The organism is Streptomyces sp. NPDC001093 (genome assembly GCF_040298985.1).
GTDB lineage: Bacteria > Actinomycetota > Actinomycetes > Streptomycetales > Streptomycetaceae > Streptomyces.
This window is the reverse complement of record NZ_JBEPBF010000066.1, coordinates 1-53,294: the sequence shown is the minus strand read 5'-3', so window position 1 is coordinate 53,294 and position 53,294 is coordinate 1. Positions and strand designations below refer to the sequence as shown.

Annotated in this window: 47 protein-coding genes and 3 pseudogenes; 19 read left to right on the top strand and 31 right to left on the bottom strand. The window is 71.3% G+C overall.

Features of this window, described 5'->3' with window-relative positions; translation table 11 throughout:
* The 9 genes from ABT288_RS28535 to ABT288_RS28495 form a co-directional block, all read left to right on the top strand.
* On the top strand, positions 1-684 hold a 684-nt coding region (locus ABT288_RS28535), incomplete at its 5' end, for an SbcC/MukB-like Walker B domain-containing protein (RefSeq protein WP_351613453.1).
* A gap of 195 nt (positions 685-879) precedes the next feature.
* Complete coding sequence (locus ABT288_RS28530; RefSeq protein ID WP_351613450.1) at positions 880-1,020, top strand: hypothetical protein; 141 nt, start codon at positions 880-882, stop codon at positions 1,018-1,020.
* A gap of 172 nt (positions 1,021-1,192) precedes the next feature.
* On the top strand, positions 1,193-1,384 hold the full coding sequence (locus tag ABT288_RS28525; RefSeq protein WP_351613447.1) for a hypothetical protein: 192 nt from the start codon (positions 1,193-1,195) through the stop codon (positions 1,382-1,384).
* A gap of 364 nt (positions 1,385-1,748) precedes the next feature.
* Complete coding sequence (locus ABT288_RS28520; protein ID WP_351613445.1) at positions 1,749-2,282, top strand: peptidase inhibitor family I36 protein; 534 nt, start codon at positions 1,749-1,751, stop codon at positions 2,280-2,282.
* Positions 2,282-3,232 carry a hypothetical protein gene (locus ABT288_RS28515; RefSeq protein ID WP_351613442.1) on the top strand — a complete coding sequence of 317 codons (951 nt, stop codon included), beginning with the start codon at positions 2,282-2,284 and terminating at the stop codon, positions 3,230-3,232. Before ABT288_RS28520 ends, ABT288_RS28515 begins: the two co-directional genes overlap by 1 nt.
* A 36-nt stretch (positions 3,233-3,268) precedes the next feature.
* Entirely contained in the window at positions 3,269-3,655 is a 387-nt protein-coding gene (locus ABT288_RS28510; RefSeq protein WP_351613440.1) for a hypothetical protein, read from the top strand.
* 477 nt (positions 3,656-4,132) lie between these two features.
* Positions 4,133-8,344, top strand: a complete 4,212-nt coding sequence (locus ABT288_RS28505) for a golvesin C-terminal-like domain-containing protein (protein WP_351613437.1) — start codon at positions 4,133-4,135, stop codon at positions 8,342-8,344.
* A gap of 199 nt (positions 8,345-8,543) precedes the next feature.
* Positions 8,544-8,789, top strand: a complete 246-nt coding sequence (locus tag ABT288_RS28500; protein ID WP_351613434.1) for a hypothetical protein — start codon at positions 8,544-8,546, stop codon at positions 8,787-8,789.
* Between the two features lie 200 nt (positions 8,790-8,989).
* Positions 8,990-9,160 (top strand): hypothetical protein, encoded by a 171-nt coding sequence (locus ABT288_RS28495; RefSeq protein WP_351613433.1) that lies wholly within the window; start codon positions 8,990-8,992, stop codon positions 9,158-9,160.
* Between the two features lie 93 nt (positions 9,161-9,253).
* Here ABT288_RS28495 and ABT288_RS28490 read toward each other — a convergent pair whose 3' ends face one another.
* Both ABT288_RS28490 and ABT288_RS28485 read right to left on the bottom strand, forming a co-directional pair.
* Entirely contained in the window at positions 9,254-9,742 is a 489-nt protein-coding gene (locus ABT288_RS28490; protein ID WP_351613431.1) for a hypothetical protein, read from the bottom strand.
* A gap of 140 nt (positions 9,743-9,882) precedes the next feature.
* Positions 9,883-10,077: an integrase gene (locus tag ABT288_RS28485; RefSeq protein WP_067311534.1), complete on the bottom strand. Its 195-nt coding sequence runs from the start codon at positions 10,075-10,077 to the stop codon at positions 9,883-9,885.
* 439 nt (positions 10,078-10,516) lie between these two features.
* On the opposite strand from ABT288_RS28485, the pseudogene ABT288_RS28480 reads away from it, so the two are divergent.
* From ABT288_RS28480 to ABT288_RS28470, 3 genes and pseudogenes are all read left to right on the top strand, one after another.
* A pseudogene (locus tag ABT288_RS28480) lies at positions 10,517-10,672 on the top strand (hypothetical protein); the annotation flags it as partial.
* A gap of 42 nt (positions 10,673-10,714) precedes the next feature.
* Entirely contained in the window at positions 10,715-11,944 is a 1,230-nt protein-coding gene (locus tag ABT288_RS28475; protein ID WP_351613429.1) for a site-specific integrase, read from the top strand.
* Between the two features lie 121 nt (positions 11,945-12,065).
* Positions 12,066-12,269 (top strand): annotated as a pseudogene (locus tag ABT288_RS28470) (SbcC/MukB-like Walker B domain-containing protein); the annotation flags it as partial.
* Between the two features lie 12 nt (positions 12,270-12,281).
* Here the strand turns inward: ABT288_RS28470 and ABT288_RS28465 are convergent.
* Entirely contained in the window at positions 12,282-12,728 is a 447-nt protein-coding gene (locus tag ABT288_RS28465) for an Lrp/AsnC family transcriptional regulator (RefSeq protein ID WP_351613426.1), read from the bottom strand.
* Positions 12,729-12,822: 94 nt separating this feature from the next.
* On the opposite strand from ABT288_RS28465, the gene ABT288_RS28460 reads away from it, so the two are divergent.
* Positions 12,823-13,308: a rhodanese-like domain-containing protein gene (locus ABT288_RS28460; RefSeq protein WP_351613424.1), complete on the top strand. Its 486-nt coding sequence runs from the start codon at positions 12,823-12,825 to the stop codon at positions 13,306-13,308.
* 26 nt (positions 13,309-13,334) lie between these two features.
* A complete protein-coding gene (locus ABT288_RS28455; RefSeq protein ID WP_351613421.1) occupies positions 13,335-13,850 on the top strand; it encodes an immunity 21 family protein in 516 nt (171 codons plus the stop codon).
* A gap of 6 nt (positions 13,851-13,856) precedes the next feature.
* Here ABT288_RS28455 and ABT288_RS28450 read toward each other — a convergent pair whose 3' ends face one another.
* From ABT288_RS28450 to ABT288_RS28435, 4 genes are all read right to left on the bottom strand, one after another.
* On the bottom strand, positions 13,857-15,095 hold the full coding sequence (locus ABT288_RS28450; protein ID WP_351613418.1) for a cytochrome P450: 1,239 nt from the start codon (positions 15,093-15,095) through the stop codon (positions 13,857-13,859).
* A gap of 34 nt (positions 15,096-15,129) precedes the next feature.
* A complete protein-coding gene (locus tag ABT288_RS28445; protein WP_351613415.1) occupies positions 15,130-16,521 on the bottom strand; it encodes an NAD(P)/FAD-dependent oxidoreductase in 1,392 nt (463 codons plus the stop codon).
* On the bottom strand, positions 16,511-16,777 hold the full coding sequence (locus ABT288_RS28440; protein ID WP_351613413.1) for a ferredoxin: 267 nt from the start codon (positions 16,775-16,777) through the stop codon (positions 16,511-16,513). The genes ABT288_RS28445 and ABT288_RS28440 overlap by 11 nt, the downstream gene beginning before the upstream one ends.
* 193 nt (positions 16,778-16,970) lie before the next feature.
* Positions 16,971-17,642: a hypothetical protein gene (locus ABT288_RS28435; protein WP_351613411.1), complete on the bottom strand. Its 672-nt coding sequence runs from the start codon at positions 17,640-17,642 to the stop codon at positions 16,971-16,973.
* Between the two features lie 586 nt (positions 17,643-18,228).
* Here ABT288_RS28435 and ABT288_RS28430 point away from each other — a divergent pair.
* On the top strand, positions 18,229-19,071 hold the full coding sequence (locus tag ABT288_RS28430) for an SDR family oxidoreductase (RefSeq protein ID WP_351613410.1): 843 nt from the start codon (positions 18,229-18,231) through the stop codon (positions 19,069-19,071).
* Positions 19,072-19,080: 9 nt separating this feature from the next.
* Here ABT288_RS28430 and ABT288_RS28425 read toward each other — a convergent pair whose 3' ends face one another.
* Positions 19,081-20,772: a DUF885 domain-containing protein gene (locus ABT288_RS28425; RefSeq protein ID WP_351613408.1), complete on the bottom strand. Its 1,692-nt coding sequence runs from the start codon at positions 20,770-20,772 to the stop codon at positions 19,081-19,083.
* 52 nt (positions 20,773-20,824) lie between these two features.
* Positions 20,825-21,310, bottom strand: a complete 486-nt coding sequence (locus tag ABT288_RS28420) for an Lrp/AsnC family transcriptional regulator (RefSeq protein WP_351613406.1) — start codon at positions 21,308-21,310, stop codon at positions 20,825-20,827.
* Between the two features lie 60 nt (positions 21,311-21,370).
* Here ABT288_RS28420 and ABT288_RS28415 point away from each other — a divergent pair, with 60 nt between their 5' ends.
* Entirely contained in the window at positions 21,371-22,570 is a 1,200-nt protein-coding gene (locus ABT288_RS28415) for a trans-sulfuration enzyme family protein (RefSeq protein WP_351613403.1), read from the top strand.
* 880 nt (positions 22,571-23,450) lie between these two features.
* On the opposite strand, the gene ABT288_RS28410 is transcribed toward ABT288_RS28415, so the two are convergent.
* From ABT288_RS28410 to ABT288_RS28395, 4 genes are all read right to left on the bottom strand, one after another.
* On the bottom strand, positions 23,451-24,887 hold the full coding sequence (locus tag ABT288_RS28410) for a GNAT family N-acetyltransferase (protein WP_351613400.1): 1,437 nt from the start codon (positions 24,885-24,887) through the stop codon (positions 23,451-23,453).
* Between the two features lie 316 nt (positions 24,888-25,203).
* Positions 25,204-26,787 (bottom strand): alkaline phosphatase D family protein, encoded by a 1,584-nt coding sequence (locus tag ABT288_RS28405; RefSeq protein WP_351613397.1) that lies wholly within the window; start codon positions 26,785-26,787, stop codon positions 25,204-25,206.
* A gap of 527 nt (positions 26,788-27,314) precedes the next feature.
* The gene (locus ABT288_RS28400) at positions 27,315-28,145 is read right to left on the bottom strand and encodes an alpha/beta fold hydrolase (protein ID WP_351613395.1); all 831 of its coding nucleotides are present in this window, start codon (positions 28,143-28,145) and stop codon (positions 27,315-27,317) included.
* Positions 28,146-28,251: 106 nt separating this feature from the next.
* Complete coding sequence (locus ABT288_RS28395) at positions 28,252-28,905, bottom strand: NADPH-dependent F420 reductase (RefSeq protein ID WP_351613392.1); 654 nt, start codon at positions 28,903-28,905, stop codon at positions 28,252-28,254.
* A gap of 121 nt (positions 28,906-29,026) precedes the next feature.
* On the opposite strand from ABT288_RS28395, the gene ABT288_RS28390 reads away from it, so the two are divergent.
* A complete protein-coding gene (locus ABT288_RS28390) occupies positions 29,027-29,911 on the top strand; it encodes an RNA polymerase sigma-70 factor (protein WP_351613389.1) in 885 nt (294 codons plus the stop codon).
* 254 nt (positions 29,912-30,165) lie between these two features.
* On the top strand, positions 30,166-30,927 hold the full coding sequence (locus ABT288_RS28385; RefSeq protein ID WP_351613386.1) for a GntR family transcriptional regulator: 762 nt from the start codon (positions 30,166-30,168) through the stop codon (positions 30,925-30,927).
* A gap of 91 nt (positions 30,928-31,018) precedes the next feature.
* Here ABT288_RS28385 and ABT288_RS28380 read toward each other — a convergent pair whose 3' ends face one another.
* Entirely contained in the window at positions 31,019-32,173 is a 1,155-nt protein-coding gene (locus tag ABT288_RS28380; protein WP_351613383.1) for an ROK family transcriptional regulator, read from the bottom strand.
* A 92-nt stretch (positions 32,174-32,265) separates the two neighbouring features.
* Positions 32,266-32,709: pseudogene (locus ABT288_RS28375) on the bottom strand (response regulator transcription factor); the annotation flags it as partial.
* Positions 32,710-33,133: 424 nt separating this feature from the next.
* Here ABT288_RS28375 and ABT288_RS28365 point away from each other — a divergent pair.
* Positions 33,134-33,577: a hypothetical protein gene (locus tag ABT288_RS28365; protein WP_351613380.1), complete on the top strand. Its 444-nt coding sequence runs from the start codon at positions 33,134-33,136 to the stop codon at positions 33,575-33,577.
* A gap of 4 nt (positions 33,578-33,581) precedes the next feature.
* Here ABT288_RS28365 and mug read toward each other — a convergent pair whose 3' ends face one another.
* The 16 genes from mug to ABT288_RS28285 all read right to left on the bottom strand — a co-directional run.
* Positions 33,582-34,103: a G/U mismatch-specific DNA glycosylase gene (mug, locus tag ABT288_RS28360; RefSeq protein WP_351613456.1), complete on the bottom strand. Its 522-nt coding sequence runs from the start codon at positions 34,101-34,103 to the stop codon at positions 33,582-33,584.
* Positions 34,104-34,150: 47 nt separating this feature from the next.
* A complete protein-coding gene (gene purB, locus ABT288_RS28355; protein WP_351613378.1) occupies positions 34,151-35,596 on the bottom strand; it encodes an adenylosuccinate lyase in 1,446 nt (481 codons plus the stop codon).
* 73 nt (positions 35,597-35,669) lie between these two features.
* Positions 35,670-36,047 carry a DUF4326 domain-containing protein gene (locus tag ABT288_RS28350; protein ID WP_351613376.1) on the bottom strand — a complete coding sequence of 126 codons (378 nt, stop codon included), beginning with the start codon at positions 36,045-36,047 and terminating at the stop codon, positions 35,670-35,672.
* A 10-nt stretch (positions 36,048-36,057) separates the two neighbouring features.
* Complete coding sequence (locus ABT288_RS28345) at positions 36,058-36,846, bottom strand: SGNH/GDSL hydrolase family protein (RefSeq protein ID WP_351613373.1); 789 nt, start codon at positions 36,844-36,846, stop codon at positions 36,058-36,060.
* A gap of 472 nt (positions 36,847-37,318) precedes the next feature.
* Positions 37,319-38,332 (bottom strand): hemolysin family protein, encoded by a 1,014-nt coding sequence (locus ABT288_RS28340; RefSeq protein WP_351613370.1) that lies wholly within the window; start codon positions 38,330-38,332, stop codon positions 37,319-37,321.
* Complete coding sequence (locus ABT288_RS28335; RefSeq protein ID WP_351613367.1) at positions 38,329-39,672, bottom strand: hemolysin family protein; 1,344 nt, start codon at positions 39,670-39,672, stop codon at positions 38,329-38,331. The genes ABT288_RS28340 and ABT288_RS28335 overlap by 4 nt, the downstream gene beginning before the upstream one ends.
* 151 nt (positions 39,673-39,823) lie before the next feature.
* Complete coding sequence (locus ABT288_RS28330; RefSeq protein WP_351613364.1) at positions 39,824-40,249, bottom strand: GNAT family N-acetyltransferase; 426 nt, start codon at positions 40,247-40,249, stop codon at positions 39,824-39,826.
* Positions 40,250-40,323: 74 nt separating this feature from the next.
* Positions 40,324-40,857 carry a nucleoside-triphosphatase gene (locus ABT288_RS28325; RefSeq protein ID WP_351613361.1) on the bottom strand — a complete coding sequence of 178 codons (534 nt, stop codon included), beginning with the start codon at positions 40,855-40,857 and terminating at the stop codon, positions 40,324-40,326.
* 213 nt (positions 40,858-41,070) lie between these two features.
* Positions 41,071-44,604 (bottom strand): ATP-binding protein, encoded by a 3,534-nt coding sequence (locus ABT288_RS28320; protein WP_351613359.1) that lies wholly within the window; start codon positions 44,602-44,604, stop codon positions 41,071-41,073.
* A gap of 283 nt (positions 44,605-44,887) precedes the next feature.
* Complete coding sequence (locus ABT288_RS28315; RefSeq protein ID WP_351613356.1) at positions 44,888-46,120, bottom strand: hypothetical protein; 1,233 nt, start codon at positions 46,118-46,120, stop codon at positions 44,888-44,890.
* Entirely contained in the window at positions 46,117-47,853 is a 1,737-nt protein-coding gene (locus tag ABT288_RS28310; protein ID WP_351613354.1) for a dynamin family protein, read from the bottom strand. Before ABT288_RS28310 ends, ABT288_RS28315 begins: the two co-directional genes overlap by 4 nt.
* 5 nt (positions 47,854-47,858) lie before the next feature.
* On the bottom strand, positions 47,859-49,904 hold the full coding sequence (locus tag ABT288_RS28305) for a dynamin family protein (RefSeq protein WP_351613351.1): 2,046 nt from the start codon (positions 49,902-49,904) through the stop codon (positions 47,859-47,861).
* A 107-nt stretch (positions 49,905-50,011) separates the two neighbouring features.
* Positions 50,012-51,577 carry a hypothetical protein gene (locus ABT288_RS28300; RefSeq protein ID WP_351613348.1) on the bottom strand — a complete coding sequence of 522 codons (1,566 nt, stop codon included), beginning with the start codon at positions 51,575-51,577 and terminating at the stop codon, positions 50,012-50,014.
* The gene (locus ABT288_RS28295) at positions 51,567-52,142 is read right to left on the bottom strand and encodes a hypothetical protein (protein ID WP_351613345.1); all 576 of its coding nucleotides are present in this window, start codon (positions 52,140-52,142) and stop codon (positions 51,567-51,569) included. Before ABT288_RS28295 ends, ABT288_RS28300 begins: the two co-directional genes overlap by 11 nt.
* On the bottom strand, positions 52,139-52,906 hold the full coding sequence (locus tag ABT288_RS28290) for a hypothetical protein (protein WP_351613342.1): 768 nt from the start codon (positions 52,904-52,906) through the stop codon (positions 52,139-52,141). Before ABT288_RS28290 ends, ABT288_RS28295 begins: the two co-directional genes overlap by 4 nt.
* Positions 52,907-53,040: 134 nt before the next feature.
* On the bottom strand, positions 53,041-53,294 hold a 254-nt coding region (locus ABT288_RS28285), incomplete at its 5' end, for a hypothetical protein (RefSeq protein WP_351613340.1).

Below are 53,294 nucleotides of genomic sequence, written 5' to 3'. Positions count from 1 at the left end.
GCCGCCGCGGCCGAACACCGGCTGCGCGAGGCGGCGTCCGCGTGTGACGCGGCGGCCCGCTGCTGCGCCGAGCTGGACCGTCTCTCCGCGCGCGCCGGCGAGGCCGTACGCCGGCTCGGCCCGCTCCGCGAGGAGCACGACCGGGTCGCCCGCCTCGCCGCCCTCACCGCGGGCACCTCCGCCGACAACGACCGCAAGATGCGGCTGGAGTCGTATGTGCTCGCGGCACGTCTGGAGCAGGTCGCCGCCGCCGCGACCGCCCGGCTGCAGCGCATGTCGTCGGGCCGCTACACCCTCGTCCATTCCGACGACCGCAGCGGGCGCGGCCGCAGCGGGCTCGGGCTGCACGTGGTCGACGCCTGGACCGGACGCGAACGCGACACCGCCACCCTCTCCGGCGGCGAGACCTTCTTCGCCTCCCTCGCCCTCGCCCTCGGCCTCGCGGACGTCGTCACCGACGAGGCCGGCGGCGTCCGCCTCGACACGTTGTTCATCGACGAGGGCTTCGGCAGCCTCGACGACCAGACCCTGGACGAGGTCCTCGACGTCCTGGACTCACTCCGGGAGCGGGACCGCAGTGTGGGCATCGTCAGCCATGTGCCCGACCTGCGCCGCCGGATCCACGCCCAACTGGAGGTGGTGAAGGGCAGATCGGGGTCGGTGCTGCGGCAGCGGGGCGTCTGACGGCGATCAGACACTGCGGGCGCCGGTAGTACATCGTGGGCACTCAAGGGTGATTTGTCCCTCTCTTTCCGCCCCTTTCCTTGATCTTCTTTGCCCTTCTGTCCCGGATCTGTGAACCGCGCAGGGTCTGCGCTGCGGGCTGGCCCAGCTGGCCGCCCTGCCCACACCGGGTTCGAGGACACAGTGCGGGACCTCATGCGCCGTGACGGCCTGCCCGCCACGTTCCATGGTGTCGACCAGGACGCCCTGCAGAACTGCCTGGCGAACGACCCCGACAGCTGCTTGGCCACCGTGCCCGGGCTCGCGCAGTGCGTCGATCGGGAACTCTTGAAGTGATCACGGTGCGCCACTACGTGGGTCAATCGTCGGCCCGGTCAGGGTTCATAGTGCAAGGTCGTGTGGTTGACGACTTCCAGACCGGCAGCCAGCCTCGTCCAACGGGTCTGCTGCAGGTTTGGGTGACAGTCCAGCCGAACACCTCTCCGGTGTACCGGTCGAGCATCCAGGCGTGCTCGACGAGCCGGTGACCTGCCCCGACGAACGGGAACTCGCCGTGCGCCGAGTCTGCGTCGACAATGGCCAGCGGTTCCGCGTCGGGATGTTGGGAATTCCGCACCTCGACCACCTTGCGTCCCGCACGAACACCTGTGCCTGGCAGGCGGGTACCGGGTCGTACTCGGCCTCGATGCTCAGAGCCTGACTCCTGTCTCTCGCTTCGCTCGGATGTTGGGGAGGAAGGGGCTGAATCCGGCCATCCCTGGCAGCACCAACGTCCTCTCGCACCCCCCTCCGTTTCACAGGAGTCACACAGGTACCTCCCGGGTTGCACACTTGAACACCGCATTCCGGATGACTGTCGCTGCCGGAGTTGCTTTCACGCCAGGCCGACATAGCTCCTTTTCTCGCCCCTTGACCGGCATGAACATGCTGCGCGAGAGTGGCCGGGCCGTGGGCGAATGGACCAGACCAAACATCCGCCCACCGGGTGACGTCGCGCGTCGGGGGGCGCGCCCAGGTGCTGATCCGCCTCCCGGACGCGTTCGCTCCAAAGAGGGGGAAGCTCTTTGCGTTTCGCCAGATCCGCCGCCGCTACAGCTGCCACCGTCGCAGCCCTGGCCGCCGGCGTTCTCACCGCAGTACCCGCCTACGCCGTGACCTCATACGTGCACAACGACTGCACGTCCAGTGACAGGGGCCATCCGAACCACTGTTTCCGGATCCACTTCAACTCGCGGTCGGAGACCACGACTCAGTCGGACAGCGCCTGCTTCGCAACCCGCCGTGATCGCTCCAGTGAGTTCGGTTACACGGTTAACGGGGGCGCGGTCGTCGTCCGGTTCGTCTTCGATGACTTTCCCTCTGAGGTGTACGGCGGGATGCCTTACCCGTGCGGTCACTACAAGGGGGACGGCGACGGGCAGGGCGTGGAAAACAATGCCGCATCCGCGTGGAACCAGGACCCCTATGCCGCGTACTCGGTGTATTCCGAGGACGGCTACGGCGGGGAGAACCAGTGGTTTCCCAAGGCCGACGGCTACGCCCGAAACCTGGGCTCCGGTATCAAGAACCACAACGGTTCTCACAAGAGGTATGCCTGATGCGACAGACCCGACCCCTCGTGCTCGCCGCCACCGGCGCGGTCCTCGCCCTCACGGCGGCCTGCGGCGCCAACTCGGTTGCCGACAAGAGTGCTGGAAGCCAGCAGAAGATGAAGACGGTGGCGATGCAGCTGCCGGATGCGAAGGTCCGCGCCAGCTGGCCCAAGCAGGACGTGGCCTCCGGACTGGCCAAAGGCATGCGGCTTCCGCTGGAGAAGTACATGCTCGGCTATCCCGACATGGTGGACATCGAGAACGCCAAGGACGTCGTCAAGTCGGCGTGTATGAAACGACTCGGGTTCTCCTACACGCCCAAACTGATGGGCACGCAGCCGGCGGCCTCCTACAACGAGATGAACATGGAACGCCGCTACGGCATCACCGATCCCGTGAAGGCCGCAGCCCACGGGTTCGCGGTGGCCCAGGACACCGGCGGGCCGAGCCAGGCGGACCAGGATGCCGAACTCGCGCGGGAGGACCAGGAGTCCTCGGCCGAGGGCTGGGACAAGGCGATGAACGAGACGTGCATCCCCGAGGCCAACCAGAAGGTGGGCGTGCTGTTTCCCACCGACACTGCCGGAGACCTCGCCGGGCAGTCCCTCAAGGCCACCCGCTCCCAGCCCGCGGTGCAGCGCGCCCTGGCGTCCTGGTCCTCCTGTATGGCAGGCCACGGACACCAGGTGAAGAGCCTGGACGACGCCGAGGGCCGGTTCGCCCAGCCCGGCAGGACCGGGGTCCAGCCTGAGAAGACAGAAGTGTCGACGGCCACCGATGACGTCGCCTGCAAGAGCACCGCCGGGCTGGTGTCCACCTGGTACGCGGCGGAAACCGCCTACCAGAACAAGCAGATCACTTCGCACAAACAGCAGCTGGAGGCTGCGAAGACCCGCGATGCCCTGCTGCTCAAGAAGGCACGTGCCGTCCTGGCGAGCGTCAGCACGACACGCTGAGCCGTCCTGCCGTCAGACATCAGAGGAGACGTGGTGGTGGCCAGGAGAACTGTCGTTGGCTGGATCGTGGCTGCCGCCGTCGTCTTCGGGGCGGCAGCCTGGCTCGCGCACCGCATGAATGCCGGCACCCAGCCGGACACCGGCTCGCCGCAGACCGTGAAGATCACGGACTCGGGCGTCCGGTACGAGCATGGCAAGCAGGTGTTCAGCGCCGACTACTCCATCCACAACGACGAGGGACACGCGGTCACTTTCACGGTGGTGTTCGACTTCGAGAACGGGACCACCCAGACCGTGATCAGGCGTATCAAGCCTGGCGTGTCCGTGCAGGGAACGGTCAGCACACCGTTCGAGAAGCCACGTCCCTCGGCCGATGGCACACCCTCCGAGGTACGTGTCGCCGACGTCAGCACCTCAGAGTGATCCACAACCCTGGCACCATGCTCGCCCAGACCGGCAGCCAGCAATAGGGGCCCGTTACCGGCCCCCTGAGTGGACCGCCTTGCCCCGCGCTCCTCCCGACCGGGGCAAGGCGGTTTCTGTATCCGGCACGAAAACCTCAAGCCACCGCCCATGTGATTCGCCCTTGCGCGCCCATGGGCGGGTCAAACCGTGCCCGCAGACCAGGGCACGGGCCAACCCATCGCACCAGAAATTCGGGGAACTTCTTTGAGATCCAGAAGACGATCACTCAAACCTGTGGCCGTCCTTGCAGTGTGTACGGCGCTGACGGGCGGCCTGCTGCAAGCCGTCCCGGCCACGGCAGCCCCTACCTCTCCAGGCGGTCACAGCCCTGTCACAAGCCCTGCTCCTTCGTCGTCTCTTGCCAGCCGGGTTGCCGATCCGGACCATAGCCTGGGCGGCGGGTGGAAGACATCCACGGACCGGGTGGTCACTGGCGTGGCTGACGCGACATCGTTCAAGATTCTTGTCGCGGACGAATCCGACGCGTACCAGTGGAAGACCGCCGCGGCCTTGTCCGAGCCGGGTATGCCGGCGGATTCGTGGATCGGCAACACGTGCGTGATGGACCGCGACCATGTGGCTGCTGTGTACGCGCCCCGGTCGTTCACGAACAAACCTGACCTGATGCAGGGCGGTGCCTTCACGGCGATCATCAACACCAGCACCGGTGACGTGACGAAGCTCCCGTTCACCGGGACGCTCGCCTACTTCGACCCGTCCTGCAACACCGTCACGCACACGGCCGCGTTCACGCAGTACCGCGAGATGAACGACGCATCGAAGGTGCGGACGCGTGCGATCACGGTGGACACTGCCGGCAAGACGCTCTACAAGAGCGGCGAGCTACGGGGGCAGGTTTCCTCTCCGGCTCCGGTCAACGACGGCGTGGTGGCCGGTCTGGGCCAGGACCTGGTGCAGGTCGGCAAGAACGGCCGGATCCGCAAGCTTGCCCACGGCGACAGCATTCCGTTCGACATCCGGCCCATGCCCGGCGGAAAGACCGGCTTCATGGACCGGAAGGGCACCACAACCGGCCAGGCAAAGGTGTTCACCGGGCACGGCAAACCGGAAATTGTGGCAGCCGGGCCGTTGGCAGACCTCGACCTGGTCTCCGGTACCGAGGGAAGCGTCTTCCTTACCGGGCGCCCTGGCACGGACCGGACGAAAGGCAGCGGCGTCAGCCGGCTGAACGTTCCGGCAGACACCGACGTCTCCTCCCACGGCCGGCTGGCCGTCGAGCCTGTACTCACGCCGGGAATCCGCGCCGGACTGACCCGCATCCAGGCCGCCGGAAAGGGCTTCACGAAGGTCGACGAGCCGCAGGCCGGTGTACGGAACCGGTCCGGGCAGGCTCCGCAGTCGGCGGTCGAGGACACCACCACGGTCATCAGGTCCACGGCCGCGGACACGGGGAGAAAGCTCACCCAGCACGTCACACTGGTCCAGCCGCGTTACGGGAACGTGCTCTCTCCGGCACTTGCCGGTTCGTCCCAACCGCGCGGTGTGAGCCGGGTGAAGGATGACGTCTCCAACGATCCCACGGATACCGACCGGTGGTGTTCCGTCTCCCGGAACGACATGAGCGTCCAGGCGTTGCAGCCGACGCCGAACCAGGTCGAGTGGGCCGTGGACATGGCGGTACGCAACCAGCTCCGCTCCCAGTGGATCACCCAGGGCGGCTGGCGTTCGCAGGCAGGTCTGGGCACGATCGACCCGCAGGGCCTGTTCCCGCGTCCCCAGCTGAACGGGGGAGGGCAGATCCCGGCGAACGTGATGCTGGGCATCCTGGCGCAGGAGTCCAACCTGTGGCAGGCCGAATCCGGTGCGATCCCCGGCCAGATGGGCAACCCGCTGGCAGCCGTGGACGGCTACTACGGGCATGACGCCAAGGACACCCTGCTGGGCTACTGGCGCATCAACTGGAACAAGTCCGACTGCGGATACGGTGTCGGCCAGGTCACCGACGGCATGCGGCTGAAGGGACACGAGAAGCCCAACGAGACCAGTCTCGACCCGAAGCTGCAGAAGGCGATCGCGATCGACTACGCGACGAACATCGCCGCGTCGATGAAGATCCTCGCCGACAAGTGGAACGAGGTCCACACCGACGGGCAGAAGGTCACCGTCAACAACGACAACGCGGCCAAGGTGGAGAACTGGTTCACCGCCGCCTGGAACTACAACCTCGGCTTCAACCCTAAGTCGGCCGCCTCGAAGAACGGCGGACACTGGGGCCTGGGCTGGTACAACAACCCGGCCAATCCCCTGTACAAGAAGGGTGCCTGGGACCACCCCTTCATGAACGTGGACCTGGACCCCGACAACATCACCGACGCCGCACACCCGCAGTACTGGCCGTACGAGGAGAAGGTGATGGGCTGGTCCGCCTGGTCCATCGACACCGGCTTCTCCTACGGCACCGACGGCCGGCAGGACTGGAAGGGCGAGTCCGGATTCGCCACCGCCGGGTTCCGCCCCGCCTACTGGAACGGCCTGAACCTGCCCGCCACGGTGGAAGGCAGCGCGAAGTACAACCGGGCGCATGTCTCGCCACCGCTCGACGCGTTCTGCAACGCTCAGAACAACTGCAATCCGTCCAGCCCGGTCGACTGTCCGGACGAGGACTGCTACAAGCAGTTCTGGTGGAACCAGCCCAATGCCACCTGGAAGAAGGACTGCGACACCACCTGCGGCAACGAGAACATCAAATACGCGACCCTGCGTGCCGAGCCAGGGCGTGGTTACCGGCTCAAGAACGGCACGCCGGTATGCGGTACGCAGCCGGCGGGGTCCGACGTCGTGACCTCGATTCCGAACGGCACGGAGACCTGGTCGGACTGCGGGAAGGCGTCCTCCACGGGTCAGTTCCAGTTCACGTTCTATCCGGACTGGGACAAGCACTACGAGGCGAGGGCCGATCTGTACTCCATCGGCGGCGGAGACGGCGGGCACTTCTGGTACACCCACACCCGCAACGATGACCATCTGGGAGGCGACAACAACCGGATGACCATCAAGGGCGAGTGGACCGCCGGCAAGTCCTACGACCTGGCAGCTGTGTACGCGTACATCCCGGACACCGGCGCGCAGACCCGCAACGCCCAGTACACCATCAGCGGAGCCCAGGGCGGCCCCTACACTCGGGTCGTCGACCAGAACGCCAACAACGGCAAGTGGGTGCAACTCGGCGCCTACAAGTTCACCTCCACGCCGAAGGTGACCCTGACGAACTACAGCAAGACCGGCACCGGCGACGATGACATCGCGTGGAACTCCGTGGCGTTCAAGCCGATCAAGGGCACGTTTGTCCACCGCACCCTGACTGCCGCGTCGGTCTTCGACCCGAACCAGGAACTCGACCCTGGCTGGGCGGCAGGACAGCTCAACGTCAGTCCGCTGAAGTCGGAGGTGTCCCTGTACGACTGGGCCATGGGGCTTGCCTATCAAGGGCCGCGCTGGGACAACTCCCAGGCCGACACCAGGGGTCTGACGTATGAGGCGCGCTGCACCACGCCGCAGGCAGAGGGCGAGTGTACGGGGCAGAAGACCTGGGACGCGGCGGAGGAGTGGTACAAGGACATCAAGGCCGGCGGGTTCAAGCCCACTGCTGACGGGTCTGCTCCCGCGATGTCGGTTCCGGTGTGGATGGGCATGGCAAACCGGCGGCCCGATACGTCACTTCCGGCATCGCAGGCGTTTCAGGACCCCAACAGCTACAAGATCAAGTCAGAGGTGGGGGTCACGTTCGTCATCGGCGAGGATGGGAAGATAGTCGACGGGAGTGTGGGCTCCAGCTACCAGGCCCGTGTCGGCAACGCGCACCTTCCGTACTTCGTCACCAAGATCATGAAGGCGATCGAGGCGGACTACGGGATCACGGCGCCGGACATCGACTACACCACACAGGACGCTCTCGAATACGGCAACGTCCAGGAAGCCCACCCGTACACGGACGGCGACACCCCCGGCCAGGCCTACTTCCCGCACTTCCGGGCCGCCCGCCTGGACAGCGCGAAGCAGTGCGTGGACTTCCGGGCCGTCGGCGGCGGCGTCCACGGCTACCGGTCGATGATCGCCCACAAGTACATCAACGACAATGTCAAGGCATGGGTGGACGAGATCAACTCCAGCCTCAAGACGAACTACGCGGTGCGTAACTTCGCTGGCGACGTCTACTCGATGTTCTTCAAGAACAGCGGCGACACCAACACGTTCGGCAGCCTGATTGGTAACGCTCCTCCCATCTGGCATGACATCGCCGGCGCGTTCTGCGCCGACGGCAGTATCAAGCCGATGCACCTGCAAGAGGACAAGGACATCGATCCGTCCAACGGGCTCGTCTTCCAGAGCTACATGCCCGACCTGTACGTGTACGTCGACGACAAGATGACCGACAACCTCGGCCGTCCGTCGAACCACCGGGTCCACGCAGGCGACTGGAAGGACTTCTCCAACATCCCAGGCATGGAGTCGGTCGACGGCAACGCGTATATGCGGTGCGACGCCAAGAACCGCGGCAGCGGCGGCAACCCATGGAACGTCAAGCCCCCCGTGCCGCTCATCGGAGACGGTCCCGGGAACCAGCCGTCTCTGGTCTTCCACTGCGACGACCCCATCAACGAGTTCGGCGTCAACCTCACGCAGTAGTGTGTAGAGCTGCTCTCCTCCCTTCGTGAGCTCGGGAAGGAGACCTTCCCCCACCTTGCGGTGGTGGGCGTAGGAGGGGGGAGAAACCTCCCCCCTCCAACTTCCAGAGAAAATGGTGTGCACTGTGGGCGGATATGGTGGAATATATGTCTATGTCTTTTTCTTTCTCCTCTATATCGCGCTAGTGTCCTGCTTGTGCGTGAAAGCTGCGGAGAACACATCCTGGAAAATGTCCATGGCGGTCGCATCGGGAGGCATATTCCTGCCGTTCGCACTGTTCTGCGTGCTCTTTCCAGGCATGCTTTTTGTGCTGGCCTACCTTGTCATGGTCGTCATGCTGGCCACTAAGGCCGGGTCCAGGGGGGCGGTGGCGAGAGGAATGGTGATCACCGCAGTAGGAATCCTCCTGCCGATCAGCCTCCCATTCGCTGGATTCCTGGTCTAGCCTCCGCGCTTTCATGAAGCGGGCTGTCCGGCAAGTGGTCAGGACGAGGTCGAAGCCGAAGAGGCCCTCGCCCTTGGCCAGCTGCTCGTCGAGATGGGCACCGACGCTGACCGGCCGACGCTGACCGGACCGGCCGACGCCGAGGCCGAAGCCCGGCTCGCTGAGCTCGCACATCCGCCGACCCTGGCGAACATCCGGCCATGGCTGACTGCCAGCCCCTGGCCTGCCGCAACACCGCCCTCACCCTCGCCAACCTCCAGGCCCTGGCCGACGGCGACCACCTCGCCCCGTACATCCGCCACCGCCTGCAGGAACAGCACAGTGCCGCGGCCGTGTTCCTCGCCCGCCACGATCCGGAGCCCGCCGAGTGAAACGTGCTCTGCCCGACGCCGACACCGTCAAGGCCGCCATCGACACCATTGTGGCCGCAGGGACGGTGTCCCTTCAGTTGGCAGTCCCCAGGGTCAAGCACGGTCGCGTCGGATCAATGCACCGTAGGCACCGAAGTTCGGAACCGACTCCCAGTTGCTGGTGACGTCAATGCCGTGACGGCTTTCCTCGGATTCCTCGCCATCGACCTCCACTATGCGCCGGATGATGCCATCGATGGTGAACCCGTAGGATTCCACGCGTTCCGCGTCTGCATATCCACCGCGCTCCTGTGAATCGCCGTAATCGTATGAAGTCGCTGTCTCCAGGAACAGGGAGCCGTTGATAAGGGTGAAGGTGTAGTCAAGGGATTCGCGGCCGTGCTCATCCATGAAAATGACTGAGGTGTACCCGGTTTCCAGACGCATTTCCACGCGCAGCGTCGCGGCGGAGTGCTCATCGAGGGAGGCAACAGCGGTGTACAACTGGCCGGCTGTGTGCCTGGCTTGAGCCTGGTCCAGCGTCAGTGGGTTCATCGGCCTCTCGGTGAGGTTGTTCCACTGCTCGCAATACGTCCACATCATGGCTGATTCACCCCGTGCCCTCCGGTAGTTGAACGAAACCCATCTCGGCGTCGCCCGCAAGGCGGCGCGCCACCGCACGAGAGGGCCCGATCAGCCCCCCGAAGGGACGGCTGATCGAGCCGTATGGGTGAGTGCTCATCTCAGCGACGCAGGCCCAACGCCTCCCACAGACTCGCCGTCGACACCTTCCGCGTCGATCCCAGCGAGATCGTCCGCGCCGGGAACTCATCCCTCTTGATCAACTCATACGCCTTGTCCGGCCCGATACCGAACGCCTTGGCGGCCGTCACCACGCTCACCGCAGCGGGCAATGCCAGTACCTCCTCCACCGACATGCCGCCACGCGAGCCAGAACCGTCACGCTCCGTAGCTGCAACCGCAGATGAGGACAAAGGTGGTCACATCCCTCTTCCCCGTGCCACCTGGCGGGAAGCATACGGCGTCCAAGGAAGCGTCTCCTTCGCTACAGCATGATCAGGGCACGTAAGGCATAACCCGGCACATTCAGGGGGATCCCACGTGTTCGACGGCAGCACCTACAAGCGATGCAAGTGCACCGAACCCAAGCTCGACGACGAAGGACAGCCCGTCCTCGACGCGAACGGCAAGCCCAAGGTGCGCGAGCTCGGCTCCACCTGCCGCCTGCTCAAGAAACGCGATCACGGCACCTGGTACTACTAGGTCAAGCTCCCCGACGGCCCCGGCGGCAAGCGCCGACGCCCCCGCAAGGGCGGCTTCCTCACTCAGAACCAAGCCAAGGAAGCAGCACAGAAGCTGTGGGACCAGGCCCAGGGCGGCATCGACGTCGACACCAAGGAAACCGTCGCCGAGTACCTCGACCGTTGGCACGCCAAGCGCGTCGACCTCAAACGCAAAACTCGCTTCGGCTACCGCGACTTCATCGACCGCATCTTCAAACCCGCTCTCGGCCACCTGGCACTCCGCGATCTCCGCGACCGCCACATCCAGGAGATGTTCCAGCAGATATGGGCCTTCAGCGAGATCAAGAAGGCCAACCAGGAAGCGGCCGAGCCGGCCAAAATCGAATGCGAGGCCGCCTACCTTGCCTGGAGACAGGCCCCCACTCCACGGCCGCCAGAACTTCGCCAGGCATGGGACCAGGCCCGCGCCGCCCTCAAGGAAGCCCGGGCCAAGCCCCGCCAGAACACAGGCCCCGCCTCGCAGAAGAGGTACCTCGACTGCCTCTCCGCCGCACTCGGTGGCGCGGTAACCGAAAGACTGATCACCCAGAACTGGGCCAAGCTCGTCGTCCTCCCCAAATATGAACGCCCCCAACCGCTCGTATGGACCGACGAGCGCGTAGCTCGCTGGCGCGAAACCGGCGAGAAGCCCGGACCCGTCATGGTCTGGATCCCCGAACAGACCGGCCAGTTCCTCGACGCAGCCGTCAACCACCCCATGTACATCATGTGGCACCTCATGGTCTACCGGGCACCGCGCCGCGGCGAGGCAACAGGCCTGTCCTGGACCGAACTCGACCTGACCAATGGCGTGGCACACGTCTCGGGGCAACTCGTCACCGACTCGAACTACAACATGTGGCAGGACACCCCCAAGAGCCGCAGCGGCCGTCGTGCCATCGCCCTCGACTACGCCACGCTGGCTCTGCTCACAGCCTGGCGCGACGTACAGAAGGCCCAACGCGTCGAATGGGAGGAGAAACACCGCCAAGACCCCACGAAGTACGGTCCGCACGTCGACTACGGCTACGTCTACACCCGGCCCGACGGCCGCCCCCACAACCCCCAAAACGTCTCACAGGCCCTCTGGAGATTCATCCAGCGCATCGGCCTCCCGCCGGTCCGCCTGCACGACCTGCGTCACTGCGCCGCATCACTCAGCCTGGCCGCCGGCCTGTCGATGAAGGCCATCCAAGCCCTGCTCGGCCACAGCAGCTACCAACTCACTGCCGATACCTACACCAGCCTGCTGCCACAGTTCGAACAGGCCGCCGCCAACGCACCCCTTGACCTGGTACCACGCCGCAACGGCGTCGAGAAACCCACGGATGAGCAAGCCCTGGCAGCCAAGGCACACCCCATGCAACTCCCCGCCCCAGTCCACGACGAAGAAGGAATAGAGCAAGGGGCGACCACCGCCTCGGTCGACGAAGAAACAAGCGACCGGCATCTGCGCGTCGTACGCCCCGCCCCTCGCGACGAGGCGCTGGGCGCCGCCTGATCGCGCCGTCCCCCGTTTGTCCCCCTGCCACCAAGAGAGCCCCTCGGAGATCACTCCGAGGGGCTTTTCGTACCCTGTTTTTCCTGGTCAGAGCTAGTGTGCCCGGAGCATTCGATCTTGCAACACCCTCTTCATCGACGAGGGCTTCGGCAGCTTCGACGACCAGACCCTCGACGAGGTCCTCGACGTCCTGGACTCCCTGCGCGAACGCGACCGCAGCGTCGGGATCGTCAGCCATGTGGCCGACCTGCGGCGGCGGATCCACGCCCAGCTGGAGGTCGTGAAGGGGAGAACGGGGTCCGTGCTGCGGCAGCGGGGTGTCTGACCAGGTACCGGGTCAGCGGCCCAGTGCGCGTCGGGGCAGCGGTGAGGAGTACACGACGCTGGTGGTCACCGAGCCCAGCGCGCCGATCTTCCCGGAGATCTCCTCCAGGTGTGCCATGGAGCGGGCGGCGACCTTGATGACGAAGCAGTCGTCGCCCGTCACATGGTGCGCCTCCAGGATCTCGGGCGTCGCGGCCACCAGGTCGTGGAACGGCTTGTAGTTGCCGTTCGGGTAGCGCAGCCGTACGAACGCCAGGATCGCCAGCCCGAGCCGCTCGGGGTCCACGACCGCCGCGTACCCCTGGATCACGCCCGCCTCCTCCAGCCGGCGGACCCGTTCGGTGACGGCGCTCGGCGACATGGAGACGGCCCGTGCCAGCTCGGCGTAGCTGGCGCGCCCCTCCCGCTGGAGGACCTCGAGAATGCGCCAGTCGGTGGCGTCCGGGGAATACACGGTCATCCCGGATGGATAGCAGGGAAATCCCGGTGGGAACAAGGGGTGTGCCGTGGAATTCCTCTTCAGGGAGCGGGCTCGGGGCCGTAAATTTCCAGTCATGATCACCAAGACCACTCGGATCTCCGCGCATCCCGTCCTGCGCGTCGCGCCCGCCGCCCCCGCCGAGGCGGCCGCCTATTTCCGCGCGAGCCTGGCCTTCCACGCCGACGTCTCCGACGTGGCCGCCGCGCTCGCGGCCGGCGGCGACCCCGGCTTCGTCGTCGTGGACTCCCGCTCGACCGAGTCCTGGGACCAGGGCCACATCCCCGGCGCCGTCCACCTGCCCATCGCCCTCATCCCCGAACAGGCCGGGCAGCTTTTGGATATTGCCGTGCCGGTGGTGACGTACTGCTGGGGTCCGGGCTGCAACGGCGCCACCCGCGCCGCCCTCGCCCTCGCCGAACTCGGCTACCAGGTCAAGGAGATGCTCGGCGGCTTCGAGTACTGGGCGCGCGAGGGCTTCGCCTACGAGACCTGGCAGGGGCGTGAACAGCGCGACACCGACCGGCTGACCGCACCCGTCGAAGGCGAGTGCGGCTGCTGACCGGCGCCCGTGTAGGTTCTCTGCCCATGGCTCGATACGCGGATCCAGGCGCGCTGGAGTGGGTGGAATCGGGCGGCGGCCCGCTGATAGCCGTCCCGGAGACGGTGCTGCCGTTCTGGGCCGGCGCCGACAGCGAGGAACTCGACACCGACTACGACCGGGCGTGCGAGGTCGACGGGCCCATCGGTCTGCTGCCGGTCGGCGACAGCGCGGCCCTGGTGTTCGGCGACGAACCCGCCTCCACCTCGTACCTGCCGGACCACGACACCTTCGTACGGTGGTCCGCCGCCGACTCCGAGGCGGAACTCCTCGCCGGGGTGCCCGCCGCCCTGGACGCGGCGGTGTGGGGGAGCGAGGTGCGCTGGCGGGTGCCCGGTCCGGTGCTGCTGTTCGACTCGGCCTGGCCGGGCGACAGGGCCGGCCGTAGCGAACACCTCCGGGTGCCGCTGGAGGCGGGCACGTACGCCGTGCGTTCCGCGTACGTGCAGCCGGGACCGGAGACCTGGGTCGGGCTGGTCCAGCTCAGACGTGTCGCGCACTGACGGAGGTCAACGCAGGCCGTCGAAGGCGATGTTCAGATGCCGGGGGCCGCGCAGCACCGCGTTCTGCCGGTACGGCGGCGGGTCCTCGACCAGCCGGGGATTCTCCAGGCGCCGGGCCAGTTCGGCCAGGGCGATCTGGGTCTCGAGCCGGGCCAGCGGAGCGCCGAAGCAGCTGTGGATGCCGCTGCCGAAACCGAGATGCTGGATGTCCCCGCGGTCCGGGTCGAACCGATCGGGGTCCTTGAACCGCTCGGGGTCGCGGTTGCCGGCGGCCAGCACCAGCCAGATCCGCGAGCCCTTGGGGACGGTGACCCCGCGCACCTCGATGTCGGTGATGTTGGTGCGCTGCGGCACGATCTGTACCGGTGGCTCGTAGCGCAGCAGCTCCTCCACGATCCGCACCGACAGCGCCGGGTCCTGGCGCAGGCGCTGGAGGACGTCCGGGTGGCGCAGCAGGGTGAGCATGCCGTTCGTGATCAGGTTGACGGTCGTCTCGTGACCGGCGATCAGCAGCAGCACCGCGGTGCTGAGCACCTCCATCATCGTCATGGCACCGTCCGGACCCTGGCCGCTGACCAGGTCGGACAGCAGGTCGTCCTGGGGTTCCCTGGTGCGCTGCTCGACCAGCCCGGCCAGGTACATCCCGAGCTGCATCCGCGCTTCCTGCGCCCGCTTCACGAACTCGGGGTCGGGGTTCTCGCGGGCCTCCGGGTCCAGGCTGGCGACCAGCGGGTCCACCCAGGCGCGGAACCGGGGCTCGTCCTCCCGGGGCACCCCGAGCAGCCGGCAGATCACCGTCACCGGGAAGGGATAGGCGAACTGGTCGACCAGGTCGATCTGCCGCGCGTCTCCGAAGCCGTCGATGAGCCCGGCGACGACGGCCGCCATGTCGCCCCGCATGTTCTCGACCCGGCGCGGCCGGTGCGGCGGCCCGAAGGCACTATTGGCGATGCGCCGCAGCCGGTCGTGCTCCGGCGGGTCGAGCCGCAGGAAGGACGGCGGCAGTCCCCCCGTCTCCTCCGACTGGGCCAGCGGGTCCTCCCCGGCGGCTGCGAGGTTGGCGGAGTCGGAGCTGACCCGGGGATCGTGCAGCAGGGCCTCGATGTCGTAGTACGAGCTGAAGACGTACGGGCCGCCCTCCTCCTCGTGCAGGACCGGGGTCTTGCGCAGCTCCTCGTACAGCGGGTACGGGTTGGCGCGGTTGGCGAAGTCGGTGATCTGGCGGAACAGCGAGGCCTGCGTCATGACAAGTCCTTGGAACGTCGGCGTCGGGCGGCGGTCAGTGCCGGGCGGGGTGGAAGACCAGCTGCTGGTCGGCCGGTGAGTAGCCGCTGAGGGTCACGGTGGGGCCGTGGGTGGGCAGCGACGGGTCGGGGAAGTCGGCCGCCACCGGCTGCCTGCCCTCGGGACGGCGGTCCATCGTCGGGTAGTCCACCGGGAACGGCGCGCCCCGCTCGATCTGCCGTGCGTAGAACTCCAGCCACCGGGTGTTGTCGAAGGTCACGGCGGCGATGACGCGGCCCTGGTAGCCGTACACGCCGACGAACCGGCGCTCGGCGGGCGAACCCTGCGTGATCATGAGCTGCTCGCCCATGGGCGGCACGCCCACCGACTTGATGTTCACGCCGAACATCGACGACCAGAAGGCGGGCATCCACAGGTGCGGCCGCCGGTCGGCGCCGGGGCAGATCATGTTGTGCGCGGCCGTCTCCGCCTGCGCGACGGCATTGCCCCAGTGCTCCAGCGAGAGGAACTGGTAGCCGAACAGCGCGTGCGGGGAGCGCGCGACGTCACCCGCCACGAAGACGTCGTCGGTGACGATGCCCCGGAAGTCGAAGGCGCGGCAGCCCGCGTCACAGGCGATGCCGCGGGGCCCGGCGCCCAGCCCCGACCCGGCCAGCCAGTCGGTGTTGCGCAGCGAGCCCAGCGAGACCACGACCACGTCCGCCTCGACGACGCTCTCGTCGGACAGGTGGACCGCCCGCACCCTGCCCACCGAGTCGCCCTCCAGCGAGGTCACCGTGACACGCGTGCGCAGGTCCACGCCGTTCTCGGTCTGCAGGTCGGCGGCGACGGCGCCGATGACGCCGCCGAGCGCGCCCACCAGCGGCGCGCCCGCCCGTTCCGCCACGGTGACGGGGATGCCCATCTCCCGGCAGGCAGAGGCGATCTCCGAACCGGCGAATCCGGCGCCGATCACGAACACCCGGCGCGGCCCGGCCTTCAGCCGCCGGTACAGATCGGCCGCGTCGTCCCGGGTCCGCAGCAGGCAGACGCCGTCCAGCCGGGCTTCCTCCTCCTTCGGCCAGGGCCGGGCCCGCACGCCGGTCGCGATGAGCAGCCGGTCGTACTCCACCTCGTCCCCGTCGGCCAGCCGGACCCGCTTGGCCGTCATGTCCAGACCGGTCGCCGGGACACCGAGCCGCCACTTGGCGTCGATCTCCCGGCGGTGCGGCAGCTCGGTGTGGTGCGGGGACGCCATCCCCAGCAGGACCGACTTGGACAGCGGGGGCCGGTCGTACGGCTCGTACGGCTCGTCACCGACCAGGGTCAGCTCGCCGGCGAAGCCCTCGGCGCGCAGGGTCTCGGCGGCCCGCAGGCCGGCCAGCGAGGCGCCGACGATCACGATCCGGCCTTCGCGCCTGAGCCGGCCGACGTAGTCAGTGACCATCCGACGCCTCCTTAACGCCTCCCGTGTCTCTCTTGTCTCCGGTGCCTCCCGTGTCTCCCTTGTCCTCCAGCCCGTCCGCGGTGATGGCCTGCACCGGGCAGGCGGCGACGGCGCGCGCCAGCCGTTCCCGCTGTTCCTCGGGGGCGTGCGGGTTGTAGATCAGCGCCTCGTCGCCGTGCATGGCGAAGACGTCGGGCGCGAGGAACGCGCACTGGGCGTAGCCCTGACATTTGTTGAGATCGACGACGAGCCGCATCGGCGCTCCGCCTTCCCGATGGCCAGGTCCGGTGGCGCCGGCCGAGTCGCGCGGCATCCCCGGACGGCGGTCATGTCCCGTTTGTCAGCATGAGGGCGGTACGGCCGCCTCGCCCGTCGGGCATGCCCATTCGAGCTCATGGACCCTTCCCCATGGACCCCTCCGCGTCACGGGTGCCGGCGCACTCCGTCCGTCACGCGTCCACCGCGGTACGGGGGCGGGCGCGCCCGCTCGCCACGAGGATGTACCCGCTGATCAGCAGCGACCAGGCGGGGAAGACGAGTTCCGCCCAGGGCACGTTGGACGCGACGAAGAGCAGGACGAGGGCGGTCAGGAGGCCCAGGATCGTCAGCGGGCGCGGCAGGACGCCCAGGCGGTGGCCGATCACCGACAGGGAGGAGACGAAGACGGCCGCCATCCGCATGGCGTACTCCGTCATCAGCGTGTACGCGACATGACGGCCGAAGTCCCAGGAGGCCGGCGCCGGCGCCGGCCCGGTGGGGTGGGCGACCGCGAGGACGGCGCTCGCGGCGGCCGCGGCGCCGAACAGTGTGGCGGTGAAGACGAGTCCGCTGCCGAGGAGGACCGTGGCGAGGAACTTGTCCTCGCCCGCACCGAGGTGCGCCCGTACGGCGCCCATGAACCACAGGAAGAAGATCCCGGCGAACGGCACGAGCGCGAGGGCCGAACGGACCGCGTCACGGCGCGCGGGGTCCGTGAATCCCCGCGCGGTGACCGCGTTGGCCCCTTCGGGAATGCCCAGCCGGATCAGGACGATCGCCGCGCTGATCAGCAGCGCGAACGCGACACCCGCCAGCCCGGCGGCCCGCGGCGCCTCCAGCGCCCGCTGCCCCTTCTGCCGCATCCCGTCCCACCTCCTCCGCGCCGCCTCCGGCACCAGCTTCGGCCCCCGCACCACTCACGCCACCGGGGACGGCCGGACGGCCGAGCGACCGACGGTCCGACGGGACGGGCCGTGACGACTACGACCCCGGGCCGCTACGGCACTGCCTGCGGCCCCGGACCGCCGGCCCGGGCGGGGTGCGCGTGCGGTCGTGGGCCGAGTCGGCTCGGCGGCGCCGCAATCGCTCGCGTCAGGATCGGCTGTCACCGAGAGCGCGGACGCGCCTGGACCCGGCCCCCCGCGCCGTCGGCCCCGGAACAGCCTCGGATCCGGTCGCCCAGCCCCTGCTCATCAATGCCTTCGCCCCGCGCGCCCCCGCTCGCAATGCCCCCCTCTCAACGCCCGTGCCCTCCCCTCGCAACGCCCTCGCCCCGCTCGCAACGCGCCCGGCACGTGCCGGCCCGCACCCGGCGCCCTCGCTCCGCGCCCCGCTCCGGACCGGCTTGCCCCGTCCCCCCATCGCGACGCGCCCGGACCCGCTCGTGACGCGATCGACCCGCACGAATTCGCTCGCGCCGAGCTCCCTCGCCCCCTAAGGTGATCCGCCATGCCCGCGAACGAGCTCCCCGCCCCGGAAGTCCTGCGGCGCGACCCATTGCCCCTGTGCGGTCGTACCGCCCTTGTCACGGGGGCGAGTCGGCGGGCCGGGATCGGGCATGCGGTGGCGCGGCGGTTGGCGGCGTACGGGGCGAGTGTGTATCTGCATCACCATGTGCCGCACGACGCCGCCATGCCGTGGGGTGCCGACAGCCCCGAGGCCGTCGTCGGCTCCGTGCGTGCCGTGCTGGGAGATGCAGGGGCCCGCGTCGTCTCCGGACCCGGCGACCTCGCCGACCCGGCGCAGCCGGCGCGGCTGATCGACTCGGTCGTCGGTGAGTTCGGCCGGCTGGACATCCTCGTCGCCAACCACGCCCTCAGCGGCTCGGACGGCACCCTGGACGAGATCGACACGGCGATGCTCGACGCGCACTGGGCCGTCGACACCCGCTCGGTCCTGCTGCTCGTCCAGGCCTACGCCCGCTCGCGCGCCCTGCTGCCCGAGGGCACTCCCGGCGGGCGGGTGGTGTTGATGACCTCCGGACAGGACCTCGGCGGCGGCATGCCGGGCGAGATCGCCTACGCCCTCCAGAAGGGCGCCCTCGCCTCGATCACCCGCTCCCTGGCCGGCCCGCTGGCCGAGCACGGCATCACGGTGAACGCCGTCAACCCCGGCCCGGTGGACACCGGTTACGCCACCGGCGAGGCCCATGCCGCCGTCGCCGCCCGCTTTCCCGGCGGACGCTGGGGCCTCCCCGACGACCCGGCCCGCCTCATCGCGTGGCTGGCCACCGACGAGGCCGACTGGATCACCGGGGAGGTCATCAACTCGGAAGGCGGATTCCGGCGCTGACGCCGGCGGTCAGAGCCGGGCCAGCTCGTCCACCAGGTCGTCCAGGCCCAGCGAACCCTGCGACAGCGCCGCCATGTGCCAGGCCTTCAGGTCGAACGCCTCGCCGTGCCGCTCGCGCGCCTTCTCCCGGCCCAGCAGCCAGGCCCGCTCACCGAGCTTGTAGCCGATCGCCTGACCCGGAATCGTCAGATACCGGGTCAGCTCGCTCTCCACGAAGTCCGCCGGCCGGCTGCTGTGCGAACCGAAGAACTCCTGCGCCAGCTCCGGCGTCCACCGCTCACCGGGGTGGAACGGCGAGTCGGCGGGAATCTCCAGCTCCAGGTGCATGCCGATGTCCACGATCACCCGCGCCGCCCGCATCATCTGCGCGTCCAGATAGCCGAGCCGCTCCTCGGGGTTCGTGAGGTAGCCCAGTTCGTCCATCAGCCGCTCCGCGTACAGCGCCCAGCCCTCGGCGTTGGCGCTGACCCCGCCGATCGTCGCCTGGTAGCGGGAGAGGTTCCCGGCCACGTGCGCCCACTGCGCGAGCTGGAGGTGATGCCCGGGCACGCCCTCGTGGTACCAGGTCGAGACCAGGTCGTAGACCGGGAAGCGGGTCTGGCCCATGGTGGGCAGCCAGGTGCGGCCGGGGCGGGAGAAGTCCTCCGACGGTGCCGTGTAGTAGGGGGCCGCCGCACCGCCGGGCGGGGCGATACGCGACTCCACCTTCCGCACCCGTTCGGCGAGTTCGAAGTGTGTGCCGTCCAGGTCCTCGATGGCCTTGTCCATCAGACCCTGCAGCCACTCCCGGACCTCCTCCACGCCCTCGATGTGCCGGCCGTGCTCGTCGAGGTACGCGAGCGCCACCCACGGGGTCTCGGCGCCGGGCAGGATCTTCTCCGCCTCCAGCTTCATCTCGCCGAGGATCCGGTGGAACTCCGCCCAGCCGTACGCGTACGCCTCGTCCAGGTCGAGGTCGGTGCCGTTGAAGTAGCGGGACCAGCGCGCGTACCGCTCGCGGCCCACCGTGTTCGGGGCGCCCTCGATCGCCGGCGCGTACACGTCCCGCAGCCAGTCCCGCAGCTCCACCAGGGCACCGGTCGCCGCGCGGGCCGCCTCGTCCAGCTCCGCGCGCAGCGCCTGGGGCCCGGCGGCGGCGAAGTCCTCGTACCAGCCGCGGCCCTTGCCGTCCGTGTCCGTCCACTCGGTGAGCTGCTCGATGTACGTCGCCGTCGGCCGCGGCGCCGCGAACAGCTTGCGGTCCAGGCCGAGTTGCAGCGACTCGCGGTAGCCCGCCAGCGCTCCCGGCACCGCGCGCAGCCGCTCGGCGATCGCCGCCCAGTCCTCGTCCGTCTGGGACGGCGTGACCGTGAAGATGTCCCGTACCGAGTGGCCCGGCGTGGCCATGTTGCCGACCGCGCGCAGGTGCTCGTCGGCCTCGTGCACGGCGAGCTCCGCGGTCAGCCGCTCCCGCAGCAGCCGCCCGCAGCGCCGTTCCGCGTCACTGTCCGCCCCCGGCTGCCGCTCGGCCTCGTCCAGCTTCGCCAGCGTGGTCCGCGCCAGCTCCGCGAGGGCCGCCTGGCCCGCGGGCGAGTAGTCGGGCAGCCGGCTCGAACTCTCCTTCACACCGAGGTAGGTACCGGTGACCGGGTCGAGGGCGATGAGGTCGTCCACGTACGCGTCTGCCACCTGGCGGGGCAGCGGGCTCTTGGTCTCAGACATGGGCCCATCCTCGTACGAGAAGGATCACGCCGTCACCCACGTATGGCGGGATTCAGCTCTGGGCGTGGCCGGGTGGCAGCAGTGGCCCGCACTCCCACTGCTGGAAGATCAACCGGGTCTCCACCCGGGCCACCTCGCGCCGCGCGGTGAACTCGTCGAGCACCAGCCGCTGCAGATCGGCCATGTCCGCGACGGCCACATGCACCAGGTAGTCGTCCGGGCCGGTCAGATGGAACACCGTCCGCGTCTCGGGCAGTGCCCGGATCCGCTCCACGAACGGTCCGACCAGCTCCCTGCGGTGCGGCCGTACCTGCACCGACAGCAGCGCCTGGAGCCCGCGCCCCAGCTTGGCCGGATCCAGTCGCAGCTGGTGGCCCAGGATCACGCCGGAGCGGCGCAGCCGGGTCACCCGGTCAAGGCAGGTCGACGGCGCCACGCCCACCTGCGTGGCCAGATCACGGTAGGTGGTCCGGGCGTCGTTCTGCAGCAGTCGCAGCAGATGGAGATCCACCGGATCCAGTACGACAGATTCGGCCATGGGCCGAACGTAGCACGGTGTTCGAATCCGGTGAACCGTTCACTGTTCACCCTTCCGCGCATGGACACAGCGAGCACCGGTGCCTACGACGGCGTACGCACCGCAACGAGAGCCCTGGCCACGGAAGCCGTGCACGCCGGCCGCGACGATCTCGCCCGCCAGGGCCTGCACGCCCCGCCGATCGACCTGTCGACCACCTACCCCTCGTACGACAGCCGCGGTGAGGCCGCCCGCATCGACGCCTTCGCCACCGACGGCGCCGACCCGGTCGGACCGCCCGTCTACGGCCGTCTGGGCAACCCGACCGTCGCCCGCTTCGAGACCGCCCTGGCCCGCCTGGAGGGCACCGAGTCCGCGGTCGCCTTCGCCAGCGGGATGGCGGCGCTCAGCGCGGTCCTGCTGGCTCGTTCGGCGATGGGCCTCCGCCATGTGGTGGCGGTACGGCCCCTGTACGGCTGCAGCGACCATCTGCTGACCGCGGGACTGCTCGGCACCGAGGTCACCTGGACCGATCCGGCCGGCATCGCCGACGCGCTGCGCCCGGACACCGGCCTGGTGATGGTGGAGTCCCCGGCCAACCCGACCCTCGCCGAGGTCGACCTGCGGGCCGTCGCGCACGCCTGCGGTTCGGTCCCGCTGCTCGCCGACAACACCTTCGCCACGCCCGTGCTGCAACGCCCGGCCGAGCACGGCGCCCGCCTGGTGCTGCACAGCGCCACCAAGTACCTCGGCGGTCACGGCGATGTGCTGGCCGGAGTGGTCGCCTGCGACGAGGAGTTCGCCGGGCGGCTACGGCAGATACGGTTCGCCACGGGTGGCGTCCTGCATCCGCTGGCCGGCTATCTGCTGCTGAGGGGACTGTCCACGCTCCCGGTCCGGGTGCGGGCCGCGTCCGCCAACGCCGCCGAACTGGCCGGCCGGCTCGCGGCCGACCCGCGCGTGGCTCGCGTCCACTATCCGCGCATCGGCGGTGCCATGATCGCCTTCGAGGTCGACGGTGATCCGCACGAGGTCATCTCCCGGGTCCGGCTCGTCACCCCGGCGGTGAGCCTCGGCAGCGTCGACACGCTCATCCAGCACCCCGCTTCCATCAGCCACCGCATCGTCGACGCCGACGACCGGCGAGGTGCGGGGGTGAGCGACCGGCTGCTGCGCTTGTCGGTGGGGCTGGAGGACGTGGACGATCTCTGGTCCGACCTCGACCAGGCATTGGGCGAGCCCGTCCGAACCCCGCTGCCGCTGCGGGAGGCGGTGCGCTGAGCGGCGGCGGCCGGTGGGGGCGCGGTTGAGTTGGGGTGAGCGGGGGTGCGTGGGGTGAGTGGGGCACCGCCGGACACCGCCGTTGCGGCTGGGCGCCGCTGCGGCAGCTTCATGACGCAGCCGGCATAAGAGGGCGCCCCGGATCCGGCCGCAGATCCCGGCCTCGGCCGTCGGCTCAGGCCGCGGATGCAGATCCTGCCCCGGGGCAGCGGATCCCGGGTCCGGCCGTGAGTCTGGCCATGGTCGGCTTCGGACCTGAGTCCGGCCTCGGCCGTCGGCTCAGGCCGTGGATGCAGATCCTGCCGGGGGCAGCGGATCCCGGGTCCGGCCGTGAGTCTGGCCATGGTCGGTCTCGGACCTGAGTCCGGCCTCGGCCGTCGGGTCAGGCCGTGGATGCAGATCCCGCCCCGGCCCGCAGATCCCGGACCCAGCCGCGATCCCGGCCCGGCTGTCGGCCCCGGCCCTGACCATCGGCCCGGGCCCCGACCCGGCCGGTTGTCGGCCTTAGCTCGGGCTTGCGGCTTCGGCTCATGCTGCCGGCTCCGCCCCGGCCCTGAGTCCGGCGCCGATCGTCGGCCCCGCCCCGACCATCGGCCCCGGCCGCGGCCGTGCTGTCGGCCTTAGCCCGGGCTTGCGGCTTGGGCTCAAGCTGCCGATTCCCGCCCCGAGTTGTTGGCCTCGCCCTGGGCTGCCCGTCCCCGGCCCAGGCTGTCGGCCTCGGTCCGGGCTGTCGGCTTCGGCTCAAGCTGCCGGATTCCGCCCGGGCTGCCAGCCCGCCTCGCCCCGCCCCGTCGGCCCTGCCCCGCGCCCCCCGGTCCCGGACCGGTTTCCCGTGCCGGGCCCGGGCGCTGAGGAAGGTTGGCTGTGGCCGGGTGGGGTGTCAGTCGCGGTGGGCCGGGTCGCCGAGGTGGCGGAGGCCGGTGGTGTGCGGAGCTCGGGAGGAGACCGGTGTGGCGTCCAGGCGGGCGGTGATGACGAGCGTGCCCTCCTCGATCTGGTAGTCCAGGGGCAGGCCGAGGCCGCGCATCGCGGCGACCATGCCGGTGTTGGACGCCTGCGTCACGGCGTACACGCTCTCGCAGCCGGCCTCCACAGCCATCGCCACCAGCCGGCCGAGCAGTTCACCGCCGACGCCGCGCTGCTGCCAGTCGTCCTCGATCAGCAGCGCGATCTCCGTCTCGTCGCCGTCCCACAGCAGATGCCCGAGGCCGACGATGCGACCGGAGGTGGTCTGCGCGGCCAGCGTCCGGCCGAAACGGGGGCTGAGCAGGTGGTTCAGATAGCGGTCCGCGTCCCCGACCGGGCCGTGATAGCGCATGCCGAGGGTACGCGGCGAGCACCTTTCGTGCATCGCCTTCGCCGCGGCCACGTCTCCGGTGTCCGCCCGGCGTACGGTGATGTCGCTGCCCTCGGGCAGCGTCAGCACGTCCTTGCCGCGCGGGATCCGCGGACCGAGCCGGTTGTCGAGGTCCACCAGCGCCCGGGCCCGGGCGAACTCGGTGGGCGTGAACGGCAGATACGGCCGCTCCACGGTGAGCACCCCGCCCTCCGGCGCCGGCAGCCGCATCACGGTGTCCTCCAGCACGCCCTCGGCCGGCACCGGCTCGGGCCCCCGGCCCCCGCCGATCGGTGTCCCGGGCAGTGAGCGGATCGTGCACCGGCCCAGCAACGAGCGCAGCGCCAGCGGCAGTTCGGCGGCGTCCAGTGCGGTGCGCGCGGCCAGCCCGAGCACTCGGGTGGGGGCGTCGACCAGGTCGTGGGCGTCGGCCCGTTCGATCCAGGTCGACTCACCGCCGGCCCGTGAGACCGCCCGGGTGATCTCGGCCGCGTCCATGGCGCCCGGAGCCCGCAGCAGGAACTCGTCCACCGTGCCGTCGGCGAGCGGGTGCGTCTGGAGGCTCAGGATGTCGATGTGCCGCTCGGCCAGTGCCGTGCACAGCGCTGCCAGCGAGCCCGGCTCGTCCTTCACGGTGGTCCGCATCCGCCAGAGCGCACCGGTGCGGGCCACGGCGTCGGTGTCGTCGCCCGGCTGCCCGGAGGGCCCGGCCGGCCGCGTCTCGGCGGCCGGCCGGGCGCCGGTATCACCGGCCGGCGGTGCGTGTCCGTGGCGCCGTGCCCACCAGGTGTGGAAGCCGGCCGTCGCGGCCAGCACGAGCGCCGAGATCACCAGCAGGGCCGGGCCGTCGGGGCCGTGCCCGACCAGGTTCGCCACGGCGTCGGCCACGGCGACGGCCGTGAACAGCGCGGCGAGCTCGACGACGTCCCGCCGCCAGTGGTGCACGGGGCGTCCGTGCTTCGTCCGGGTCACATCAGACATGTCTGGAGTCATGCAGCCACTGTGAAGGAACGGTGTTGCGTGATCACGAACTGATTGTGACCGATGGGTAAAGCATGCTCCGTCCGTTTTATTGCGTTTTCTACGGTCTGTCGGCTCCGCGCCGCTCGGCCCCAGATCGTGGCGTTGTCGTCATCCAGTGCTCGCGTCATACGAAAACCGTAGAGGCGACCACTGACAATCGGCCTGACCTGTGAAAACGACAGCGCTCCAGAGGAGTTGACCGTGCCGCGCTCCGTGGGATGACGCCGGGGCGCGGCACGGACGAAGGGTACGGGACCGGCGGGCCGGTCGGTGCCTACTGGCCGACCCGGCCCGGCTGGAGTGTCTGCGTGAACAGCACGGTGCCGTCGTACTCGCGCAGCCGGACCGTCAGTTCACCGCTGTCGCCGTCGATGTCGACCTCGCCGAAGAACTGGTAGCCCTGCGCAGGCGACACGTTGGAGGCGGTGGGCGCCTTCACGAACACCCGGTCCGGGCCGAACGTGCCGTCCAAGGCGTTGGCCGGGAACGCGCCGGCGTTGAGCGGGCCGGAGACGAACTCCCAGAACGGCTCGAAGTCCTTGAACGCGGCCCGCGACGGGTCGTAGTGCTGGGCCGAGGTGTGGTGCACGTCGGCCGTCAGCCACACCGTGCCGGTGATCCGCTGGTGCTTGATGAACCGCAGCAGCTCGGCGATCTGCAGCTCGCGGCCGAGCGGAGCGCCCGGGTCGCCCTGCGCGACGGCCTCGAAGTTCGGCTTGCCCTCGACGGGGTCGGGGACGACCAGCCCGAGCGGCATGTCGTTGGCGATCACCTTCCACACCGCCCGGGACCTGGCGAGCTCCCGCTTGAGCCACTCCAGCTGCTCGCGGCCGAGGATGCCCACCGGGTCCGTGGTCTGGTTGTCGGGGGAGTTCGCGTCGCGGTAGGTGCGCATGTCGAGCACGAACACGTCGAGCAGCGGACCGTGGTGGACGACCCGGTAGATCCGGCCGTCCGGGCGTTCGCTGATGGTCGAGATCGGGAAGTACTCGGAGAACGCCTGCCGGGAGCGCAGCGCCAGGTCGTCGAGCCTGGTGCCGACCGGGTAGGGGGTGCCGGTACCGATGACCTCGCCCGGGTACCAGTTGTTGCGGACCTCGTGGTCGTCCCACTGGATGATGTTCGGCACCTGGGCGTTGAACCGGCGCAGCGCCGAGTCCAGCAGGTTGTAGCGGAAGTTGCCCCGGTAGTCGTCCAGGGTGGTCGCGACGTGCGACTTCTCCTCGGTGGTGACGTTCCGGTAGACGCTGCCGTCGGGCAGGGTCGCGGTCGCCGCGATGGGGCCGTCGGCGTAGATGTTGTCGCCGCTGCACAGGAAGAAGTCGGGGTCGACCTTCGCCATCGCGTCGAAGATGCGGTAACCGCCGATGGACTCGTTGATGCCCCAGCCCTGCCCGGCCAGATCGCCGGACCAGACGAACCGCACGCCCTGGCGGCGCCGGGCGGGCGCGGTACGGAAGGTGCCGGTGACCGGCTCGCTCGTGCGGCTCGGGTCGTCCGGGTCGGCGAGCAGCACGCGGTAGTGGATCTGCTCGCCCGACGGCAGGCCGTGCAGCCGGGTGGTGCCGGTGAAGTCCGTGCCCGAGCCCAGCAGCGGACCGTGCCATCTGTGCGGGTTGCGGAACGACTCGGTGGCCGAGGTCTCCACGATCATCCGGGCCGCCCGGTCCGAACGGACCCACACCAGGCCGGAGTCGGTGGTCACATCGCCCGCCTGCACGCCCCAGCTCGCCTGGGGGCGCCCGGAGCGGGCGAACGCCGGGGCCGCGCCGAGGCCCACGGGCAGGGTGAGGGCCGCCGACGCGGCGAGGCCGCCGCGCAGAACGCTGCGGCGGCCGGGGATCGGACGGTCTGACATGGCTGCGCCTCCAGGAGCGGGATCCGGCCAGTGTGCAGAGCCACACCTACTGGGACGCTGCGGCGCACGCGGAAACCCGAGGTGAACAACGCGCCCGGGGTGTAGTCGCCGGGGCGGCCCGGGGGATGGGACGGACCGTCCGCGGGAAGGGCCTGTACACCCCGCCGACGGCGGCTCCGCATTCCCGCACCTACGCGCGATGCCCGCACCTACGCGCGCGTGCGTGTGCCTGTGCGTGTCAGGAGCCGGTGCCGACGCTCCCCGGGCCCGGCAGGCGGGGAATGTTCCGGCCGGCGTGGCGCCCGTACACGCACACGGCTCGCCCGCGCAGGCCGGGCCCGGCCACTTCGGGACGGCTCGGCACCGGCGGTCATGGTCGGTGGCACAGTGCGGGTACCTCACGGGCGCCACGGGCCGGTACCGCACCGGGGCCGCCCCACCGTCGGCCGGAACCGGCCCTCTTCAGCGAGCACGGTCCCGCCTGCCCGCCACGGAGTCGCCGCGGCAAGTGGCCGCCGGTCGCCCGTTCAGCGGCTGCCGTCCAGGATGACCCGTGCGACCAGGGCCGGGTCGTCGTTCATCGGGCAGTGGCCGCAGCCGGGCAGCCGCACCAGCCGGGCGTGCGGGATGAGCTGCTTGGCACGCACGCCCTGACGGCGTACGAGGAGCCGGTCCCGGGTACCCCAGGCCACCGTGACCGGCAGACCCGGCAGGCCGTCGGTGAACCGGACGGTGCTGCCCGCCCGCAGCGTCGCGCCGAACCCGGTGGCGCCCGCCAGCGCGAGTGTCTCGGCGACGACGGCCTGCGGGGCGCGGCGCGCGGGTCGTGCGTAGATGGTGCTCGTCAGCGCGGTACGGCCGGCCGCGGTGCGCGACAACTGCTCCACCAGCGGCAGCGGGAGCCGCTGGGCGATGCCCCGCATCGCGAGCAGTACCGCGAAGGCGTACCGGCGCTCGGCCTCGGTCCAGAACCCGGCCGGGGAGAGGGCGGTGACGGACCGTGCGAGCTTCTCCCGGCCGAGCTCCAGGGCGAGCAGGCCGCCCAGCGAATTGCCCGCGATGTGCGGCCGGTCCAGCTCCAGCGCCTCGAACAGGGCGCCGAGTACGGAGTTGGTGGTGGGCAGGTCGTAGGCGAGGCCGTCCGGCAGGCCCGGGGACGCGCCGAAGCCCGGCAGGTCGACGGCGATCACGTCGCGCTCGGTGGCGAGGATGTCCGCCACCGGGTCCCAGGCCTGCCGGTGATGGCCGATGCCGTGCAGCAGCACCAGCGGCTCGCCGCGTCCCACGCGCGCGTAGGACACGGTCACGTCCTTCGGGCCGTGCGGAGTGGGGACCTTGAAGGCGACGGTGGCGGACATGGGGTGCTCCTCGTCTGGGTGCTGACGGACGCCGTAGACAGTTTGTCAGCAATTGCTACCGGCCGGTAGCCCCCGGGTGGGAGTACGTCCCGCGCTCCGGCGGTGGTCAATCCGCCCGGCGCACCTCGATGTTGAAGTCCGCGGTCCCCAACTGCCGCATCATGGTGAGCCACAGCGGCAGATACATCTCCGTCGCCCGCGCGGCCCGGATCCCGCCCAGGTCCAGCACCCGCTCGGCCGGCCAGCCGAACTCCCCGAGCAGCGCCGTCACCTGCTCCTTGGCCCCGGCCTCCTCACCGCACACGAACAGGTGGTGCGCCCCCGGCACCCGGCCCGGATCCACCATCACCTGACAGTTCACCGTGTTCAGCGTCTTCACCACGCGCGCGTGCGGAAAGGCACGCTGGATCTGCTCGCCCACGCTGTCCGACTCCACCGGGTCCAGCCGCGGTTGACCGTCCTCGAAGGCCAGCGGATTGGAGACGTCCACCACGACCTTGCCGTCGAGGTGCTCCGCGCCGACCGCCCGCAGGGCGTCGAGCGCGACCCGGCCGCCCACCGCGTTGATGACCACCTCGGCCGAGGCGGCCGCCTCCGCGAACGTGCCCGCGCGGGCACGCTCCGCGGAGGCCGTGGCCCACTCCAGCGCGACCGGGTTGTCCTTGACGCGTGATCCCAGGGTCACCTCGTGCCCCAGCTCCACCAGTCTGCCGCCCAGCGTGCGGCCCACCTCACCCGTGCCGAGCACCGCGTATCGCATCGGCCACCTCCCGTTGCCGGCCGCCGACTTCCGGCGGTCCGCGGTCATTGTGATCCGAAGCGGCGCCGGACGGGCCGATTCCGGGTGGACAGCCCCGGCGCGTGTCGGATGGGATGGAGCGGTGACCGCCGAGACCGCGACCGATGTCTTCGAAGAGCACCGCCCGCTGCTCATGGGCGTCGCCTATCGCATGCTCGGCCGCGTGGCCGACGCCGAGGACGTGGTGCAGGACGCCTGGCTGCGCTGGTCCCGCGCCGACCACGCGGAGATCCGCGAACCGCGCGCCTACCTGGTGCGCATCACCACCCGACTGGCCATCGACCGGCTGCGCCAGGTGCGGACGCGCGGCGAGGCGTACGTCGGGCCGTGGCTGCCGGAGCCGTATCTCACCGAGTTCGCCGACACGGCCCCGGACGCGGCGGAGCATGCCGTGCTCGCCGACAGCGTCTCGCTCGCCCTGCTGGTCGTCCTGGAGTCGCTGTCGCCGCTGGAGCGGGCCGTCTTCGTGCTCAGGGAGGCCTTCGGCTACCCGTACGCCGAGATCGCCGCCCTGCTCGACCGCGGCGAGGCGGCGGTACGCCAACTGGCCGGGCGGGCACGCCGGCACGTCGACGAACGGCGACCGCGCTACGACGTCGACCCCGGCCGGCGACGCGAGCTGACCGAACGTTTCCTCGCCGCCGCGGCCGACGGCGACCTGGACGGGCTCATGTCCCTGCTCGCTCCGGACGTCCGCCTGGTCGGCGACAGCGGCGGCAAGGCCAAGGCGCCACTGCGGGTCCTGCACACCGCCGACAAGGTCGGCCGGTTCCTCGTCGCCGTCGCCCAGCAGTCCGCGGCTGCCCTGTCCCACCGCTTCCTGGAGGCCAACGGCGGCCCGGCGCTGCTGGTCCTGTCCGACGGCAAGCCCGAGAGCCTGGTCCAGGTGGACGTCGCCGAGGGCCGCGTCACGGCCGTGTACATCGTCCGCAACCCGGACAAGCTGCGGCACCTCGCCGACCGCTGAGCCACCGCCGCCGAACCACACGAGGCCTGCGAGCCCCCGTCCTGCGACGGGGGCTTTGCCGCGATGTCACACACACCACGGTGCACGAACGCCTTGTGAACGATCCGCGGCAGGCCGGCCGTGCGTTGCCCAGGGGATCGAGGATTGGTCTTGACCAAGGATGAAGGCCGCCTTATGGTCGCAGAGAAGTGCAACAACCTTTAATAAACAAGGGCGCCAAAAACCGCCGGACCACGGCTCTTGCGGAGGACAGGGTGGGGACCACGCAGCTGGAATCGGTGCCGGAACCGAAGTACTGGCATCTCAAGACCGTGCTCAGCGAGGCACTGGACTCGGAGTTCTCGGTCGGCGAGATCCTGCCCAACGAGCGCGACCTCGCCGCACGCTTCGGCGTGGCCCGCGCCACGCTCCGCCAGGCCCTCGAACAGCTCGAGCTGGAGGGCCGGCTGCAGCGCCGCCGCGGCGTCGGTACGACCGTCGCGCCTCCGCGCGTGGGCGTGGCCGTCGGCACCGAGCAGCAGGTCTGGCCGGGCGCCGCCTCGGACGCCTGGCAGCCCGTCGACTGCGACCAGGCGGTGCCGCCCGCCGCCGTGGCCACGGCCCTGGAGACCGGCGCGGACGAGCCCGTGCACACCGTGCGCCGCTCCCGGATGTCCCACGGCCAGCGGGTCGCCACCGAACTCCTCTACATCCCGGCGGCCTCCGTCCCCGAGCTCTCCGCGATCGACGCCCCGTCCGGCCCGCCACGCGCGCGTGCGGTGCTGCGCGAGCTGCAGCACCTGACGCTCGAGGGCCAGGACCGCGCCGTCGAGCTGGGCTCCGCCCGCGCCGACGACGCCAAGGACCTCGACCGGCTGCCCGGCTCCCCGGTCCTCGTGGTCACCACCCGCTTCTTCGCCGCGGGCCGCACCGCCGCCCTGTCCGTCGCCACCTACCGCGCCGACACCTGCCGGCTGACCTTCGGCGACTCCCCGGACGTGGAGATACACCACGACCCGGAGCGCCAGGCTTCCTGACCTCAGGGCCCCCGAGGGGCGCGGGGAACCGCGCGACCGGCCGCGACGGCGCCGCAGCCGCGAGACGACCGCAACCAGGTACGGCGAAGGCTCAGCGCCGAGTCGCTGAGCCGTCCACCGCGAACAACTGCTCCTCGACGTGGTCCAGAGCCAGGCGCAGCGCCCCCGTGGCCACGGCCGCCTCGCCCAGCAGGGACAGCGCCACCTGAGGCGGCCGCAGGCAGTAGCGGGCCAGCTCGCGGCGCAGCGGTTCCAGGACGCCGTCGAGACCGGCCGCCCACCCGCCGATCACCACCAGCTCGGGATCCAGCGCCAGCACCAGCGCGGCCACGTCGTGCACAAGCCGCTGGATGAACCGCTCCACGGCCGCCCGCGCGCGCTGGTCGCCCTTCCGGGCCAGCGTGAACACCCCGGCGACCGCCTGCTCGTCCAACGGATGCAGCGGCTCGTCGGTGGTGGACAGCAGCGCCTCCGGAGTCGCCTCCCGGCCCAGCAGATGCAGCGCGCCGATCTCCCCGGCCGCCCCGCCGTAGCCACGGTGCAGCCGCCCGCCGATCAGCGAGCCCGCGCCCGGGCTCAGCCCGGCCAGCACGAACACCACGTCGTCCGACTCGGTGGCCGCGCCCTTCCAGTGCTCGGCGACGGCCGCCGCGTTGGCGTCGTTCTCCACCAGCACCGGGCACCTGAAGGAGCGGCTGAGCCGCTCACCCAGGTTCAGGCCGGTCCACTGCGGCAGAGCCGTGCTCAGCCGGACCGTACCGTCGGCCTCCACGATCCCCGGCGTGCCCACGCCCACGGCCCGCAGCGAGCTGCGCGCGACCCCGGACCGGCGCAGCAGCTCGGCGACCGCGCCGCGCAGCCGGTCGAGCCGCTCGTCCGCCGGTGCCGTCGCGTCGACCTCCTTGGCCTGCGCGCCCAGCACCCGCCCGTCCAGGTCGGACAGCAGCGCGGCGACCCGGTGCGGTCCGACCTCCAGGCCCAGCAGATGTCCGGCCTCGGCCCGGAACCGGAACCGCCGCGCGGGCCGTCCCTGACGGCGCGCGGTGCCCTCGTCGGCCGCGGTCTCCACGACCAGCCCGCCCTCGATGAGCCCTTCGACCACACCCTCGACGGTCGGCCGGGACAGTCCGGTGACCCGGGTGATCTCGGTGAGCGTCGCGCAGTCCGTGGCACGCAGCGCGTGCAGCACCACCGCGGAATTGATCCTTCGCAGCAGCGAGGGATCGCCGCCGGTCAGCTGCCCCACCGTCCGTCCTTCCAGCTCGCGGGCGTGTTGGGCGGATCGTACTCGGCCCGGCGCGCCCCGGCGAGTGCCGGCTTCCGCACGGCCGGCCGGGCTCACCCCGGCTCGACGAACCCCGGCTCGTACGCCGCGATCACCGCCTGGGTGCGGTCGCGCGCGCCGAGCTCGGCCAGCACGGCGCTCACATGCGACTTGACCGTCTACGTGCCCACGACCAGCGGAGCGGCGATCTCCGCGTCCGACAGCCCGCGCGCGATGAGCCGCAGCACCTCCGCCTCCCGCTCCGTCAGCCGGGCCCGCTCCAGTGCGGCACCTGCCGGCCGGTCGCCGTCGCCGCACCGGGCGGCGAAGCCTCGTACGGAGGCCGGGAACAGCAGCGACCCGCCCTCCGCGACCGGCCGTACCGCGTGCACGATCTCGGCCGGACGGGCGCGCTTCAGCAGGAAGCCGTGGGCGCCCGCGCGGAGGGCCTCGTACTCGTACTCGTCGTCCTCGAAGGTCGTGACGACGACGATCTTCGGCGGCTCGGCCACCGTGCGCCACCGGTCGCGCCAATTCGCCTACGGCGCCTCGGAGATGCCCGGCCCCGCCTCGCCGGCTGAGCAGCAGCCGTGCCTTCGGTCCTCGGCACCTCCGGCCCGGCCTGGAGCGAAGGCCCGCGCGGCGCCGTCGGCTGCGCACTTGTCCTGACGCTGATGGCGCTGTTCGCCGCCGGACTCGCTGCCGTACCGCGCAGCGGTGTCGCGACCCTGTCCGTGCTGATCCCGTTCCTGCCGACCGTGGTCTTCGCCATCGGCGACCTGTCCGCCGGCATCGCCGACTTCCTGTACGACCGGGCCGGCCAAGTCACCCTGCACAGCGCCTGGGACGGCCCCTCGGCTGCTCGCGGGCGCGTGGACGCCTGGACCGCAGGGGTGCCTGACAACCCGCCAATTGTCAGTGGTGCCCGCTTTACTGGATCACATGGACATCGCGAACTGCCTGACCGTCATCGACCTGTTGTGCGCCCGGGAGTTCCCCGCGGAGCACAGCAGGACGGAACACGGCGAGAGCGGGCCCGGATTCCACATAGCCGCCTTACACACCAGCGGTGACTTCTGGGAGGACGACGGCACGGAATGGGAGGAGACGGCGGCACAGTACGAGGCCGACCGGGACGGCCTCACGGAGCGGCTCACCAGCCGGTGGGGCCTACCGCAGCACATCAGCCTGCGCAGCGTCTTCGTGCGGACGATGGACGGCGAGACCATCGAGGAGCCCTGGGCCGGACTGAGCGAGCACGTACCGGACGTCCACCTGTGGAAGGCACCCGTGCGCGACAGGTGGTTCGCCCTCGGTGTGTCCCACGGGTACAAGGAGCTTCCGTTCCGGCTCCTCGGCATAGTGACCGAGGTCGACCCGCCGTGACCGCCTAGGCCCGCGTCGCGACCCGCAGCCGGGCGAACTCCTCCGCCATGGTCGCCGCCGTCCAGTGCGCGTTCAGCCCGCTGGGATTGGGCAGCACCCACACCCGGCTGTCCCCGATGGTCCGCTCCTGTGGTCCCACCTGCGCGGTGCGGTCGCCGAAGGCGGCCCGGTACGCGGTCACCCCGACCACGGCCAGCCACTGCGGCCTCAGCCGCATCACCTTCTCGGTCAGCAGCCGCCCGCCCTCGACGTACTCCTCGGCGGACAGCTCGTCGGCCCGCGCGGTCGCCCGCGCCACGACGTTCGTGATGCCCAGCCCGTACACCGGCAGCTCCTGCTGTTCGGCCGGCTTCAGCAGGCGCGGGGTGAAGCCGGACAGGTGCAGGACCGGCCAGAATCGGTTGCCGGGACGGGCGAAGTGGTGACCGGTCGCCGCCGTCATGAGCCCCGGGTTGATGCCGCAGAAGAGCACCCGGAGGCCGTCCGCGACGACGTCCGGTACGAGACGGTCGCGGGCGGCCTCCAGTTCCGCCCTGGTGAAGCGGGGCGAGCGGGGAGAGCGGGGTGAGCGGGTCAGAGGATCGCTCCGGGGGTGTATCCGGCCGCCTCCGGGTGCTGCTTGACGATCTCCTCGATCCGGCCGACGACCGCGCCGACCTGGTCGGCGGCGGCGCCGGTGAAGGACAGCTTGTCGGCCATCAGGGCGGCCAGCTGGTCGCGGTCGAGCGGCAGGCGGTCGTCGGCGGCGAGCTTGTCGAGCAGGTCGTTGCGCTCGGCGCCCTGCTCACGCATCGCGAGCGCGGTGGCGACGGCGTTCTCCTTGATCGCCTCGTGCCCGACCTCACGGCCGACCCCGGCCCGCACCGCGCCCATGAGCACCTTGGTGGTGGCCAGGAACGGCAGATAGCGGTCCAGTTCGCGGGCGATGACCGCCGGGAAGGCACCGAACTCGTCCAGCACGGTCAGGAAGGTCTCCAGCAGGCCGTCCAGCGCGAAGAAGGCGTCCGGCAGGGCCACCCGGCGCACCACCGAGCAGGAGACGTCGCCCTCGTTCCACTGGTCGCCCGCCAGCTCGCCGGTCATCGAGGCGTAGCCGCGCAGGATGACCATGAGGCCGTTGACGCGCTCACAGGAGCGGGTGTTCATCTTGTGCGGCATCGCGGAGGAGCCGACCTGTCCCGGCTTGAAGCCCTCGGTGACCAGCTCGTGCCCGGCCATCAGCCGGATCGTCTTGGCCAGCGAGGACGGCGCCGCCGCCAGCTGCACCAAGGCGGTGACGACCTCGTAGTCCAGCGAGCGCGGGTAGACCTGGCCGACCGAGGTGAACGCCTGCGAGAAGCCCAGGTGCCGCGCGATCCGGGTCTCCAGCTCGGCCAGCTTGGCCGCGTCGCCGCCGAGCAGGTCCAGCATGTCCTGCGCGGTGCCGACCGGGCCCTTGATGCCGCGCAGCGGGTAGCGGGCGAGGAGCTCCTCGACCCTGCCGTAGGCCACGAGCAGCTCGTCGGCGGCCGTTGCGAAACGCTTGCCCAGCGTCGTGGCCTGCGCGGCCACGTTGTGCGAGCGGCCGGCCATGACCAGCTCGGCGTACTCGCCGGCCAGCTTGCCGAGACGGGCCAGCACGGCCACCGTACGGTCGCGCATCAGCTCCAGCGAGAGCCGGATCTGCAGCTGCTCGACGTTCTCGGTGAGGTCGCGGGAGGTCATGCCCTTGTGCACGTGCTCGTGTCCGGCGAGGTCGTTGAACTCCTCGATCCGCGCCTTCACATCGTGCCGGGTGACCTTCTCGCGCTCGGCGATCGAGGCCAGGTCGACGGTGTCGAGGACACGCTCGTAGTCGGCGATCGCCTCGTCCGGCACCTCGATGCCGAGGTCCTTCTGGGCCCGCAGCACGGCGAGCCAGAGCTGCCGCTCCAGCTTTACCTTCTGCTCGGGGGACCAGAGCGTGGCGAGCTCGGCGGAGGCGTAGCGTCCGGCGAGGACGTTCGGGATGCGGGGCTTGGCGGGCGCGGCAGAAGTCACGTGACCAGATTCTACTGGCGGTTTGTGCAGGCCAGCGCCACAGCCCTGTTCGGCGGAAGCTACGAGAGCCGCGTCACTGGGCGGCGTCCGTAGGCTCGGCCGGCTCCGGCGGCCTGTCGGCGTCGGCCAGTTCGGCCAGCACGTCCGCGTGGCACAGCTGCGGCGCGCACCAGCACGCCAGCGTCTTTCCCCGCAGCTCGTCGACCAGTTCGAGCAGCTCCGGCCGCTCCAGCAGATGGGCCCGGTACATGGCCATGACCTCGGCGCGGGTGCCGTCCCGCTTCTTCTTCGGGGTGTCGTACGCGAACGGGTTGTACAGGGGGTGCCGGGGGAGGTCCCAGCCTCCCAGCGTCCAGCGGCGGCCGACGTAGACCACGTCGGCGGGCGCGTGTTCCAGCCGAGGGCCGAGCTCGTGGATCCGGCCCCGGATGTTGATCACCCGCGTGGTCATGACGGAGAGGCTACGCCTGCGCCTCGTACGGCAGCAGTTCCGGGCGCTTCGGCGGGCGGCCGTCCCCGGAGGAGCGGCCGGTCAGGCGGCGGCCTATCCAGGGCAGCAGGTGCTCCCGGGCGAACCGCACGTCCGCCGCCCGGCGCGTCACCCAGCCCGGCGGCTCCGTGGCCGGCATCGGCACGTGCCACTCGGTGTCCTCCGGCTCGTACCCCAGCGTCTGCCAGACCGCCTCGGCGACCCGGCGATGCCCCTCCGCCGTCAGATGCAGCCGGTCCACGTCCCACAGCCGGGGGTCGCCCAGGGCGGGGGCCCCGTACAGGTCGACCACGACCGCGCCGTGCCTGCCCGCCAGGTCCTCCACGCACGCGAACAGCTCCTCCATGCGGGGCCGGAACCGCTCCAGCACCGGGCCCTGGCGGCCGGGGCTGCGCATCAGTACGAGTTGCCTGCAGGACGGTGCGAGGCGCTCCACGGCCTCGGTCAGCAGGCCCTTGACCCGGCCCATGTCGCACTTGGGCCGCAGGGTGTCGTTGAGGCCGCCGACCAGCGTGATCACATCGGCGTTCATGGCCGCCGCCACGTCGACCTGCTCGTCGACGATCTGCCCGATCAGCTTCCCGCGCACGGCCAGGTTGGCGTACCGGAAGTCCGGCGTGCGGGTGGCCATCCGCGCGGCGAGCAGGTCGGCCCAGCCCCGGTAGGAGCCGTCGGGCAGCACGTCCGACATGCCCTCGGTGAAGGAGTCGCCGACCGCGACCAGGCTGCTGTACGGGGGAGATGTGGGATTCGTGTGCATGGCGTGAGCGATGGTATCCCGGCTCCATACCCACCGGTCGGTCACCCCGCAAAAACCCGGCCTCACCCCGCAAAAACCCGGCCTCACCCCGGAATCGCCCGGCCCCCGGAATCGCCCGGCCCACCTCGGAAACGCCCGGCCTCACCCTGGTTCCGGATGACCAGGCGCACCACGGGCCGGGACCAGGCGCACCGCAGGTCGGACCAGGAGCACCCAGGCCCACCCGGTGTCCGGACCAGTCCCGCCCCGGGTCGTACCAGGCCACACCCGGGGCGGACGAGGCCGTACTCCGGGTCGGACGAGGCCCACCCGGGGCGCGGCCAGGCCGCACCCCGGCTCGGACCGGACCTCACCCGGCTCGGACCAGACCTCCGGGTATGGCCGGTCGCGCCCAGGGTCGGACAAAGGTCTCACCCCGGACCCGGAACGACGGCACCCCGGCCGGTCGGGCTCCGTCCGAGCCGCCGGAGGCTCACGCAGGCTGCCCGAAGAGCTCTCGCAGCACGTCCTCCATGGTGACCAGTCCGGCCAGTCGGCCGTCGTCGCCGAGCACCGCAGCTAGGTGCGTACGGCTGCCGCGCATCGCGGTGAGGACGTCGTCCAGCGGGGTCCGCTCCCGTACGCGCGCGATGGGCCGCATGTCCCGCAGCCGGAACGGCACGTCCCGCGGCGAGGCGTCCAGCGCGTCCTTGACGTGCAGATAGCCCACGATCCGGCGTCCCACGTCGACCACGGGGAACCGGGAGAAGCCGGAGTCGGCCGACAGCCGTTCCAGCTGCTCCGGGGTGACGCCCATGTGTGCGTACACCACCCGCTTCAGCGGCACGACGACATCGCGCACGGGCCGGCTGCCCAGCTCCAGGGCGTCGTGCAGCCGCTCCTGCGCCCGGTCGTCGATGAGCCCGGCCTGGCTGGCGTCCTTGACGATCTCGGCGAGTTCGGTGTCCGTGAAGGTGGCCGAGACCTCGTTCTTCGCCTCGACCCTGAGCAGCTTCAGCAGTCCGTTCGCGAAGGCGTTGACCGTGAAGATCACCGGACGCAGCGTCCGGGACAGCGTGACGAGCGGCGGGCCGAGCAGCAGCGCGCTGCGCACCGGTTCGGCCAGCGCGATGTTCTTCGGGACCATCTCGCCCAGCAGCATGTGCAGATAGGTCGCCAGGGTCAGGGCGATCACGAAGGACACCGCGTGACCCGCGCTCACGGGCACGCCGACCGCGTGGAACACCGGCTCCAGCAGATGCGCGATCGCCGGCTCGGCGACCACACCCAGGACCAGCGTGCACAACGTGATGCCGAGCTGGGCGGCTGCCAGCAGCGCGGAGACGTGCTCCAGGCCCCACAGCACGCTCTTCGCGCGCCGGTCGCCCTCCTGGGCCAGCGGTTCGACCTGCGAGCGGCGCACGGAGATCAGCGCGAACTCGGCGCCGACGAAGAAGGCGTTGACGACGAGGGTCGCCAGACCGATCAGCAGCTGTACGGCGGTCATCGCGCCCCCTCCGCGGTCTCGTGGGCCTGCTCGTCGTCCAGGGGTGCGTGCAGCAGCACCCGCGCCGCCCGGCGGCCCGTGGCGTCCACCACGTCCAGCCGCCAGCGCGCGACCTCGACCGTGTCACCGGTCACCGGTATCCGCCCCAGCAGGGTCGCGACCAGGCCGGCCAGCGTCTCGTACGGCCCCTCGGGCATCCGCAGCCCCACGCGCGCGAGCTGGTCGGTGCGGGCGTAGCCGTCGGCCGAGTACAGGGCCCGGCCCTGCTCGTCCGCCCCGGCGGGGGCGAGGTCGGGCGTCTCGTGCGGGTCGTGCTCGTCCCGCACCTCGCCGACGACCTCCTCGACGATGTCCTCCAGGGTCGCCACGCCGGCCGTGCCGCCGTACTCGTCGATGACGACGGCCATGGTGCGCTTGCCGCCCAGCCGGTCGAGCAGCCGGTCGACGGTCAGGGACTCGGGGACCATCAGCGGCTCGCGCATCACCTGGGAGACGCGGCGGTGGCGGCGCTGCTCGGCCGGCATGGCCAGGATGTCCTTGATGTGGGCGACGCCGACGACCGAGTCCAGGCCGCCCTGGTAGACGGGGAACCGGGACAGACCGGTGGCCCGGGTCGCGTTCGCCACGTCCTCGCAGGTCGCCTGCGCGTCGAGGGCGACGACCTGGACGCGCGGGGTCATCACGTTCACCGCCGTCAGGTCGGCCAGGTTCAGCGTCCGTACGAACAGCTCGGCGGTGTCCGGCTCCAGCGCGCCCTCCTTGGCGGAGTGCCGGGCGAGCGCCGCCAGCTCCTGCGGACCGCGTGCCGAGGCCAGCTCCTCGGCGGGCTCGATGCCGAACCGGCGCACGACATGGTTGGCGGTGTTGTTCAGGTGCGTGATGAAGGGCCGGAAGGTCGCGCTGAACCAGCGCTGCGGGTTGCCGACCCGCTTGGCCATGGCCAGCGGCGAGGAGATCGCCCAGTTCTTCGGCACCAGCTCGCCGACGACCATCAGGAACACCGTCGACAGGGCGGTGCCGAGCACCAGGGCGACCGAACTCGCCGTCCCGGCGGAGAGGCCCATCGCCCGGAACGGCCCGGCGAGCAGCTTGGCGATGGAGGGCTCGGCGAGCATACCGACGACCAGGTTGGTGACGGTGATGCCGAGCTGGGCGCCGGAGAGCTGGAAGGTCAGGTTCCGGACGGCCTTCAGGGCACCGGCGGCGCCGCGCTCGCCGCGCTCGGCGGCCCGCTCCAGCTCGCCGCGTGACACCGTGGTCAGCGAGAACTCCGCCGCCACGAAGGCGCCGCAGGCCATCGACAGCAGGATGGCCACCAGAAGGAGCAGCACTTCGGTCATCGGGTCACCCCCGTCCCATGATCGGACAGGGCAGGACGGGGCGCGCGGTGGCGCGGACCGGGGGGCTCGCCCATGGGCGGACGCTCACACCTTTCACAGAGGGCCGAGTGCTCCCTCTATGGTAAAGGATGGGCAAAGACGGCTCGGTGTCTCACTCGGTGAGCGGCTTCACCCAGCGCTGCCAGTGGTCCTGGCGGTGGTAGCCGGTGGCGGCCCATGTGTGGTGGGCCTGTTCGTTGGCCTCCAGGACCATGGCGTCGACGCGTCGTCCGCCCAGGGCGGTGAAGCGTTGTTCTGCGGCTTCCAGCAGGGCGGTGGCGACGCCTCGCCGCCGGTGGTCGGGGTGTACGGCCAGTCGGTAGGCGGAGCACCGCCATCCGTCGAAGCCGGCTATGACGGTTCCGGCGAGGATGCCGTCGCGCTCTGCGAGGAGCAGGGCTTCGGGGTCTCGTGTGATGAGCCGGGCGACGCCGTCGTGGTCGTCGCTGATGCTCGTTCCTTCCGCGGCTTCGCGCCAGAACTGCAGCACGGTGTCGATGTCCGCGAGGCCGGCGAAGCGGATGTGGAGATCGCTCATGGGGTGAGCCAAGCAGGGCGCCGCCCCGTCTGGCGAACGGTTTTGGCGCCGAGGGAACGAGGGAGTGACGGTTGTCATGGCCCCTCGAGCTGTGCTGCCAGATCCCCGGGGAGGGCGTCCCGATTGGTCCGGGTCACGTGGACGAGGGTGATGTCGGGGCGCTGCTTGAGGGCGTCGGTGAACGGGTCACGGTGTGCATGGACCGTGGCGACTATGTCGATGTCGGACTCGAACAGGCGCCGGACCGTGTCCTGGAACTCGGTGCACGCCACCTCCATACGCCCGAGCTCGTCGATCAGCACGAGATCCCCAGGAGCAGGATCCGCCGCAGCCGACCTGAGCGGCGGCAGCGCGAGCCGCTCCATGACGCTCAGGTCGACGCCGTACCGGCCCACCCGCGGTGGACCGGGGAAGTCGACATGGGCGAGCACGGCTCGCAGACCGCCCTCCAGTGTCTCCAGCGCGAAACCGCTCCGGGCACCGCCGTGCCGGATCTCCTCCGTGGTGAAGCCGACAGCCCTCCGGGTGCGCAGGAGCCCCGCCAATCGGCGAACGATGGTCGTTTTGCCCACACCGGGGCGTCCCTCCAGCAGGATTCTCGTCGGCATCGCGTGCTCCATGTCGGGTCCGTCCTACAGGTTCCCGGTGCACTGGTCGGCGTACTCGGCCAACGGGGGGTATGCCGTGTTCCCGTGTGCTCTCGGCCAGGCTTCCAGGGCCTCCTGGCGATGGTGTGTGCCGGGGGAATCGCCCAGTTCGCCGGGGATGAGCACGCGGCCATGACATGCCGCGACCCCGTGGGTACCGGAGCAGGTCGGCGCTCAGTCTCGTGGGGCCGGGACGGCAGGGTCGGCGCTCAGGGCCTGCAGGACGTCGTCGGGGGTCGGCTGGTTTTCGTGGGACACGGACTGGGCGACCAGGCAGTACAGCAGGTCGCGGCGGGCTGTGGCGTCGGGGAGCGCGGTCCAGGTGGGGTGCAGGGCCGGGTCCTCGGCGGCGGCGCGTTCCAGGGCGCGGGCGCGCTGGGACGCGGTGGTGGGGGCGGTGGCCCGGGCCGCGAGTTTCTCGGCCAGGGCCGGCAGGTGCCGGGCCGCCTGGGGTTCGTACAGGCAGCGGGCCGGGCAGTGGACGCAGCCGGGGCGGGGGTTCACCGGGTTGTCGGCGACGAGCGTGCGCAGGGAGCGGCCGGTGTCGGTGTAGCGCGTGCGGGCGCTCTCGTCGAGGGTGTCGGCGGCCAGCCAGGCGGCGCAGAGGCGGGCCAGGGCGCGGGATGCGTGGTCCACGGCGAGGAGGCGGTCGGGGGCAGGGAGGCGGACGGTGCCGTCGGCGGCCCGGGCTCGGTCGTCCTCGCGGGTGCGCAGCCAGCGGTGGCCGGCCTGGGTGGCGGTGCAGTAGAGGCGGCCCGTACGGGTTTCCTCGTCCTGGACACGGGTGCTGGTCCGCCAGGCGTCGCGCCAGCCGGTCCAGGCGTGCCAGGCCTGCTCCGGATCGGTCTCCCGTAGCACCGCCTCGAAGAAGGTCAGGAGTGCGGGGTCGGCGGGGGCACGGTGACGGGCGGTCGGGCGGTAGGTGCAGGGGCGGGGGCACTTCACGCAGGCGGCGTTGCGGTGGAGGTACGTGCGGTCGGCGGCGCTGTCGGGGACGGTGCCGGGCACCGTGTCGGGATGCTGCGCGGTGATGGCGGTCAGCGCCGCCGCGTGCATGCGGTCGTCGTGGACCACGGCCTCGCCGGGCGGAAGGGCGGCGAGGTGGCGGCTCTGGGCGTCGTCGAGGTTGGTGGCGGCGGCGACGGCTGCGCGGTCGTCATGGGCGGTGAGCCGGTGCAGGATCTTGACGTTGGAGTTCTTGAGCGTCTCGGGGGCGAGTTTGGACGGGATCTGGTCGGCGACGATGAAGCCCTCTCCATAGGCGCGCATCTCGGCGAGCAGGTCGGTGAACAGGGTGACGGCCTTGGCCTGGGCGTCGGGTGATTCGGCACCGGCCGCGCCGCGCCCGGCCCGCAGCAGGCGGTGCGCCTCCTCGATCAGGGTCAGATGGCGCAGGCTGCTCGGCGCGTCGGGGCGGGGCAGACGCTGACGCGACTCGGCGTGTTCGTACAGGAGGCTGAGGAGCAGGGCCATGACGAAGGCCTTCTCCTCGTCGTCGCCGAGGTTGCGCAGTTCGACCACGCAGGGCCGTTCGAACAGGTCGCGTGGGTCGAGGCTGCGCCGGGTGTCCAGGGCCAGGCCCTTGGCGCCGACGAGGAGGCTGCCGATACGGGAGCGCAGCGCGGCGCCCAGGTTCTGGTGCACCTCGGGGCCGTACCCGCGGCGTTGCAGCACTTCCTCGATCTTGTCGTGCAGGTCGCGCAGGCGGGGGGTGAGGGCGGCGCGGTCCTCGGCCGAGGGGTTGGTGCCGAGGGCGTCGTTGAGGGAGGTGTGCAGGTTCCAGCCGCGCTCCTCGTACACCTCCAGGAGCGCTTCCTCCAGGACGTAGGACATGCCGGAGAACATCGGGAAGGCCGCGTTGAAGACCGCTTTGAGCAAGTCGATGTGGCGCAGCAGGGGAACGGAGTCGACGGGGGCGAGGGGGTTGAGACGCAGCGGGAGCACGCCGTCGGTGCCGATCGCGTAGACGCGCAGGCGGCCGCGGAGTTCGGGGTGGGCGGCCAGGGCGCGGTACTCGGCCTTGACCGGTTCGATGACGAGGAACGGCACGTCGAGGCGGGTGTGGGCCTGGATGAGGATGCCCTTGGCCGTGGTCGTCTTGCCGTAGCCGGTCATCCCGGCGATGAGGACGTGCCGGTTGAGGGCCTCGGCGGTGAGGGTGACGGGCTGCAGTGGCCGGCCGAGCGTGTCGAGCAGCTGTCCGAGGTGTACGGCGGCACCGGGGTCGTCGGGCCCAGGCGGTGCGGTGAGGGCGAACTCGCCGGCCTCCCGCATCGGCACCCCGGCGATCTCGCGTTGCGGCGGACCGGTCAGGACGGCCAGTTCCGCGGAGGTGACGCAGGTGCCGAGGGAGTCGAAGGCCGCGCCGAGCGGATGCGCGGGTCCGCCCAGGGCGGAGCGCAGGTGCAGGGAGCGGGCGCCGGTCATGGCGGCGCGGACGGCCCACGGGTCGGCACGCAGAACGCGGATCGGGTCGAGCTCGGTACCAGGGCCCGTGCAGATGCCGCGCAGGGCGCCGGTGACCGCGGCGAGGGTGGTGTCGCCGTCGGCGGCCACGTACACCGAAAGCCGCCACCAGCCGTCGCCTCTGGCCCCGGTCATCCGGTCGAGGTGGCGCTGGAGCACTTCCTCGCAGGCCTGTGCGTTCGCGTCGAGGACCTCCATGCCGGCGCCGCGTGTCACGGTGCGGCTTGTCCCGGTCTCGCTCGTCGTCGAGCGGGACGGTCCTGCCATGGCGGCGGGCAGTCCGCTGAGCCCCGTCATGGCGGCACCGCCGAGGCCCATCGCACGGCGCCGCGACACGGACACGACGAGACTGCCGGCCGCGGTGCAGAACGCGCCCAGCACCGCGAGATATCCGGCCGCGTTCGCGAGAGCACCCTGTGCTCCGCCTTCCGCGCGGGACTCGCCGTGGGACGCCGAGACGCCGTCGGCCCGGTTGACGGTCAGGGTGCGCCGCGCATGGGCGTGGGTGTCACCGCGGAGTCTGCGGGTGCGGTCCAGCGTCTCGTCGAGCACGTCGGCGCCGAGCGGTTCGGCCACCGTCACCAGCGCGTAGCGGCGGCCGCCGAGCGCCGCGGCCAGCCGGTCCATGCTCTGCAGCGCTCGTCCGGCGACGTCGGTGCGGGCCGACGGGATGCCGGTGACGACGGCGAGCGCGGGCGCGGAGTACAGGAAGGACGTCACATCGGACAGGGCGGTCCGGTCCGGGCCGCCGGTGCCGTTCAGCGGGAGGGCGGGGCCGAGGCGCAGTCCGGGAAAGTGCGCCTGCAGTGCGCCTGCCTGTCCGGCGAGGAAGTCGGTGGCGCTGCCGCCGCCCGCACCGGCGGTGCGCCGCCCGCCGAAGAAGATCCGGTGGCCGGTGCCGTCGCCGAACAGAACGGAGACAGTTGCCTGGCCCGGAGTGTGACAGGCCGTCAGGACCTGGGTCATCGCGGGGCCGGGCGGCACCTGGGCGCGGGGGCGGCCCAGGCCCAGCACCTCGTGCAGCAGGGGCCGGGCGTCACCGTCGGAGGCGGGGGTGACGTGCCAGCGGGACGGCTCGAAGGCGGTCAGGTGGCGGCGTTCCAGCAACGCGAGCAGGAGTTCGGGCAGGTCTTCGGCGGCCCAGGCCGCGTCGAACGCCTCGGTGAGGCCGAGGGCGTCGGCCGGCACGGCCCCGGCGGGGGTGACGGCGGGCAGGGCGGGAGGGTCGGGGAGCGTGGTCATCGGGGCCTCCGGCGGATGACGGGGCAGGCAGGGCGGACGGTTCGGCGGGCGCCGGGCCGCGGGCGGGGCGATGCCGCGTGCGGCAGCGGTGGCGCGGGAGCACCGGGGGACGGGACTGCTGGAGGAGGGGACTACCGGGGTACGAGGCGCTCGGGATTCCGTGTCGGCCTCGTACGGATGCTTCACGTCGGCGCGTGGCGGCGTGGGTTCGGGGGCGAAGGGTTCGGCGGCGCCGGTCACGGCAGGCAGGAGCGCGGATCCACGAGTGTGTGCTGCCTGCGCACTACGGGCGTTGCCAGGGCGGGATGTCGTCGTACGGGGAGGTGCCGCAGGGAGCGGTGCCCGCAAGGCTGCCGGGGCCGACGGGTTCACCGGGACCGGAGATGCCCTGCGCACCGTCAGGGCCGCCGGCGGCGCCGAGCCCACCGGCAGCGCTCGTCGCCCCTGCCCCACCGGCCGCCGGCCCCGCCTGTCCGCTCCCGTCGGATCTCCCCCGGAACCGTCCCCGCAGGCTCGGCCACCAGCTCGCCCCGCATGCCAGGTCCAGGCAGGGATCCGTGCTCTGCCACAGGATGCCGAGGCGGGGCGAGAGCACCAAGCGCAGCGGCCACACGGCACCCGGGCCGCCGAGCACGATCAGCGGCGCCTCCGCGTCGCCGGCGCCCGCGCCGAGGTCCCGTACCGCGCTCTGCACCGCCAGGGTGAGACCGGCTACGGCGGGCCCGGTCTCGGGGCCCGCCATGAACTGACGTGGCGTCAATTTCAAGGGGGTGTAGAGGATGTCGGCCAGCGGCCCCGCCCAGGTCACCTGGCGGTCCGGGGCGCCGAGCCGGAGCCCGGTCGCGAAGTCCTCGACGCCGTCCAGCACCGCGAGGACCAGCGGCCCGAGGACGGCCGGGGGGCAGCGGTCGAGCACGCGCCGCAGCAGTGCGCTGCGCCAGGTGCCGGTCCCGTCGGCGCGCCGCAGGGTGCCCACGCGGGTGACTCGCGGCCCGTCCGCTGTGTCCTCCAGGCGGTACGCGCCGGTGAGGCTCCACGTGTCCCCCACGGCAACAGACACGACCGCCCGCGCACCCGGGCCGCCCGCGAGCCAGCGGCACAGCAGCGCATCCGTCGGGCCGACCGGTTCGGCCTCCGGCCAGCACTCGTCCGCCTCGGCCGGGCCGGACGGCGGGACCGCCACGCACGTGCGGTAGCCGTGCAGCGGAACCGGTGGCACCTCCCCGAGGTAGCGGGTGAGGCGGCGGTGGAGTCCGGCCCGGAACTCGGGGGACCAGGCATCGCACCGCCACCCGTACAGTTCGGTGTCCGCGTCCGTGGGCCGTGCCCCGGCCAGCCGCTGCGCCGCGGCCTCGCTGCCCCAACGCCCGTCCGCGTCGGCCGCGTTGGGGACACAGCGGCGCACGCCGTCCCCGACCGGAGCCAGCCGGGCGGCCGGCCCGTCGCCCTCGCGGAGCACCACCGTGGTCCTCAGATGCTGCGGGTCGACCCCGATGACTCCGACCACACCGTTCATCTCATGTCCTCCGACACGACCGTCCCGTCGGCCCGTGGTGCGGGCACCTGCGCAGCGGCTGCCGTCAGCCGCTCCGCCTGCGCCCGCAGATGGTCGTGCAGCCGGCCGAGCGCGGCCGTCGGCCCGGGGTCGGTGGCGGGCGCGGGCACCGGCAGCGGGGTGCAGGCCTTGGTGAACAGGCGGGTCACGGCGGGCCTTCTGGCCTCGAGGACCCGCGCCGCGTCCTCGGCCGCGCGCAGGGCGTCGGCCTTCGCGCCCTCGCGGTCGCGGCCCACGGCGACTTCGGCGGCGGATGCGGCCCCGGTGAACGACCCGGCGAGCGCGCCGAGGACCGTGCCGACCCCGGGCAGCAGCAGGGTGCCGAGGGCGGCCCCGAGCGCCCCGCCCGCTCCCCCGCGGGCCACACCGAGCGGGGTGTCGGGCACGTTGAGGGTCAGGGTGCCGGGGTGGAGCGTGCGGCCGAGCGCGGTCCGTACGTCGGTGCCGGGCAGGCGGTGCTGCTCCTCCTGCGCCACCTTCGTGACGGCGGTCATGAGGTCGTCGGCGAGGGCCTCGCAGATCTTCTCGACGCGCTGGTTGAGCGAGGCGGCGTACCGTCCGTCGCGTGACAGGGGGCCGCTGTCGCCCATTTCGGCGGCGACTGCGGGCCCGCACCGCCGCACCTCGCACCCGCGCCGCTCGAAGCACTTCGCGATGAGCCGCGCTGTCCCGTCCCGCATCCGTTCGGCGCGTACCGCCGCCGCCTTCCGCTCCAGCTCGGCCCTGCGGCGCTCGCTCGCCCGGTTCTCCCGGTGCAGCCGGGTGCGCCGGTCCGCGGTCTCGTCGGCGAGCCGGTCGAGCACCAGGGCGGCTCGGCGCAGTCGTACCGCACGCACCTGAGGGTGTGTGCGCAGGCCGAGGGCGTCCAGGTGCTGACGTACCTCGCTGAGGCCGAAGTCCGGCCCGCGGTCCGCGCCGCCGGATGCCGCCCGAGCCGAGACGAACACGACCTCGGCGGCCGCGTCGTCGAGCGCGGCGATCCGCGCGCGGAAATAGTCGGCGCGGCTCAGGAACCGCCCCCAGCCCGCCGCGGTGTCCTCGGGCAGAAAGGCGTTGACGACGAACAGCGCCGCGCCCGTCCCGGTGCGCTCCCGGTGTTCGCGCAGGAACTCGGCCTCACCGACCGACAGCGGCCGGCGTGAGTCCACCACCCACACCAGCGCGTCGGCGGTATCGGCGATCCGCACGGCCCGCTCGTGCACGGCGGGTGTGTCGTCGATGCCGGGCGAGTCGATCCAGCAGCACCCTTGCGCGGCCGGTCCGCCGTCCGTGACCGTCACGCGGACCTCACGCACGGCATGGACGGCCTCGCGGTACTCGCCGTCCGCGCCGACGAGGGAGACGACACCGGAGAGCGCAGCACGCCCGAAGGCGAGTTCGACGTCGCCGTCGACCGTCTCGGCGACGGCACGCTCGCGTGGACCGCTGATGATCCGGCAGGCCACGCCGGTCTCGGGAAAATCGTCGGTCGGCAGGAGGTCGCGGCCCAGCAGCGCGTTGAGCAGCGTCGACTTGCCGCAGCTGAAGTGCCCGCCGAACACGACGGTCGCGCCCGGCGCCTGCGCCCTCCGCACGCCCGCGAGCACGGTCCGCTCCACCTCGGCCGCGTACGCCTCGCCATGCTGCTCGGCGAGTTGCCGCCGCAGCGCCGCGGGTAGCTCGGGCGTGGGGATGCCGTCCCAGGGGTACGTCATCGCGCTCACCCCTGTTTGGCGACCGTGAGGGCCGCTTTGAGGGTCGTCCGGTGCTCGGCGAGTTTCCCGGCGAAGGCCTCCAGCTCTGTGAGGGTCTTGGCGCGTGCGGCGCGATCGGCCTGGTTGAGCTTGATGATGTCCTCGACGTTGCGCCGCTCCTCGTCCACGACCTTGCGGAACTCGGCGGTGACGGCCGACTCCATCGCGTCGAAGTTGCGCCCCAGCTCCTCGGCGATCTTCGGGAGCAGCGCCGCCCGCATCTTCGGCAGTTGTGCCTCGGCGTCGGCCAGCACCTTCCTCCTGGCCCTCTTCACCAGTCCCGAACCGCCGCCGAGGATGCTGCCCAGCGCGGCCACCGCCAGCGCCACCGGCCAGAACACCGCCGTGCCCACAAGCCCCGCCACGGCCAGGACGAACCCCGCGGTCAGGCCGCCGACGGCCGCGCCCACCGCGCCGCGCAGTCCGCCCGCACCGCCGCCGAGGGCGCTGGGGAGGTCACCGAGGAGGACCGAGCCGACCGCGGTCAGCAGCCTCTCCTTGGTGGTGACCACACCCTTCCCGCTGGCCTCGGGGCGCCAGCCGGTCAGCTCCAGGTGGATGTCCTCCAGTTTGGCGCTGATGAGCGTCGCCTCGGCCTCGATCTCCTCGGTCAGGTTCTCGAGCACCGGCCCGATCTCGTCCAGCGCCTGCTCCGTCGCCCACTGCATGACCTGGTTGTCGAGGTGGCTGCCCACCTCCTGGTAGAGCTCCTTCACCAGCTGCTTCTGCTGGAAGACCTTCAGGAAATTGTCGCCCGTGGGCGGCTGCACGGTCTCGAGATGGCCGGGCAGGTCCTGGAGGATACGGGCGTGCAGCGACTGGAAACTCGCGGACAAGGTCGCCTCCGCCTCGCGGCGCGCCCGCCGGAACACCGGGGCCAGCTTGCCGGGGCGCGTGGACAGTTCGTCGAGGCGCGGCTGCACGGTCTGGTACGCGGCGAGCAGCTGCTGCTGGTCGGCGGCCACCGCGGCCCGCCGCTGCCCGATGTGCTGTTCGATGCCGTCGGCGAGGCCCCCGGCCTGAGTGGCGAACTTGCTCAGGTGGATCTGGAGCCGCTCGCGCTGCAGATAGGCACCCAGATACTGCTCGAAGTCGGTGAGTCCGGAGCGTACGGCGTCCGTCTCGTCGCCTCCGTAGCGGGCCTTGCGGGCGGCCCGGGCGTCGACGAAGAAGAGGCCCTGTGCGGTGAGGTCCCGCTCGGGGGTGTACTTGGGGCCGCCGAGCTCCTCGTGCACGTACCGGTTCCAGATGAACGCCCGCAGCCGTTCGTCGACGGGGCGGCCGTCCCACAGGTTCACCACCGAGAAGACCCTGGCGCCGCCGTCGACGGCCTTGGCGGCGTTCATCCGCTCGCCCTTGCCCATGGCGGCGCTGGTGCTGTAGACGACGATCGCGACATCGCAGCGACGTACGGCTTCCAGGGTGATCACGTCGAGTTCGCCCTCGTCCTCCAGGCCCGGCGAGTCGTAGATCGTGAACCCGTCGGCGCACAGCAGTGCGGGAAAACCCATCTCGAACTGGCGTATCGCCTCGAACCGCTCCTTGTTCTCCTCCCGGTCCACGCCGAGCGCGGACTCGTTGAGATAGCGGCCGAGCGTCCAGGTCTCGCTCTTGCCCTCCTTCGACCAGACGCGCACATACGGCTCATCGGCGTAGCGCACCTCGGTGAGGACCGCGGTCGCCGGCAGATCGTCCACGATCATGGGCCCCTGGTGCCCGTGCAGCTCGACCGGCCTGGTCGTGCCGCCGAGCAGGGCGTTGAGCAGGGTCGACTTGCCGTTCTTGAAGCGGCCCATGATGAGGATCTTGAACGTGTCGGCGCGCAGCTGCTGGGCGGTCTCCCGCAGCCCGGCCGACGTCTCGGTCATGCTGAGCGCCTGGGCGATCCCGGTCAGGCCGTCGATCGCGCCACCGGCCTTGGTCCGGGCGGCTTCGACGGCGGGGCGGAGTTTGTCACCGAGCGTGCTCCTGGCGGGCGTCTTGGGCACGACGCTCTCCTCTGGCTGCGGCATGGGGACGTTCCTTTCACGGTGAGCGGGGCACCGGAGGCGCTCGCGGTGTGCGGAGCGAGCAGGCCGGGCCCGGGGAGAGGGGAGCAAGAACGGGCGGTCCGGCCCGTTCAGGTTCCGGTCGCCGCCCGCAGGCGGTCCCGCAGCTCGGTGAGGCGTTGGCGTGGTGTCGCAAGGGCTGTGTCGGAGGGTGCCCCGGCCGCGTGCTGCTCGGCACGGCGTACGGCGGCGGCGAGTTGCCGGTCGAGGGCGTCGAATGTGGCGGCGGCCTCCGTGCGGGCCGACTCGGCCGCGCCGCGCAGCCGGTCGCGGACGGTGTCACGGATCTCTCCGACGCGCTGGGCGACGACCCGTCGGGCCTCGGCCGCCGCCCGCCGTCCGCTCTCCTGTCCCGCGAAGTAGGTGCTGGCCGCACCGCCTGCCGCGCCGGCCGTCCCGAGCGCGAGGGCGAGCTGCGGGTCGTCGCTCGCCAGGATGGCCGCGCCGACACCGATCGCGGCGCCCACCGCGGCGCGCGACGGCCATGCGGAAAGGCCGCCCTGAGCCGGGCGATCAGCGGTGGGGTGCGCCACGGCGCCGAGTCCTTCGAAGCCGACGGCAAAGCGGCCACCGCTCAACAGCCGTTCCCTGCAGGGCGTTTCGCCCTCTGTGACGCCGTCGATCACTTCCCAGTCGAGCTCGTCGGCGAGGCGTACGAGGTCGCGGTGGTGCTCGGCTGTGCGGCGCGCGGCCAGTTCGCGCGTGGCCGCGGCCCATCTGCACAGCTCCCGGTCCAACCGGTCTCGCACCGGCTGGGCGTGGCGCGGCTGACGCCGGGCGGCCTCGCGCAGGGCGCTGAGCAGTTCCTGCTCCAAGACGTCCAGGGAGGCCTCCAGCTGCCGGCTCAGTGTGGCGCGGTCCTCGTCGAGCCGTTTGAGCCAGCGCCGGCGCAGTTCCCCGGCCTGCGTGCGCGCCCGGGTGAGCCGGCGGGCGGCCGTTCGGGCTTCGGTGGCGGGCTGCTGGTGCTCGGTGGTGTCGGCGGCGTGTTCCATGAGGTCCAGCAGGTGCGCCGCGCGGCGGGCCTGGAGCTCGGCACCCGCCGCGCCGGGGCCGTCCGACCATGTGGCCAGCCGGTCCGCGTCGCGGGCGAGTCGCGCGGCCAGGAACGCGGCGGGCTCGGCCGACGGATCGGCCCACAGCAGCACCCCGTACTCGGCGAGGTCCTGTCCGGCCCAGGCGAGCGGTGCGTCGGCGAACAGGGTGCGCCAGATGCCGCGCTGGACGAGGTCGAGGTCGTCGGGGCCGGTCAGGACCTCGGCGTGGCTCAGTACTGCGAGGCCGCTGCCGGCGGGCCTGCGCACAATGGCCGCGGCGGCCTCGACGGCGGCGGGCGTGAGCAGTTCACCGCAACGCAGCACGGCCAGGGCGCGGTTGGGGTACAGGGCGAGCCCGGCGTCGGCGTCGATGTCCTCCAGCGGGGTTACGCTGATCTGCGCCGCGCCGGGCCGTTCGGCCAGGCGGCAGCGCAGCTGCTCGGCCCCGCTGTCGCCGGCGGCGGCGAAGAACCGTACGGCCTGATCGTCGGCGGCGGGCAGAGCGGCGGCGAACTCCACGGCGGGGCGCCAGCCGCACTCCTGGGCCAGCGCGAGCGCGTCGGCGATGATCCGCTCGGCGGGCACGGGCTTGTCATCGGTCATCGGGGTGCACCTCCTGCGACGGGTCGATGCCGAGCCAGCCGAAGAAGTCCGGGGTGAGCGCCGCGTACCAGGGCAGCAGTTCGGCGCGGAGCACGAGCGGCAGCAGCTCACCCAGCTCGTCCCGCTCGGCGCGGGAGGCTGCCTCGCCGTACAGGAACCGGGGGGCGGCCTGCGCCATCACCTCGTCGAACATGCGCAGTTCCTCCCGTACGGAGGCGACCGGGCGGCCGACGGGGGCCAGGGTGAGGGGACCGGTGAGCGGGGCGCCGGTGAAGCTCGCCACGGCGGTGAGGTTGTAGGTGAGCAGGGCGTGCCGTTCAGCGTCGATGACCCACCAGCGGTCGGGGGCGCCGAGGATCTGCGGGCGGCCCGGCTCCCGGCGGGACGGCGCGGCGAAGGCGGCGTAACCGGGGCGTGCCCAGCGGAGGGTGGGCAGCGGAAGCGAGACGGTGTGCCCGACCGGCACCTCGTCACGGGTGAGCCGGTGCGTGGTGAACTCCTTGCGCACCTGGCCGTACGGCGTGGAACGGCCTGCGGCCGGCTGCTCGGGGCGGGAGCTGTTCACGGTGTCGTCCTCGTCGCTCGCTGATGCTGTTCTGCTGTCTCCGCCACATCCGTGGCCGTGCCGATCGTGTCACCGCGCCCGGTGCAGACCAGATCCGTGACGACGGCGAGCCCCCCGGCCTCCAGCCAGCCCCCCGTCAGGTCGGCGGCGCTGACGAAGCGGGCGTCCTGACCGGTGCCGCTGTCGTTGATGTAGAACCCCTGGATTCCCCCGGTGGCCGGGGCCCTGGCGACACCGGTGACCCGCACGGCATGGTTGGCCTGCCCGTAGTCCCAGTAGTCGGCGTCGTTCCACAGCACACCGGCGTTCGCGGCGATGATCGCGGCGCGGCCCTCTTCGAGCATCATCGCGAGCTCCTCCAAGGAGCGGTACTCCACGACGGCCGCAGGCACCCCGAGATCACTGAGGATCCGGGCCTGCTGCTCCATGGTGGTGCCGCCGCACTCCGCGGCGACGTCGGAGACGTGGCACAGGCCGTTGCGGACCGCGTGGTCGACCACGTCGTGCTCGGTGACCTCGACACCGAACCAGCGCAGTACGCCCTCGCAGGCGCACAGCCCGCAGGTGCCGAGGAAGCCGTAGTCGTTCTGGCCCTGGCGGTGTCCCGACTCGGCGGCACCCTCCACATCGCCGATGACCAGCGTCTCGCTGCCGTCCGGCAGGGTGTCCAGGTGGCGCGGGACATCGCTGTCTCGGACGAAAGCCACCTCGGGGCCACCTGGGGTGTCGGCCTCCCACAGGCGGGCCGGGATGCCCGTTTCCATGTGCTCCTCCCATCGGCCGGAAGAATCACTTGTTCAGACCCGAACGAGCAGCCCGCCTTACAGATATGACGAATCATCAGGAAATTCGTCCCCCGCCCCGAAGTGAATCGTTCTGCGGAACTCGAGGCGGCGGACTACTCCAGGATCCTGAGGTGCGCGACGACCTTCCCGCAGGCGCCCCGCAGGGCGCTGCGCCAGCCTCGGGCCCGGTAGCCGGGCTGCTCGCGCAGTACCAGGGCACGGAAGGCCGCCTCCTCGGCGGGGCTCAGCGGATCGGCCGCCTGCGCGGCCCCTTGCCCGCACGGCGGGGGGCGCGCCAGCGCCCCCCCCCACATCGGCGGCCCGCCCCCCAAAAAGAAAAAACCCAGCGTGGGGAGGGGCCCGGGGT

Excerpts from the sequence above, each read along its gene's own strand:
- ABT288_RS28530 (WP_351613450.1), top strand. The coding sequence starts at position 880 with ATGCGCCGTGACGGCCTGCCCGCCACGTTCCATGGTGTCGACCAGGAC.
- ABT288_RS28515 (WP_351613442.1), top strand. The coding sequence starts at position 2,282 with ATGCGACAGACCCGACCCCTCGTGCTCGCCGCCACCGGCGCGGTCCTC.
- ABT288_RS28495 (WP_351613433.1), top strand. The coding sequence starts at position 8,990 with ATGGCTGACTGCCAGCCCCTGGCCTGCCGCAACACCGCCCTCACCCTC.
- ABT288_RS28490 (WP_351613431.1), bottom strand. The coding sequence starts at position 9,742 with ATGATGTGGACGTATTGCGAGCAGTGGAACAACCTCACCGAGAGGCCG.
- ABT288_RS28485 (WP_067311534.1), bottom strand. The coding sequence starts at position 10,077 with ATGTCGGTGGAGGAGGTACTGGCATTGCCCGCTGCGGTGAGCGTGGTG.
- ABT288_RS28475 (WP_351613429.1), top strand. The coding sequence starts at position 10,715 with ATGTTCCAGCAGATATGGGCCTTCAGCGAGATCAAGAAGGCCAACCAG.
- ABT288_RS28465 (WP_351613426.1), bottom strand. The coding sequence starts at position 12,728 with ATGACCGTGTATTCCCCGGACGCCACCGACTGGCGCATTCTCGAGGTC.
- ABT288_RS28460 (WP_351613424.1), top strand. The coding sequence starts at position 12,823 with ATGATCACCAAGACCACTCGGATCTCCGCGCATCCCGTCCTGCGCGTC.
- ABT288_RS28455 (WP_351613421.1), top strand. The coding sequence starts at position 13,335 with ATGGCTCGATACGCGGATCCAGGCGCGCTGGAGTGGGTGGAATCGGGC.
- ABT288_RS28450 (WP_351613418.1), bottom strand. The coding sequence starts at position 15,095 with ATGACGCAGGCCTCGCTGTTCCGCCAGATCACCGACTTCGCCAACCGC.
- ABT288_RS28445 (WP_351613415.1), bottom strand. The coding sequence starts at position 16,521 with ATGGTCACTGACTACGTCGGCCGGCTCAGGCGCGAAGGCCGGATCGTG.
- ABT288_RS28440 (WP_351613413.1), bottom strand. The coding sequence starts at position 16,777 with ATGCGGCTCGTCGTCGATCTCAACAAATGTCAGGGCTACGCCCAGTGC.
- ABT288_RS28435 (WP_351613411.1), bottom strand. The coding sequence starts at position 17,642 with ATGCGGCAGAAGGGGCAGCGGGCGCTGGAGGCGCCGCGGGCCGCCGGG.
- ABT288_RS28430 (WP_351613410.1), top strand. The coding sequence starts at position 18,229 with ATGCCCGCGAACGAGCTCCCCGCCCCGGAAGTCCTGCGGCGCGACCCA.
- ABT288_RS28425 (WP_351613408.1), bottom strand. The coding sequence starts at position 20,772 with ATGTCTGAGACCAAGAGCCCGCTGCCCCGCCAGGTGGCAGACGCGTAC.
- ABT288_RS28420 (WP_351613406.1), bottom strand. The coding sequence starts at position 21,310 with ATGGCCGAATCTGTCGTACTGGATCCGGTGGATCTCCATCTGCTGCGA.
- ABT288_RS28415 (WP_351613403.1), top strand. The coding sequence starts at position 21,371 with ATGGACACAGCGAGCACCGGTGCCTACGACGGCGTACGCACCGCAACG.
- ABT288_RS28410 (WP_351613400.1), bottom strand. The coding sequence starts at position 24,887 with ATGTCTGATGTGACCCGGACGAAGCACGGACGCCCCGTGCACCACTGG.
- ABT288_RS28405 (WP_351613397.1), bottom strand. The coding sequence starts at position 26,787 with ATGTCAGACCGTCCGATCCCCGGCCGCCGCAGCGTTCTGCGCGGCGGC.
- ABT288_RS28400 (WP_351613395.1), bottom strand. The coding sequence starts at position 28,145 with ATGTCCGCCACCGTCGCCTTCAAGGTCCCCACTCCGCACGGCCCGAAG.
- ABT288_RS28395 (WP_351613392.1), bottom strand. The coding sequence starts at position 28,905 with ATGCGATACGCGGTGCTCGGCACGGGTGAGGTGGGCCGCACGCTGGGC.
- ABT288_RS28365 (WP_351613380.1), top strand. The coding sequence starts at position 33,134 with ATGGACATCGCGAACTGCCTGACCGTCATCGACCTGTTGTGCGCCCGG.
- ABT288_RS28350 (WP_351613376.1), bottom strand. The coding sequence starts at position 36,047 with ATGACCACGCGGGTGATCAACATCCGGGGCCGGATCCACGAGCTCGGC.
- ABT288_RS28345 (WP_351613373.1), bottom strand. The coding sequence starts at position 36,846 with ATGCACACGAATCCCACATCTCCCCCGTACAGCAGCCTGGTCGCGGTC.
- ABT288_RS28340 (WP_351613370.1), bottom strand. The coding sequence starts at position 38,332 with ATGACCGCCGTACAGCTGCTGATCGGTCTGGCGACCCTCGTCGTCAAC.
- ABT288_RS28335 (WP_351613367.1), bottom strand. The coding sequence starts at position 39,672 with ATGACCGAAGTGCTGCTCCTTCTGGTGGCCATCCTGCTGTCGATGGCC.
- ABT288_RS28330 (WP_351613364.1), bottom strand. The coding sequence starts at position 40,249 with ATGAGCGATCTCCACATCCGCTTCGCCGGCCTCGCGGACATCGACACC.
- ABT288_RS28325 (WP_351613361.1), bottom strand. The coding sequence starts at position 40,857 with ATGCCGACGAGAATCCTGCTGGAGGGACGCCCCGGTGTGGGCAAAACG.
- ABT288_RS28320 (WP_351613359.1), bottom strand. The coding sequence starts at position 44,604 with ATGACCACGCTCCCCGACCCTCCCGCCCTGCCCGCCGTCACCCCCGCC.
- ABT288_RS28315 (WP_351613356.1), bottom strand. The coding sequence starts at position 46,120 with ATGAACGGTGTGGTCGGAGTCATCGGGGTCGACCCGCAGCATCTGAGG.
- ABT288_RS28310 (WP_351613354.1), bottom strand. The coding sequence starts at position 47,853 with ATGACGTACCCCTGGGACGGCATCCCCACGCCCGAGCTACCCGCGGCG.
- ABT288_RS28305 (WP_351613351.1), bottom strand. The coding sequence starts at position 49,904 with ATGCCGCAGCCAGAGGAGAGCGTCGTGCCCAAGACGCCCGCCAGGAGC.
- ABT288_RS28300 (WP_351613348.1), bottom strand. The coding sequence starts at position 51,577 with ATGACCGATGACAAGCCCGTGCCCGCCGAGCGGATCATCGCCGACGCG.
- ABT288_RS28290 (WP_351613342.1), bottom strand. The coding sequence starts at position 52,906 with ATGGAAACGGGCATCCCGGCCCGCCTGTGGGAGGCCGACACCCCAGGT.